The following is a 53,918-nucleotide window of genomic DNA, read 5'->3' on the forward strand; positions in this document are numbered from 1 at the left end:
AGGCACAGATATTTTTCCTACACTGAATGTATGATAATCCTTAGTCATTAAAGCCAGAACTGCGGAATGTGGGTTAAAGAATATCCACAATCTTTGAGCGACGCACCTTACACGAGCGGGTGAGCGTAAACAAACCCACACTCATCATTGTTGCAAGACTTTAGAGAATTGGTATTAACTACAATCCCAATTGTATAAAACCTTACTAAAATCTAATTGCCTGAGTGCTAATTCATCAATAAAAAAGTTACTTATACCCATATCTCCCCACATAATCTTTACTGTATCATTTCTATCGGTATCCATTTGGAATAGAAGAATATCTTCCTTGTGTTTCCGATCGCACTTACTACTATATTCTCTTATGTCGGTTTGTGTAAAATCAGGATAACCACCTATTTTATGACCAAAAGGAGACGATATTTCTAGGTACTCATCCCTAATTTCATCATCGAGAAATAACTCATCAATTTCTTCTCCTAACTGTTCGGTAAATTTGTAGTCACTGGTAGTAATCGGCGCATATTTTTTAGTAAATTGCAAGCTGCAACAGCCATCTATAGGAAAAGCTTCCGGTTCCGGCAAAAAATCGTAATTGGCAATCATGTTTTCAACGTTCAAATCTGGCTGAGGAAAATAGATTATTTTGAATTGTTGTTCGACTGCGGGATTATCTACATTGGCGGAATTGCCCAACTCTAAACCATATAGGTCATCGTCGGCTATATAAAACTGCAAAATCCCCCGATCGGGAAAACCATCTAAAGGCGGTACTTCAGAAAAGTTGATTTGTGCTAGCAAGAATAAATATTTACCTTCAGCAGTTTTTGGATACTCAAAGCCTTTAGGTAAATAGGGCAATCCCCCAAATTTACTCTGCCACCAATTAACCTGGTCATTATTCTGAATTTTAATTTCAATGTAAGGTTTAATGGTAGCTTCGATTCGGTCGCGATACTTTTCTAATTCGGGAGAGAGTGGAAGTTCTAGTTGATAATTCATCTGCTTTTAACAATCAATTTGTTTTGAATGCAATCAGTAGGGTGCGCCGAAGCGCACGTTACCTGTCAAGCCTATTCCTAACTTAGCTGCACCACTGGTTTATCCTCTAACAAAGTTTCATTTGTCAGCAAATCTTCCACGGTAATGCGTAAAAAGCGCTGTTCGTCAACGCGAAACAAAATTTTGACGCGATCGCTCCCCGGATACCCAGGCGGCGTCAATTGAGCGATGCTGCGGGCTCCGTCTTTATCATTTAGCGGCTGTACCGATGTTTGACCCGCGAGTTGGCGAGTAATTAGCCTGTCGCCGTCAAAATATATCTCCGTGCCGCCAGTTTCCGCTCCCAATTCGCCGATAATTAATTCTATACTCGGCTGATTTTCTAAAGAAGCCCCCAAGACTAATTCTATCGGTTCGCTCATCGGATAAGACTGGCCGGATTTAATTAAACTGTGCCAACTGTGGCAATTCTCGCGGCGGTTCCAGTAGCGAATGCCGTAACTGTGATAGAGAAAATCTTTGATTTGTATGCCTTGACTCAGTTGCAGAGCACCTTGGGCGATCGCCTCAAAGGGTTTGTCGCACCGAATTTTTGCCGGCTCGAAATATTGCTGCACCCAACGCTGGACTGCGGGAATTTGTACAGTACCGCCAACTAGCAAAACTGCATCGATGTCGCCAATTTCTAAGCCTTGGCGACGCGCTTGCTGCAATACTTGATTCATGCACTCGTCGAGGTTGTCAAAAAACTGATGTTCGGCGAGGATAGACTCAAAGCGATCTCGGTCTAATTCTAATTCGTAACTTTCAAAATTTTCATCATCAAAATAAACTTCAACCGCCTGATTTACCAAAGACAACTGAATCTTTAACCGTTCTGCCAATCTCGTTGTAATCGGAGATTTTGCCAGGTTTTTCGTTTTGACAAAATAGTCAACCAGCCAATTATCAATATCCGAACCGCCTAAATTTTGTCCGGCTTTAGCCAAAACCCGGGCAACTTTTGTTTTTTGGGCTGAAGATTCAGCCAATAACTTTTCGCCCCATTTGAGAATAAAACCGAGGGGCTTTTTGTCGGAGGAAGCGTCCAAACGTACTAAAGAAAGATCGAGAGTTCCGCCGCCAAAATCAATGACTAACAGAATTTCGCGATCGGCCAAACCGTAACCCAAAGCAGCCGCCGTAGGTTCGTCCAACATCCGCACCTGTTCTACTTGCAGAGATTGAGACACTTTGCCCAACCAATGGCGGTAAGCTTCAAAACTATCTACCGGCACAGTAAAAATCAAAGAATCGACCGGCAAGGGGAGTTCGCGAATTGAGTTCACAATTTGGCTCAAATACCACTCGCCTACTCGTTCAAAAGTAATAAGTTGCCCGTCAAGTTCCGGCACAAAACCCTGAACAGAAGTACCAATTCCCCGTTTAAAATTGCGGAAAAACCGAGAATCTCCACTCAAATCAAGGCCTTTGTCGCGGACTTGCTGACCGACTGTGATTTTACTTTTAGCAGCGTCCTCAACGTAGAGCAAACTGGGAATTAGGGGCGGATTTTGAGCCGAGATTGCCGACAATCCCGGTAATTTCAAAGTTTCGGGCTGCTGGAGGGCTTGATTCCAGCGAGCGACGACTGTGTTGCTAGTTCCAAAATCAATTGCGATCGTCATTCAGCCAAAATACACAGCTACTAGGGATTAGATTATAATATGGTATTTGGAGCGGCAAATGCAAACAAATAATCAAATTGTTCTTGAATAAAGATTTTCTTGCAACCAAAACTGCTTTAGCGGCGGAGTCTTCAATTTTGTGCAATTGCATATTTTTCGATGCCACAAAGGCGCGCCACTTTTATAAGCGGCACAAATCTCATACCATTTTATATTTTAGATTAAATAATTGGGAATAACTGACTGGATAATGGGTTTGGCTATTGCCTACAGTTGCATTGTTTTTTGAAAGTGGTATCGCCTGTCCGCAGCGGCTAAGCTTTTACCTTTGATATCAATCCAATTTTACAATAAAGCGTGAAAAATGCTGGACATTCACTCTCGCAAAACAGCACTATTGGCTCTAACACTGCTTGTCCCTGTTGCTAGTATCGGTATCATAGCAGGCTTGTATATTGCCCCGGGAGGCTGGGGACAAACACTGTCAGTCTTGTGTCAAGTTTGGTTGCTGGTTTTTCCGATCGCGTGGTCTGTTTTTGTCGATCGCAAAAAGCTCAGTTTATCCCTACCCAAGCGCCGAGAGTTGGTGGCTGGAGCTATTTGGGGAATATTCATGTTTGCGGTAATTGTGGGTGTCTATAGCTTTTTGGGCCAGCACTGGATCGATCCTGTAGTTGCTAAAGAAAAAGCGCAGCAATTGGGCATTAACAGTGCTAATATTTACTTGATTGTTGAAGCGTATTTCGTCCTAGTCAACTCGCTGATTGAAGAATTTACTTGGCGGTGGTTTGTCTGCAACAAGTGCCAGATTCTCATACCGGGAACAGGAGCAATATTTCTGAGTTCGCTATTTTTCACGCTGCACCATATTTGGGTAATAGCAGCTTACAGCGACTGGCACGCTGTGCTCTTAGGCTCATTAGCTGTCTTCGCCGCCGGGATAATCTGGTCGCAGTGTTATCTGACTTACCGTTCGCTTTGGTCTAGTTATATCAGCCACGCGATCGCAGATTTTGCACTAGCAATTATTGCTTGGCAAATACTCTTTAACTAGCTGCTTTTTTAGCGACTATCGCCGGCAATTTTATCGTAAAAACTGACCCTTTTCCCAACTCGCTCTCCAGACTAATATCTCCCCCCATTATCTGACAAAATTTCTTGGCGATTGCCAGTCCCAAACCCGTACCGCCGTACCTGCGAGTAGTAGACTCGTCCGCTTGCGTAAAAGCTTGAAATACTCTCTCAATTTGCTCTGCATTCATCCCAATTCCAGTATCGCTAACTTTGAAACTAATCCATTCTTCACCAGCCGAAATATCCGATTCTAATTCTTTCTCGCTGGTTTCTCCTTCCCACTTCGTTTCTAAACCTAAAACATCCGATTCTACTTTCTCCTGTCCCAGGAAAATATTTTTTTCCCCCGTCTTCTTTCTTCCTTCTTCAGACTTCGATCGGACTTCTTCCTTCTTCCCTTTTCCCTCTTCCTTTTTGCTTCTAAATCGGCTTACTTCTAAAGTAATTTCACCAGCTTCGGTAAATTTGCTGGCATTGCTCAGCAGGTTTAACAAACACTGATAAATCTTAGTAAGATCGGTATAAAAAGTGCCGATATCTGGCGGACAATTGACGGTCAAAACATTACTATTTTTCTCAACTAAAGGTTTAATAGTAGTAGCTACATCGTCGATAATCGCCGATATTTCGCAGGTTTCTAAGTATAACTCTATTCTGCCAGCTTCTATTTTAGAAATATCTAAAATATCATTAATGAGAGATAATAAATGTTTGCTTGCATTATTAATTCTTTGCAAATCTGGGACTAATTCCTCACAATTCAGGTCGCAGGCTTCCTCTTCTAAGATTTCGCTGTAGCCCATAATCGCATTCAGAGGCGTGCGGAGTTCGTGGCTCATATTTGCCATAAATAAGCTTTTTGCCTTGCTAGCTTTTTCAGCTTCGGTGCGAGCATTGTCTGCTTCCTGATTTTTTGCTTCCAAGCTAGCAAATAACTTTTGCAACTGCACAGCCATGCGATTGAAAGCTTTGGCTAAAGTTCCCAATTCATCTTGGCGATCGATATTTACTCTCTGATTCCAGTCGCCGCTAGACAACTGTGCTGCTGCAACTGTCAAGTCGCCGATCGGCCGAACCAAACGGCTGGTTAATATCCACGTCAAACCGCCGACTCCCAAGACTGCAATGGCGGCAATAGTAATTGCAAACTGCCAAAATAACTCTTCTTTTTCTAAAACCTCGGCTTCTTCCTGCAAGATAATTACGCCCCAACCACTGTCTAATTGGTTTAGACATGAAAGCCATTTCACTCCCCGCTCGTCGGCGAAGTAAAATGCACCGCTTTTGCCTCCTAACAGGGTTTTGACTGGCGGATAGTTGCTGAGGTTTATTAGTTGCTTTTCTGCAAATAATTTCTCGTCTGGATGAGCGATTAATTGACCTTTTTTGTCCACCAAAAAAGCGAAGCCAGTTTTGCCGATGCGGACTGTTCCGATCGCTCTAGCGAGGTCGCTTAATAATATACCTATAATAGCTACTCCTTGAATTTTTCCCAGTTGGTCAGCAGGTTTATCGCTTGAATTTAATTGATGTGTTTGAGAAAATTTTTGTTGAAAATTAGTTGCTAGTTCGAGAAGCTGCTTGGTTGTAAAATCGACGCTGCCATCAACCGGCAAGCCAGAATATTTTTTTTGAAATTGAGCAACGGCGTCGGCGGTGGTGTTTCCGTAAATTCCCGTAATTTCGTTTTTGTAATAGCCGAGTTGTTTGAGTTGCTGCTGCAATTGGCTGACTGAATTTCCTCGATCGCCCAAACTTAAACTAGCAAATTCCCGAATCGGTGTTGAGAAAATAACTGCGGGTTTTCCAGTTAAGCGAGATATCAAAGTTTCGCGGGTAATTTCAGTGCCAGCAACTGCACTTTTAAACCAATAGCGATCGCTGCGGTTGATGCGATCGGGCGGCGTGCCGCTGCCGCGGGCGACAACGTACCCTTCTAAATTGTAAGCTTCGGCAAGGTATATGTGGCTGTAGCTGCGGTTGATGCCAATTAGCAGCGGCAACTGTTTGCTAGCATTCATGCTGACTGTATTGGGATTTTGACTGATGCTGTGCAACACTCGAATGTTCATTTGTTCCCACCGGGAAATGCTTTCAGTTAAGACATCTGCTTTTAATTCTAGGTTTTGTTTCGCTTGCGATCGAATAATGTTAGCTGCGTGAAAACTGGCAAACCATATCGCTGCAAGCATCGGCGGCACAACCCCCAAGAGCACGCCGATTGTCATCTGGAATCGCAAACTTAGGAAGAATGATTCTTTCATAAGATGAAATTTTTTGTAAGCCTGGTAGTTTGATACATACCGCTAAGCTGCGACGGCAGCTTAGGAGTCAAGGTTGGCACGATCTAGACCGCTGGGCCCTGAGTATTCCTTTTATCTTTACACGGTCATTTGATAATTTGCTAATTTTTTTTTACGGTAATTACTTAGACAGGACTTGTGCAGGCACGCTACATATACTCGGCCCCGAAGTGGCAGTCGCTTTTGGGAATCCTTTCATGCGATCGCCTTCTATTAACAAATTTACAACTCAGGCAGCTAATTAAATTTATAGCGGTGAAACTCTATGTTCTATAGCACGATTTGGAAACCTATTTTTTCAAACAGTGGACGCATTAACCGGGTTTTTTCACTCAAATATCACAAGTGAGGGCGAGGGGTATTGGTTAAAAAACCCGATTTGTTCCTTCATTCGCGCGTCCAATACGGTCATTCGCTCGATCGCTCCCGTGCCAGTATCTGAGACAACCATCATCTCTGAATCCTGACACAATACGATATTTTGTCAAGCAATACCAACAGCATAGTTAACAAAAAATCAAAGCTGTCGTTCAGTTTTTAGAGCTGTTGGATCGGGAAATCAACATTTTTAAAGTAAGAATTTCCCTCTTTGAAGTTACAGTATAAAATTTAGCCGACGGCGAGCGTCCATCTACTGAATATTGTTACTAATGCTACATTTCCCCACAGTAAAGGTTGGTTGCTTTTCGGTTTCCCGTACATCTGTGTCCTAGGATAGGCAAGTGCTTTTATGTTAAAGAGGAAGTGTTGTCTAGCTTGGTATTAGCCTCGAAAAAAGCTGTTTTTTGATGAGGTATCTGTCTTTAGGAGGAACTTTCGCTCACCTGAAAATTATCCCTATAGGAACTGTTGCGCGATCGCACTAATCGTTATTATCATTTCAATGAAAGCGAAGTTGTGGCAGATCGATACTGGGGTGTTGCGAACAGTCGCTAGGTTGAATCTTATGTACACACCAGGAAAGCGGTAATTAATATTCACCCGCCCCTCTTTCCTTTCGGGCTCTAACATCAGCGCTGGTAGCAGCGCCGTCAAGAGTCGGAGTCTTCAGCGGGACTTAAAAATGAAAATCACCTTTGTTCTTCCTACTCTGTCTCTGACTGGTGGAATACGCGTAATATCTATTTTTGCAGAACTTTTGAGAAAGCGAGGACACTCCGTGTTCGTCATCTCTGTACCCCACGCCCAAGCGAGTATGCGCCAGCAAGTCAAGTCGCTGCTGCGGGGACGGGGTTGGATTTCCACACCTGAAAACGAGCCCTCATTTTTCGATAACTTAGGTGTAGAACACAAAATTACCGATCGCTACCACCCGATAGAGGACAAAGATGTACCTGACGCTGACGTAGTAGTTGCCACCTGGTGGGAAACCGCCGAGTGGGTAGCCAAACTCTCTCCCCGCAAAGGAGCAAAAGCTTATTTTATCCAGCACCACGAAGTTTTTGACTATCTACCTCAAGGTAGAGTAGAAGCAACCTGGATGCTGCCAATGCACAAAATTACGATCTCTCAGTGGTTAGTTGACCTAGCTCGGACGAAATACGGCGATCGCCAAGTTTCCTTAGCTCCTCCGAGCGTGGACACCAAGCAATTTTACGCCGCTCCTCGCAACAAACAATCGGTTCCTACAATTGGAATAATGTACTCTACAATCTACTGGAAAGGAACCGACATCGCCCTCCAAGCTTTTTCCCTAGCTGCCGAAAAAATCCCCAACCTGCGTCTGGTTGCCTTCGGTGTAGATGCCCCATCCTCGGAATTGCCCCTACCGGCCAATGCCGAGTATGTAATTCAACCCGACCAAGACAAACTCAAAGACTCTTACAGCAAATGCGATGCCTGGCTGCTGGCGAGCCGCTCAGAAGGCTTCGGCTTGCCAATTATCGAAGCGATGGCGTGCCGCACTCCCGTCATCAGTACCCCAGCAGGCGCTGCTCCTGAAATTTTGAGCGGCGGTACTGGCATACTTGTAAGACCAGAAGATCCCCAAGAAATCGCAAAAGCCATAGAGTATATCTGTCAGTTGCCCAATTCCGAGTGGCAAGCCCTGTCCGAAGCCGCCTATGCCAAGGTGAGGAATTATACTTGGGAAGATGCCACGGATCATTTTGAAGCGGGATTGAAAGTTGCTGTAGACAAATCTAAACAGCGCGATGTTCAGATAGTTTCCTTTTCTCCCTACTTTGCGGGTCCCGTAGTGGCCAACTAAAAAATTGATCTTAAATGCTAAATGCAGCCATTTGAAATTCTGCGCTACCCGCGTTCTAGGCGTCGGATTCTGGGCAGAAACTCAAAATCATTTGGTAGGGTGCTTCTGCTAAAACTAAAATCGCCCGTGTCCTGTTTTCCACCGAGCAGTCTAGACACGAATTCTGGCCCCACCGGCTAGCGAATACTGGTTGTAAAGCGATCGGCCAAAATCTGAACCCGAGTGCAACGGAGGTTTTGAGACTCGCGCTGTTACAGGTTAAACTTGTCTAGTCCTCAAACATCTCCCGATTTGTAATTGGGAAAAGTCCATGATGACAAAGTAAGGTCGGCTCGACTATCAAGTGACGATCGCCTCCTGCAGAACCCCGCACTTGCACACAAGCCAAAAAGAGGCTGGTAAGTGTGAAATTCATGTTATCTATGGAGAAGTTTGATAGACCAGTGTCAATCTTCGGCATCTACTCATGAAAATTACTTTTGTCCTTCCTACCCTTTGTCTTACAGGTGGCATGAGGGTGTTATCTATCTACACAGAACTTCTCCAAAAGCGAGGACACAAAATATTTATCGTCTCTACGCCCCGGGGGCAACCGACTTTGATCCAACAATTGCGATCGCTGCTGAGGGGTAGGGGTTGGGAACCCGCTCTGGTGAAAGAACCCTCTCACTTTGACAAGGTGGATGTCGAAAGCCTAGTTCTCGAAACCGAGCGTCCAATTACCGACAAGGACGTACCTGATGCGGATATTATCATGGCTACTTGGTGGGAAACGGCCGAATGGGTGGCAAAACTCTCTCCGAGCAAAGGAACGAAAGTATATTTTCTCCAACACTACGAGGCTTTTGACTACATACCAAAAGGTCGAGTAGAGGCAACTTGGCGGCTGCCAATGCACAAAATCGCTGTGGCCCAGTGGCTGGCAGACATAGCTCGGAATGAATACGGCGATTTGTCTGTATCTCTCGTCCCTCCCACCGTGGACACCAAACAGTTTTACGACCCCCAGTCGCGAGCGAAGCAGCCGCGAGGCAAGCAATTAGTTCCCACAGTCGGGATGTACTATACTACAACTCCTTGGAAAGGCTGCGCTCTTGCCCTGAAAGCTTTCTCTATAGCTGCTAAAAAAATTCCCAACCTTCATTTAGTTGCCTTTGGTTCCGGCCGCGATAGTCCTCCTCCCAATTTGCTGCCTGATGGCACGGAGTATAATAAGGCACCTACTCAAGACCAACTCAAAGAATTTTACAGCAAATGCGATGCTTGGCTGTTTTCCAGTAGCTCGGAAGGCTTCGGCTTGCCAATTTTAGAAGCTTTGGCTTGCGGCACTCCAGTCATCGGAACTCCTGCTGGTGCGGCTCCGGAACTACTTGCTGGCGGGGGTGGAATACTTGTCAAGCCAGAAGACCCAGAGGATATGGCACTCGCGATCGAGCAGATTTGTCAGTTGTCTGATGCCGAATGGCGGGCAATGTCTGAAACTGCTTTGGAAACGGTGATACATTATACCTGGGAGGATGCAACTAATCTTTTCGAGGCTGCACTGTACGCTGCTGTGGAACGTCAGCCACAATTAACTGACAAAGCCTAAAATAAATTGAGGTTGATTTAAAAGATTGGGTTGGGGCGATCGTTTGTTGAGAATTTTTATCGGGCAAATTGTGTTTTCTTTCTACAATTTTACTGCAAAAAAAGACCTATGGTTGCATTAATCCCAGTTGCTATGTTCGGCTTCATTCCAATCGTTTTTTACCTGTTTGTGAGGTTTCCGACTCAGCGGGCGGTAATTATCAGTTTTGTTGCAGCGTGGCTGTTTTTGCCACAAGCAGAGTACCCTATCCCCCTATTGCCGCCGTATACCAAAATCTCGGCAGCTTGCTACGGCATTTTGCTGGCGACTGTTGTCTACGATACTGCGCGCATCACCACTTTTAAGCCCGGTTGGCTGGACGTGCCAATCGTAGTTTGCTGTTTGTGTCCAATTGTTTCACAAGTTACTAATGGCGGCAGCCCGATTTCTCCGACTCTCAACCAAGTCGTTACTTGGGGTCTGCCTTATTTTTTAGGACGCTTGTATGTGGGTAGTTTAGACGGGCTGCGACAATTGGCGATCGGGATTTTTGCAGGTGGGTTGGCTTATATTCCTTTTACTTTAATTGAAGGAGTTAAGGGCCCAATCCTGCACCAAATGATTTACGGCGTCAATGCCTTTGAGGACTGGGGTCAAGCAAGGCGTTTGGGGGGGTGGAGACCGGTAGTATTTATGCAGCACGGTTTGATGGTGGGCGTGTGGATGATGACAGCCGCCTTAATCGGAGTTTGGCTTTGGCAAACTGGGACGCTCAAAAAGTTTCAGGGTCGCAACATCAAGACTTTAGCAATTATATTAACTATCGCTTTTTTCCTGTGCCGTTCTACGGGCGCCTACAGTTTATTTGCAATGGCGTTACTCGTATTATTTTCTGCCAAGTGGTTTCGCACCTCTTTGCCCCTGCTATTTATAATTGCATATATAGTATTTTATCTCTACGTAGCTGCATCGGGTCAATTTTCTAGCAAAGACGTGATTGACTTCATCACTCAAATATTTGGCGAAGAACGAGCCGCCTCTCTGAAGTTTAGATTTGACATGGAAGAAATATTGGGGGAAAAAGCGCGGCAAAGATTTCTTTTTGGCTGGGGGGATTCCGGCGGCAACCGCGTGTACAACGAGTATGGTAAAGATATCTCGGTCACCGACAGCTTATGGATTATTACATTTGGCGTCAACGGTGCAGTCGGTTTAGTTAGTTTATTTTCTTCATTGTTACTTCCTGTTATCGTCTTTTGCCTGTTTAAGTATCCCGCTAGAACCTGGTCTAATCCCAAAGTAGCTCCCGCTGCGGCCTTGGGAGTAGCCTTAATTATGTATGTGTTTGACTGTGTTTTGAACGCTATGACTAACCCGATTTTTGCGATGATTGCTGGAGGAATATCGGGTCTGGTCTTAAAAGCTCCCGAAAGTCTCAAGACCAAAAAAACCACTTCGCCACCAAGAAGACAGTCGCTGGTTCACCAAAAATCAGGATGATTTTCAGGGATGCGATCGCCGCTTCAGTTCAAGCTCGAAAATATATTGCATTCGCTGCATACAAAAAGTATAAAATTTACCACCTTTGCATCAAATCAAGTTCGGAAGTTGCGATCTATTTCTGACTCGATTAAAAGCAATGTCAAAAATTATTTTTGACATTACTTTACAATGCTTCAACGATTAGCACGGGATTGTATTTTTATTACAATCGTGTTGCGGGTTATCAACCAATACGCTTGGGTTAATGTTTTTTTGTCCGAAGAGAGCTTTGGGCTCAGCATAAGCCCGAAGGGCCCGCACGCGCCTTCGGAGTATCTATTGTTCACAGGGTTTTGTCTCCATGAGTGTCTGATCCCAAGCGTATTGGGTTATAAACACAAATTGGATTTTTACACTTTTTGCTAAAACAAGCTGATTCTTTACACAATCTTTAAAAAATCTGACTGGACAGGTAGGGTTCACGAGTATATACTTAAAAAAGTATATTCACCGAAATAAACGCCTAAGTAGCGAAAACACGAGGCTGTAGTGTGAGTTATAATAGTTTGAGTTGTAGTTTAATAGAAAGGCTGGAAGGGAACAACAAATGAAAACAGTTAATTTATTGAATGTCTCCATAGATAACTTGTCAATAACAGAGTTGTTTGAAAAACTCGACGGCGAAGGTGGTGTCGTATTTACGCCAAATGTAGACCACTTGATTAAGTTGCAGTATGACCGCGACTTCTATGAAGCTTACAATACCTCTACTTATAGAGTTTGTGACAGTCAAATATTGATGTATGCCTCCAAGTTTTTGGGTACTCCTCTCAAAGAAAAAATTTCTGGTTCGGACTTGTTCCCTGCATTTTATATGTATCACAAAGATAACGAGAACATTAAAATATTTTTGCTAGGGGCTGCTGAAGGTATTGCTAAGAAAGCCCAGGAAAAAATTAACCAAAAAATTGGTAGAGAAATAGTAGTTGAAGCGCTTTCTCCTTCTTTTGGCTTTGAAAAAAATGAGGAAGAATGTGAAACAATAATTGACGCGATCAATAAATCAGGGGCGACAGTTCTGGCTATAGGAGTGGGAGCGCCCAAGCAAGAGAAGTGGCTGGTTAAATACAGGAGCAAATTAACACACGTCAAAATTTTCTTAGCAGTAGGTGCAACCATTGATTTTGAAGCTGGTTGCAAAGCAAGAGCTCCCAAATGGATGAGCGAAGTCGGCATAGAATGGGCGTACCGACTGTTAAGCGAACCGAGAAGGTTGTGGAAAAGATATTTGATAGAAGGTTTGCCTTTTTTCCGATTAATCTTAGAACAAAAATTAGGGTTTTATAAAATGCCTTTCCTTGACAGCAAAACCAGAAAGCTAGAATGGGAAGGCGGTTCCTAAAAACTGTGGCGACAAATTTATAACGTAAATTAAGCTGAGTATGAAAGAAAGTGCGTTTGACTTCAAGGTAAGACGGATGCAAGCTGTGGATAGTCCGATCGCACTTTCTCTCAAAATTATTCATTTTTGCTTTCAAGTCCAGGTAAAATCTGAGTGAAACCTTTGTTGCAAATCCCTAATTAGGGATTTAAATCATGAATCTGCCTTCTTTCTTGTGGTTGTGGAAAATAGCGGCTTGGTCAATGGGTGTTTCCCTGTTAGCTTACCTGTTGCTTGCAGTTACTGGAACGTGGATGTTTGCCTCTAGGAGTACGAAACAACCGCGCCCTAAATGGCTGCGTCCTTTCCATTTGGCGACTGGTGCGGGGATGGCGACTTTGGTAATTTTACTGCTGGGAATTGGTGTAGTCGGTACGCTGGGATACTACGGCAATTTGGGTCACTCGGCTCATTTACCGGCCGGGTTAGCTGTTGTTGCTTTGGTGTTGGTTTCTGTTGGAAGCGGGCTGCAAATTGGCCCTAAAAATCCTTGGGCGCGTCCCCTCCACATCAGCACTAATTTGGCTTTGTTTGGGGGATTTGTGACTGTGTTGTTCACAGGATGGACGATCGTACAGAAGTATTTGCCGAAAGTTTGAAACCTGTCTATTTGACCTCACACTATACATAGCAAATCCGCAAATGAAAACATACAGCATATTCCAGGTTCATGAAGCACAGTAGCAGCTATATTGTGCGGTACGTGTTATGTAGGGTGCGTCGCTGCCGCAGGTTCAATGGAACTTGCAGATTGACTCTGAAAGCGACGCACCTTACTTACTACAAGATTGTGTGTACCGCACATACATGGAATATGCTGTATATTTAAGGTGCGGCGGCGCACCCTACGTTTAATTTTTTTGCGTGAGTCCGCTTTTATTTATGAATTCTAAAATATGTTGCGCGGTAATCTGCGGCTTTTCTAAGTGGGGAACGTGCCCGCAGTCGGGTATCCAAATTAGTTGAGAATTTGCGATCGCACTTTCAAATTTTGCCGCATCCGCAGTCCCCAAAATCCGGTCTTGTTTTCCCCACAAAATCAGCGTCTGCTGCTGAATTTGTGACAGTTTTTCCCCAAAACCTCCGTAACCGCCGCTTTTGGTAAACGAAATTAAAGCTTGATTCCAGTTGGGCATTTCCAAGTGCAAAGCAGCGCAAGTTTGAGCGTCTAGAGAAGCCAATTTTTTATCGAAATAAGCATTGATGCTAATTTGCTGGCGGATTTTGGGATTTCGCAAAAATGAAGTTGCCAAATATCCTAAAGGAGGAACTAAAAATTTCCCCTTATTAGAAGTGATGGCAAAACCAGCACTATCAATCAAAACTAATTTTTTGACTGCTTCAGGATGATTGAGAGTGAAGTCAATTGCTGCTGCACCTCCCATTGAAGCACCGACTAAGATTACAGGCTGCGAAATTAGCGTTTTCCAGAAATAGTAGAGGTGAGTGGCGATCGCCTTTTGACTGAATGCCAAACCTGCGGATCTTTCTGTAAAGCCAAAACCCAACAAATCAACCGCCCAAGTTTCATTTTCGGCAGCCAGCAGCGGCAACAGGCGGCGGAATTCAAACAGGGAACTGTCGAAGCCGTGAATTAGCAAAATAGGGGTGTTTCCGCTGCCTTGGCGCGCGTAGGTTGTGGCAATTGCCCCAGAAGATAGGGGAGTTGTAATTGCCTCCTGTTGAATGCTTTGGGCTAAAGCAATTGATGTGGATTCTGTGAGTTTTGCGATCGATTTTGGGAGAAAACTTGCTGGCATGATTCTTGATAAATTGTGAATCGGTAGGGGCAGTGTCCCTGTACTCGCCCTAAGATTTAAGTATATATTGCTTGCTCGATCGCTATTTTAGGAGTTGGGGCGATCGAGCCATTAAAATTCGATCGCAGTTTAGTATCGCTACGGAGCAGCAAGGGCTGAGTCTGTTGACTTCCGGTAAAATTATTTGAGAATAGTTGCTAATAACAGCTTTTTCATATAAACTGCTTAAGTGCATTAACGGTGACGCCCACTCAGTTCAACCACAAATTAGCACCTAACCCAAGAGAGATTTCAATTCTCGATCGCCAAAAAGCCATCAAATTTCCGAGCGCGGCGAACAACCGTATCCGAAATATCCAAAGGAAACAAGTAAACCGAAGCCCAGACTTTAGCGATGCCTGCTCTTACGCGCCGCTCGTATTGAGAATTTATCTCAAGTCTATCGTGCGAGTAACGTTAAACAACTTGCTGCTAAAACCGATCGACCGCGAGAAAAAATATGAAACAAAACCAAGAATACAGCGAACAGAAGCAAAAGTCAAACCCCAGACAGTTCCAGGGTTTCACCTTTTACGGCGAGACACCAGAAGTCTCTGGAAGCGAAGACAGCAGCAAAGAAACTCAGCCTGGGGTACCCGAAGGTAAATCATTCCCCCTAGCAATGGCTAGCATCGGCGAGAAACTGCGGATTGTCAAACTCAAAGGTTCAGAAGGCACTGTGCGTCGTCTAATCGGCATGGGATTAGTCCCCACTATTGAAGTTCAAATCATCAGCAATTCTGCCGGTTCTGTAATTGTGGCAATTGGCGACAACCGCATCGGTTTGGGGGCGGGTATGGCACAAAAAATTCTGTGCACGAATCTCATCTAGGGAAATCACAAAAAAAATTGCATCTCACAGCAATTTTATTTGATTTGTGAAAAAGATTTTCTTTTATGAACCGCAGAGGGCGCTCTTGGCGCTGAGGAAGAGAAAAAAGAGATGTTCACACATTCTGAAAGGGTTGTTACATTCAATAATTTCATTTAATTTGTCCAAATTTAGACGGCATTGAAACAACAGATGAACGAGAAAAAACAACTAGGGGATTTAGCTGTCGGCGCAATCGGCCGCGTCATTGCCTATGAGAAAACAGCCAGAGGTTATAAAGGCAAATTGCTCGCAATGGGGCTGACACCTGGAACTGAATTTACCGTCACCAGGCACGCACCCCTAGGAGATCCCGTAGAAATCCTGGTACGGGGTTTTAAACTCAGTTTACGCAAAGATGAAGCCAAAACCCTATTTGTAGAAGAGGTTAAATAATGACTAAGCAAATTATTGGATTGGTGGGCAATCCTAACTGCGGCAAAACTACTTTGTTTAATGCCCTGACAGGTGCTAACCAAAGAGTAGGGAATTGGCCTGGAGTAACTGTCGAACGCAAAGAGGGAAAATACACTCACGATGGTTTAGCAATTACGATTGTTGACTTACCGGGAGTTTATTCTCTTGATGCGGAAGATGGAGATACTGGACTCGATGAATTGGTAGCGCGAGATTATTTGCTATCTGGGGAAGCTGACGTAATTATTAATATTGTTGATGCTTCTAATTTAGAGCGCAATTTGTATCTCACTACCCAAATTTTGGAGATGCGCGTACCGACAATTTTGGCGCTGAACATGATGGATGTTGCCAAAGAACGGGATTTCCGAATTAATGTCAATAAACTTGCAGAACGCCTCGGCTGTACGGTAGTGCCGATGAGTGCTTCCTCAAATGACGGAGTGCCTCTGTTGCGTGATGCGATTAATCGGGCGCTGTCTCAGCCGATCGTACCATCTGCCTATGTCGCTTATCCGGCTGCGATCGAAGATGCGATCGGCCAACTCATCCCGCACATCGAAAAACACAGCCCTAATCGCAACGTCGATGCCCGCTGGACAGCCCTGAAGCTGTTAGAATATCAGGATGAAGTCGCCCCCGAACTCGCCAGTACAGAACTCGAAAAAATCGTCGTTCCGCACCGCCGCCGAGTCCACGAAACCCTCGATGACGACCTCGATATTATCATCGCCGACAGCCGTTACACCTTCATCCGCAACCTAACCCAAGGCGTCGCCGAATGTTCTAGGGAAGTCAAAATCAACGTTTCCGACAAAATTGACCAAATTGTTCTCAACCGTTTCTTAGGCATTCCCGTATTCTTAGCGGTAATGTACCTAATGTTCACCATTTCGATTAACGTTGGTGCAGTGTTTATCGACTTTTTTGACATCGCCTTGGGGACAATTTTTGTAGATGGTTTCGCTAAACTTTTAGAAAGTATCAGCGCACCAGGATGGTTGATTGGAATTCTCGCAAAAGGTGCTGGTGGTGGCATTCAAACCACATCTACATTTATCCCCCAAATTGGGATGATGTTTTTGTGTTTGTCAGTTTTAGAAGACTCCGGCTATATGGCACGGGCTGCCTTTGTGATGGACAGATTAATGCGATTTGTCGGACTTCCCGGTAAATCTTTTGTACCGATGATGGTAGGTTTCGGCTGCAACATCCCCGGAATTATGGCGACGCGGACATTGGAAAATAAGCGCGATCGCATGATGACAATTATGATGAACCCATTCATGTCTTGTAGCGCCAGATTAGCAGTTTACGCCCTATTTTGCGGCGCATTCTTCCAAGTCGGCGGTCAAAACATGGTATTAGGACTTTACCTAATCGGAATTCTAGCCGCTGTTCTCACCGGACTAATCCTCAAGAATACCATCCTCCAAGGAGAAGCCGCGCCTTTTGTTATGGAATTGCCACCCTACCACATTCCCAAGCTCAAAGGAGTGCTGCTGCGTACTTGGGACAGGCTGAAAGCTTTTATCACAAAGGCCGGAATTGCGATCGTGATCATGGTGGTTATACTAGGATTCATGAGCTCAGTGGGCACCGACGGTTCCTTCGGCAAAGACAACAGCAAAGACTCAATTCTTAGTGCAGTCGGCCGCGCGGCAACACCTGTATTTACACCAATGGGAATCACCCAAGAAAACTGGCCCGCCACCGTCGGTTTGCTAACAGGAGTATTTGCCAAAGAAGTAATGGTTGGAACCTTAGATTCCTTGTACACCCAACTAGAAGACGAACAAAAAGCAGCAAGTGGAGAACCGGAGAAAGAAGAAGAATTTAGCTTCTGGGGAAATATCGGCAAAGCATTTTTCAGCATCCCAGAGAATCTAACAAAACTTCCCGGTCAACTTTTCGATCCCCTCGGCTTAAGTTCAGCCAATATTACCGATCAAAAACAAGCAGAAGAAGATCAAGGTATCTCTGGTAGCACCTACGGACAAATGTCCCAGCGGTTCCGTTCCAATCAAGCAGCTTTTGCTTATTTGCTGTTTGTATTGCTGTACTTTCCCTGCGTCTCCGCAACGGCCGCACTTTACCGTGAAACTAACTTAGGATGGACTGTATTCGCGGGTCTATGGACTACTGGTGTCGCCTATTTCACAGCAGTTGGATACTATCAAATAGCCACATTTTCAGAGCATCCAGACTCATCTCTGATTTGCATTGTCATACTAATCATAGCTATGGGCTTGACTCTTGTGGCATTAAAACTAGCTGGTGGAAAACGATCAAAACGACGGGAAGCAATTAGTCAGTAGTCAGTAGTCAGTAGTCAGTAGTCAGTAGTCAGTAGTTAGTAGTCAGTAGTCAACTATCCACTATCAACTATCCTCAGCGTTCATCTGCGGTTAAAAATCAAACTAAGGAGAAAAACCATGATTTTAAGCGAACTGCAAAAATTTATTGCTGACAACAATAGAGCCTCCATCGCGGATCTAAAAATCCACTTTCGGATGGATGGCGATGCTTTGCGCGGAATGTTAAATCGCCTAATTCGTAAAGGCAGAATTAGCAAAATGGCAGAAGCCAAAAAGTGCGGCGGATGCGGCAGTTGCGCCGACGATGCAACGGAGATTTATGTGTGGGTAAATCCTGGTGAGTCGGTGTCACCACAAGAGCAGGTTTCTGCAACTTGTCATTAAATGATATTAAGTTTGTAGTAAGGAGTTTAGTTTTTTTTACGAGACTCAGTTATATGGTGCGTCGCTCCCTGATTTTCAAAGACAACCAGATTGTTTCCGGCTACGCACCCGCTCGGTATCTACAAGAGCGCAAATTATACAATCTGGTATATCATTTTATTTAATAGCTGAACAGTCGTTACAACACTTCTGTTATCTCGAAAATTGTCCACGCTGTCCACAATATCCACAAAAGTTAATAAAACAGCCTTCTAGTTAAACGTCCTGGGATTGCTAACTCAGCATTTAGCACTGCCAATTTGGCTGTCGCGGGGTTTTTACGGTATCGGTATTATTGTAGCCGGATTTGCGATCGATCGCCAGCGCCGATCTGATGGAGTTGCGCTTGCTGCGCGCTGACATGAATCTGTTGATGACAATTTCGGTAATTGGTGCGGTGATTTTAGGCGATTGGTTTGAAGCGGCGTTAGCAGTTGCAGTTATTGCAGATACGGGAACGTCATTAATTGTGACTGCAAGTGGAATGCGGCTGTTTCGCTCCAAGTTGAATTAGCAAGTAGAACAACCTAAAAAAACAGAACACTCAGAGCCTCCCAGGCTTAAAGAAGTCCGGGCTCTCACAGAAAAGCGTTATAATACATTATCGAGAATCTAGAACTTCAAATCTAAAATTGCTTGGCGGCTGTGTAGGGATAGCCAAAAATTCAGTATTTCTTCGCCGACTTGTTCTGGATAGAAGTGGTGAAAGAAATGCCTGCCGTCTTGACATTCCCAAAGCCGATCGCCTTTTTTAATAAATTTCGACCAGCGGCGCATGACAACAGGAGATACCATAAAATCTGTTTTGCTGCTGCAGATCAACAAAGGTACTTCTACACCTTCATCGTGGGAATTACTAATCCTAAATAAGGAGTGAGGACAAGGAGAACAGGCTAAGTCATCCTCAAAATATGATATAAATCTTTGATTGATTATTTGATTTGGCAATCCCAGCATATCGCCAACCATTTGAGTCAAAACTTGTTTTCGGCTCCAGGAAAAAGCTGAAAGATGCGTATAGTAATGTGATTGCCAATTAATAGCAGATGGCAAACCGACAGCTAAAAGTCCCAAAGAACTTACTTTGTGAGGATAGCGGCGCGCATACATTAAACCAACTAATCCGCTGGTACTGTGGCCTATTAGATGAATTGGGCGATCGCGCAATGTTAAAAAATCGTGCAAAAGTTCAACAGCCATATCTAAAGAGCAAGCTTCGTCTTCAGTTTGTTGGTATTCCCATATTTGCACTGGTACAGAATCATTTAAGTAGGAAAGCAGCGAGCGATCGAAGAATTGTAAACTCGGGCTTACACTTAACCAAAGCACGTCTTCTGAACTAAATTTCATCTATTTTAAGTTGGAGATCGAGTTATTAACAATAATTTATCTGCTAGATTTTCGGGGCGGGTTGAGTGCGTAATTTTGATTGCCGAACATAATCTAATTACAAAACTCACCCTGCTACCGTTAAGTCTACAAGCTAAATTCTTTCTTGAGTTGAGATACCCAAGATTTGATGCGCGATTCCGTCAGATCGGATTGGTTGTCTTCATCAATAGCAAGACCTAAAAACTTGCCATTAACTACAGCTTTAGATTCATTAAAATCATAGCCATCTACCGGCCAATAACCGACTGTTTCGCCGCCCTGTTCCGAAATTTTTTCAGCCAGAATACCCATTGCATCCATAAAATTATCCGGGTAGCCTTCTTGGTCGCCAGTTCCCACATAAGCTACTTTTTTGCCGCTAAAATCAATATCATCAAGTTCGGCAAAAAAACCTTCCCAGTCGCTTTGCAGTTCGCCGATATTCCAAGTCGGACAAGCGATAATCAGACATTCGTATTCGGAAAAATCATCATTTTCAACGCTGCCGATCTCGTGCAAGGTCACGATATTGCCGCCAAATTCATCCCGAATCATTTCAGCTACCGACTCAGTTTTCCCAGTTGTAGTTCCGTAGAAAAGACCAATTGTTTTTGACATTTTTACTCCGAAGGTGAAATTTGGTAGTGCTTGAGAATTATTTTTTTTGAGTCAGGATTTGGCATTTCCTGCCTGCAATTCAGACAAAAACAGTAGACACGGTTGTGGCAAACCTGAGAAATTAGGGAGTCAAGGCAGCAAGGACACTGTTTTTTCATCGGGTTAAAGTTGAAAATTCATTAACCAAGCTGACTCGCTCATATCGGGGTCTGGTTCGCAGTCAATTAGTAACAAATTCAGGGTCGTTTGTACTTTTAGACTGCGCGGGATGCCGGCGGGTACAAACACAAATACTCCCGGTTTTAAAGTGACTGTTCGATCGCACACCGTGAGAGTTCCCACTCCTTCTAAGACGGCGAGGGTTACATCTTTGGAGTTATCGAGGTCAGGTATTTCGCAATTTCTACCCAAACTCATCAGTTTTTGGCTGTAGGCGGGTTGTCCGTCGCTAATTCGCGAGGCTGACGCGGAAACTATTGCTGCTGTCACGGTGATTGACCTCCAGGTACTGTTAACTTCCCGCAGTTATTGCAATTAATATTCAATAAGCTACCATGCAATTTAGATAAATTGTCAAGAGTCTAACATTAAGATTTGTTACAAAAGGCTGTCAAGCTAGGTGTCCGCTCAACGCGACCAGCCCCAAACTAAGACTGGGCGGTATTTTTGGGCGATCGAACTGCGAGGTGCGATGACTTGACGTTAAAAATATTTGGTAATGATTCGCAGTTAGTTCTTAAAATTAGGTTTGTAGTGCGATCGCGAATATAGCAATTCTCAATTACCCCCAATAGAGTAAGGATACGGCGCCGTCTCCCTACGGAATACGTGTATTGCACTCAACAGGCTAAGGTGCAACGCTGCGTGCGAACCCTACAAAATGCAATAGAGGCGGGTTTTAGCCGGATTTGTCGATCGCCAAAACCCGCCCCTCATGACAACAATCAACAATTAACCGACTAATTCTTCGCCCCTACGCCAACATACATAATCGACGTATCCTCATTAATTTTGATTTTAAACAAGCCAGACTTTTTGTAATCAAAATAGTTAGCAATATTAGAGATTAGCACTTGAGAAACTTGTTGGAAACTTTCCCGGGAAGGAAATAGCTGCTTTCCACTTGTAAAATTCCCCCAAAAACCGTGCATCTCGGCTAAAATAGCGCCCATTTCTCCAAACATATCAAAACCTTTAATTTCAATCTTGCCGAAACCCGTATCGCGCATTACCACAGACAGTTCCTCCGGGGTAATAAACTTGTCCCAATCGTGAACGCCCCGCTTAATTTCCTGCAATGTATTTTCCATCAGTCCAATCATCACAATTTGCGAGGAAAAAGTTCTGTTAATAGTATCAAAAAAGAACAGTCCCCCGGGCTTGAGAATCCTGTGAACCTCAGACACAACTTTTTTGTAATCGGCCACGTGTTCCAAAACATCCACGCAGATTACAACATCGAAGGTATTGTCAGCGTAGGGCATATTTTCGGCAAAACCCTGCCTGTAGTCAATCTCAAAACCGCTAGTAACTGCGTGATTTTGAGCTGCTACAATACATTTGTCCGATCGATCTATTCCAGAAACCACAGCGCCTCTCTCGGCCATAAACTCGCAAGAAAAGCCACCGCCGCACCCGACATCTAAGGTTTTCAGCCCTTGCCAATTAGTCGCGTGTCTGTCGAAAAACTCAAATCTGGGTTTATTTAGATGGTATAAGGCATAAATTTTTGCATTTTCGTCCCACCAATTATCGGCATTTTCCTCATAAAATTCTAAATCATTTTTTACTTCAGTTTTCTGCACGATTTTCTCAGTCCTGATTAGTGGAAAATATAGAGGGCTATTGAACTTTTGCTTGAATTTATAGGACTGACACCAAGAAACCCAATTTTTGTAAAAAATCCGAGGTTTCGTGACGAGTTCGCAGGCAGGAACCGGGTTTCTGAATCCGCGCATAAGTTCTATTTTCTCTAAAGTTGCGAATCGCCACAGTTGTTTATTATAATACTTTTGGCACAAATTTCAACGAAATGGATCGCGTTTCTATTATCATCCCAGCCCTCAACGAAGCGACTTGTCTGGAACGCACCCTCCGCCAACTCAGCATCCTCAATCCTCCGGCTTGGGAAGTTTTGGTGGTAGACGGCGGCAGTCAAGACGAAACAGCGGCGATCGCACTTTCCGCCGCCACCCGCGTTATTTCTAGCAGTACAGCCGGACGTTCCGTGCAAATGAATTTAGGTGCCCAAGTCGCCACCGGCGAAATTCTGTGCTTTCTCCACGCGGATACTTTAGTTCCCGACGACATGGTAGCAGTCATCCAGAAAACATTGTCCGATGCCGAAATTGCCGGCGGCGGGTTTATCTCTCTGATGGCTGGTTCGCAGCAAACAAGATGGGGTTTTTCTCTCCACAATTACCTGAAAACTTATTACGCGCCGCTGTTATTTCGACCTCATTTATTTTTCAAAGGATTGCGCCTGCTGTTTGGCGACCAAGTTATTTTTTGCCGCCGTACCGATTTTTGGGAATGCGCCGGTTTCGATGCTGCGCTGCCAATTATGGAGGAAGCAGATTTATGTTTAAAATTGGTGCGGCTGGGTAAAATTAAGTTAGTAAATAGGATAGTCGAAAGTAGCGATCGGCGAGTGGCGAATTGGGGCGAATTTAAAGCAACGGCTATCTATTTTTCGATTGGTTTTTTGTGGGGTTTTGGCGTTTCTCCCCGGTATCTCAAGCAGTTTTATGAAGACATCCGCTGAGACACAAAATTCGATTAAATTCCCAGAATGGACTGGCTGTATTTTGCAGGCAAAACTTTCTGTAACAGGTAAATAATCACCCAACAACCTAACAAAGTCCCGCCAACTAAAAAGCCGAGCTTCAGCAGCGGATTTACCGGGTCAATAAACTTATAAAACACTAACAACACATATTTCACTACTGTCGAATCCAGGAGATAGATAGGGAATGAATAAGCAGCCAATATTTTGATTAACCCAGATATTCTACTGGGAAGTGCTATACTCTTAGAAAATGCCAGGATCGACAATACGAAAAAAATTGCGTATCCTTGAGAAGATATTTTAAAAAACGATCGCAGAAACCATCCCTCCGAATTAACTTCACTTATCAGGTAATATTCCCAAATGCTTGCTATATAAAAGAGGATAGTTGCCACTAAAATTGGCATTTTTATGCGTTCGAGAACGGGTTGAATGCTGTCATACGATCGGCCCAAAAATAGACCTGTTGAAAATGGCAAAATCCAACTAAAAATCCAGCGCTCCATCAAAGGTAGAGGTATTGATATGTATTTGAGAGCGGTTAAGTAAAAGAATATTGTAAAAATTGTTTGAATTGTTAAGCCCAAAGCCAAAACTTTTCTGGGTTCTAAAACTCTGAATTTCACTAAGAGCCACCACCAGCCGTAGCATTGAACAATCACAACGATGAAGTAATAGGGAGGCATCACTGAGCCAGTCAGGATATCTCGGATTAATGAAAGTAAATCAAATTTTTTGAGATCCCCCAAATTATTTAAGATGTACAAAGCTATTGACCAAAACAGATAAGGGGGTATAATTTTTGACAGTCTTTTTTTGACTACGAGTGCGGGATTATTTTGATTTTCCAGTTTGTTGGTGAGAAAAAAACCGCTCAGCAGTAAAAATGCAGGTACGCAGAACAGTTGCAATGTATCGATCGCGACAAAGAGAATTCTGCGATCTTTAAATGCCAAGAACCCAGCATGAGTAATCACCACACTGACGATCGCTAAAGCTCGGATCAAATCAAATTCAGCGAACCGATTAGAAACTTTTTGCATTGTAAAAATTAGATTGCAAAAATTCGACTCTAATACTAATTCTCAACACTCATGCAACAGCAGCCTCCGGGTGCGTCGCTCTCAAAAATCCTCAATTCCGAGCGACAATCTCCCAGCGACGCACCGGTGCATACAGTCTTTCAGGAAACAAAGCCAACACTCATCATTGTTGCTTTCTGGAGGCGAGAATTGGTATAAGTAGAATTTTTTTGTCTGATGAGTTTTTACACTAGCACAAAATATTATATCTGCTCCTATGTTCACAAAACTTATCTCGGCAAAAATCAGTCACCGAGTGCTGGAATTGAGGAAGAAAGACTATAAAGACTATTCAAAAAAAAGTCTACCTAATTTAGGTAGACTTTTATAAATGTTCCATAAATTAGTTAACTGTTAGCTAACCGTTGGTGTGATGGATGTGCGACGCAGAAACACTATCCAACCGATCGCGCCCGTTGCGGATCACGCGCAGCATATCGCTCAGCTTGTGCTCGATATTATCGAGCACTTGGTCGGCATAATCGTCGGCTCCGTTTTGAATTTCCTCGCATTCAGCCATCGCCCTGACTCTCATCTCTTCCAATTCCTCTTGAGCCTGGTAGCGAATTTGTTCGACTTCCGCCAGCGTCGCCTGCTGAATTGCCTCGCAGTCGAGCAAAACTTGCTGCCGCAACTGATCTGCTTCTATCTTCGCCTGCTGGAGCAGGCCCATATCATTTAAAAGTTCTGCCGCTCGCTGTTCTGCTGCTTCTATCACTTCCTGAGCGTAAAGTTCCGCCTCTTGAAGCAAGTCGTCCTTGTGCCGGATGATCGTCTCGGCTTCCTGAAAGGCGATCGGCAAATTTAGCCTCACCAAGTCTAACTGATCGAGCAACTGTTCTTCATCCACCAGAGTGCGTCTGGTCATGGGAATTCGCGGACTGTCGAGAACAATTTCCTCAAGCCGGTTTAATTCCCGCTGGATGTCTACTCCTGCGGTTCGGGTGGGGTCTCCGAATACGGCTGTGTTCTGAGGTGATTCGTTCTCAGTGCGGAGGCCGGTACTGTCGGGTTCGATGCGAGTTGGTTCCTGCTGGCGTAACATTTGTAAATATCTAGGGCGACGTGTTTCGGAACAAGATGATCTACGGAGCCACCAAACTTGGCTATTTCTTTAACTACACTACTACTTAAAAAGCTGTACTCGTTAGAAGTTGCCAAAAAAACTGTTTCAATTTCGCCCAGAAGGGTTTTATTGGTGTGGGCCATCTGGAGTTCCATTTCAAAATCTGTTAGTACCCGGAGCCCCCGCAGCAGCACTTTGGCTTGTCGAATCTTAGCATAGTTTACTGTCAAACCCTCAAAACTGTCTACTTCTACGTTTGGCAAGTGTTGGGTAGAGCGCAGGATCTGCTCGATCCGTTCCTCTACGGTGAAGAGAGGAGTTTTGCTGGGGTTTCTGACTACGGTAACAATTACCCGATCGAACAGTTTGCAGCCCCGCTCGATAATGTCTGCGTGACCGAAGGTAATGGGGTCAAAGCTGCCTGGATAGATTGCAATCACGAGTTTGGCTCAACGGAGAGTGGAAGAGTGGGAGAGTGGAGGAGTGGGGGAATGGGAGAGTGGGTAGAGTGGGTAGAGTGGGAGAGTGGGGAGAGGGGGAGAGTGGGGAGAGGGGGAGAATTACGAAAATCTTCCTTGATTCTCCCGACAACTGACAACTAACAACTGTCAACTGTCAACTGTCAACTGTCAACTGACAACTGACTTCTACTTTTTCATGGAATGAGCTTTGTAAAAAGTTTCGAGGCTTTGCTTGTCGCCCACAAACCGCCAGTGCCAAGGCTCGTAACTGACGCCTTGGCGATTGTTTTTGGGGAAGGACATTTCAAAGCTGAAGGTGACGGCGTTGGCTTCTAGCCACTTGAATGTTTGGGTATTTTCAAAACTGGGACTGAGGTTGGTATCCGGGGCGTTGCCGTCGCCGATGTCGATCGCGTAACCGGTGTGGTGTTCGCTATAACCAGGAGGGGCACTGACTTCGGCTCGCTTGCTGGCGTTTTGCCTGCGTTCGGCTTTCACGTCAAAAAATACGTGCTGTTGGTCTTCCACGGAGCGAAAGCCGGATATGGGAGCGAAGTAGATGCCTGAAGCTGCTGCGGCGTTGGCCATTTCCTGATATTTTGCTGCTGCTGAGGTGCGGAGTTTGATGCTACCGTCGGAGGTGACGCCTACCAAGTCTTTGGCTGGTGCTTCTTGGTACGGCAAGTGTCCCAGCAGGTTGTCTGGGGTTGCGGCTGCGGTGCCGGCTTTTGAGTTGGTAGCTGGACTCGCGGCCGACCCAGACGCGGAACTCACCGGTGCTGGGTTTTGTTGAGTTTGCTCTGCCTGACTGGCTGGAAACAAGTTAAAGTTGAGGTGCAGCCAGATGCTGACCCCAAAGGCTAATGCGGCCAACCCTAGCAGTTTCCAAATCAGCCCTTTTTTCTTGGACTGACTCTGCCCTGCTTCTGGGTATGGGTGGTCTCGCACTGCTTCTGGAATTTCGTCGGCGACAAGCTCCGAGGCTTGCGGGGGTTTTCTCGACAGACTAGCGTTATCCAAGCCAGCTCCACTCCTGCACTTCAATAAGGCTCAACGTTACAAATTGTAGACCGATTTGGGCGATCGAACAGCTACAATTGCCGCTGAGTATATATCATCTCTTCCTGACTTTGCCCCGTGCCATCCGCCAACTCTCGAATCTGTTGCTTGGACGATCGCCGCACAGTCGATCGTCCATCCGAGGTCGAACTGGTTGGCATTGGTGGCGCTGGTTTATTTTAAGTGTAATTTGTTACAAATTGACAAAATCCAACAATTCTGCGCTCGACACATCAAACGTCCGCGCCAATTTTAGCAGAGCACCGATGTCAGCCATTGCCATACCGGGCGATCGGGCATAAGTTTTCAGCGTGCTGTAGTGAACGCCCGATCGAGTGGCAACCTCTGTCAGAGTCCAACCGTTCTCGGCAGCCAACTCTCGAATCCGCAACCTCACCAATCCCCTGCTTGACAAAGGGCAAGTATTGTGCATTTAAGTAATTAGATATTAAAGGGCGATCGTCCCCCGGCCTCAGAAACGGAAGAGCAATAACTTTTTTAGACAACCTCTCATTATATTTATTTTGTGGTGAAAGAGTGTATTCACGCTTTTTGAGTAGAGTTTGTTTAGCAAACCCCATAACTAATTTTATTCGTGAGTAGATCCATCTGGCATAATTGCACCAGTGAGTTTAGCATTTGCCAAGTCCGCTCCTCCTATTTTTGCACCAGTTAAGTTAGCGCCCGATAAGTCGGCAAAACTTAACTTTGCCGCGCGGATGTCTGCTGAGATTAGGTCAGCACCACGCAGTTTTGCACTGTTTAATTCAGCTTGACGCAAATCAGCTTCGGTTAAGTCTGCTGTAGTTAGATCCGCACTAACTAATCTTGCATCATTCAAGTTTACCTGGTTCAAATTAGCCCGACTCAAATTACAGGCGTCTAGACTTGCTCCCTGAAGTTTTGCCCCACTCAAATTCGCATCTCTCAAATTGGAATTATTCAATTTGGCCGATATCAAATTAGCACCTTGTAAATTGGCTCCCATCAAGTTAACACTGCTCAAGTCCCTACCAGTTAGATCGACATTTGGCAGCGATACATAAGGAGCAATTAAGTAAGCGCCCGCTTTCACGGGATCAAAATTAGTAGGAAATAAAGTTGCTTGATTGCAAATAGCTCCTTGAAGCTGAACTCCTTTGAGATTTGCTCGATCTAGGTTGGCTTCTAAAAGGTTAGAATTACTTAGATTTGCATTTGTCAAATCAGCATTTTTCAGGTCTACTTTCCTCAAGTATAGCCCGCTTAAGTTAGCTTCAGCGAGATTTGCAGTTGTGAATTTTGTTTGTTGATTGAGTTTAGCACCGCTGAGGTTTGCACCGTTCAAATCGGCTTCACTAAAATTTGCAGATTCTAGGTGAGCTAATCTTAAGCTTGCTTTGCTTAATTTGGCTTTCTCTAGTTTAGTTGATTGTAAATTAGCCTGAGCCAGGTTGGCATTGATTAAATTTGCCTGATGCAGATTGGCACTGGATAAATTAGCCTGAGAAAAGTTGGCATTTACCAAGTTGGTTTGATGCAGATTGGCACTGGATAAATTAGCCTGAGAAAGGTTGGCGTTGACTAAGTTTGCCTGATGCAGATTGGTGCTGGATAAATTTGTATTCGAGAGATTAGTCATTGATAAATTAGCCTGACTAAAATTTGTGCCATCAAAACGTGCATCCCTCATATCTGCTCCCTTCAAAATTGCCCCGCTAAGATTTACAGCCTGCCAAGTTGTACCAATCAAATTAGCTTTATTCAGATTAGCATTACTCAAATTAACACCAGAATTTAGACGCTTTCCGCTCAAATCAGCACCAGCTAAATTAATCCCAGTAAAATCTCTTTCTCCCTGAGTGCAACGCTCCCAAAACTCCTCAACGGCAACAACAGGTTCCAGAGATTCCTCAGACTCATCCTCCACATCCTCACAGCTATCCTCTAAAGCAATATATTCAGCCTCCACCGCCAATCCTTCCAAATAATCAGCTAGATCGATGGAATCAGAACTCGCTACAAACCGCCTTTCTATCTCCTCCTCATTTAATACTTCGCTGCTGTCAAATCGCTCAATTAATTGCTTGACAATTTGGCAGTCATTCGTGCGAATTCCCACTTCTTTTTCTGCACTTTGGTCGCTGTTAGTCAGCAAATTATGACTGCCCAACATGGCAAACCTAGAATCACAGACTAAAAACTTTTCGTGAGTTCCCAATAAAACGAGACAAAATTGCTCGGGATATTCGCTGGCTAATTCTTGCAAATCTGCCAAAGCATTGTAGCGCCATCCCTTGCCGATTTTCAGCCTGTCTCCCAGATAACCCCAGCCAATATTTATCAAACATCCTCGGTTCAAACACTCTCTAAATTTTTGCAGCAATTCATCATTAATGCTGTTACAATTGAGCCAAGGGCAAACAATAATCAGCCGCTCTTGAGCTAGTGATAAAGCTTCCATCAACACAGCACGACTGTTAGGACGATCGCATACTAACTGATACTGAAAGTCTGACTTTTGCTTTTCTGTCTGGGTGTCAAGCTCGATCGGTCGATCGGCAATGACAGACATATCCCCATTTCCCAAATCACACGGCTGTTGCAGGGAGGCAATTTCAGCAGTCAAACTTTCTAGCATTTGCGGTTCAGGGCGATCGTTAAATCGCTGTTCCTGTGCCTCTAACTGCCGCTTAAGTCTGGCTATATATTTTTTCAGAATAACTTGCTCTTCTTCAAGCTGCAATACTCTCGTGGCTATTGATACTAAATCTAGTTCGGTTTCTGACATAGTGCTACCCTAAAATAAAAAAAACTTAAAAAGCTATGTTTGGGAAGTTAGCGCCTCATCAAATATTACCAACTTCCGCCAACTCAGCAGCACCAACAGAATCTTCCTCTTCCCCTTTATCCCCTTCATCAACCGCAACAGTTAACTTCAATCCCAGAGCCTTCAGCCAACTTGCCAAAGCATAAATTGTCGCACTTCCTTCTCGCGACAACAAAACATCTAATTTTTCCAAATGCAATTTAGCATCTTCAGCAGACATATTTGGTTCGCCCAGAGCCTCAAATACATCTCGAAGTGCTTTTCGCATGATTCCTAATTCCAAATCTCCTGCTTCTTCCTCAAGTATCTCTGTGAGATAGCCAGCAGAATATGCCGGATCTTTGAGATTTGAAATTTTATAGGGGTGATAAGGTAAGCTCTTAGGCATTGTCATTCTCTTAACTCCTGATAATCTGTCCAGTATGTTTTAGCCTTGCGGATATCTTGCTCTTGAGTGCTTTTATCCCCGCCTATCAATAAAAGTACAATTGTTTCTTCTACTTGTCCAAAATAGACCCGATAGCCGGGGCCGTAATTTATCCTCAACTCATAGACACCTTCTCCGACTGCTCGATAATCTCCGAAATTTCCAGTCCCAACTCGATCTAGTCGCCGGTCAATCTTAAATTTTGCCTTGAGATCCCGCAGGGAGTCTAACCACTCCGAGAAAGGAACTTTGCCGTCTGGCGTGCTGTAACGCTGAATATCTCTGGGTTCTACTTCCATAAGGTCGATCGTACTTGCACCCTCATCTTAATACGGGCGATCGCCCCCAATCAAACATTACCAACCTCCACCAACTCAACATCACTAACAGAACCTGACTCTTCCCCTGCATCAACCGCAACTGTTAACTTCAATCCCAGAGCATTCAGCCAATTAGCCAAAGCATAAATTGTCGCACTTCCATTCTGCGACAGCAAAACATCTAATTTTTTCAGGTGCAATGATGCCTCTTCATCTGACATATTTGCCTCTCTAAGAGCCTCAAATACATTGTTAAATGCGAGTTCCAGCAAACCAGGTTCAGGCTCTTCGTCTTCCCAATGCGCTGTTAGATAAGCCGCAGCGTGCATTTTATCCTTGAGGGCTTCAATCAGATAATCCTGATAACTATCGCTCGTTGGCATTTTGGCGTTCTCCATATTCTTTCCAATACTCATACGCTTTGCGGATATCTTGTTCTTGAGTGCTTTTATCTCCACCGCAAAGGAGAAGCACTATTGTTGACCCAACTTGCCCGAAGTACACGCGATACCCAGGCCCAAAGTCAATTTTCAATTCGCAGACTCCTTCCCCAACAGACTTGCTGTTTCCTAAATTCCCCAAGCGAACTCGGTCAAGCCTTTGCTCAATTTTAACTACCGCATTCAAATCCCGCAGGGAACTAAGCCACTCTGCAAAAGGATTTTTACCGTCTGGGGTAATATAACGCCTAATTTCCCTCGGTTGTACTTCCATAAGGTCGATCGTACTTGCACCCTCATCTTAATACGGGCGATCGCCCCCCATCAAACATTACCAACCTCCGCCAACTCAACATCACTAACAGAACTTTCCTCTTCCCCTTCATCCCCTTCATCAACCGCAACCGTTAACTTCAATCCCAACGCCTTCAGCCAATTACCCAAAGCATAAATTGTCGCGCTTCCATTCTGCGACAACAAAACATCTAATTTTTCCAGATGCAATGAGGCCTCCTTATCAGACATAATTGGTTCGCCCAGAGCCTCAAATACATCTCGAAGCGATTTTCGCATTATTCCCATCTCTAAATCGCCTTCTTCCTCTTCTTCAAAGATCAGTGAGAGGTAAGCAGCAGCATAATTTGGGTCTTTGAAATTGGAAATTTTAAAAGAATGATAACTATCACTCGTCGGCACTTTGGCGTCTTTCATAATCTCTCCAGTATTCCTGAGCTTTAACAATGTCTTGGTCTTGAGTGCTTTTATCTCCACCGCACAGGATAAGCACAATCGTAGCTCCCGCTTGTCCAAAGTAGATTCGGTAGCCCGGGCCATAGTCAATCCTTAATTCCCAAACTCCTGCGCCAACTGAGCGATAGTCTCCTAAGTTGCCACCGCTAACCCGCTGAAGCCTTTTATCAATCCTAATTTTAGCGTTAACATCCCGCAGGGTTGTAAACCATTCTGCAAAGGGAACTGTGCCATTTTGTCTGATATAACGCTGAATTTCACGCTTGTTGTACTTCCATAAGGTCGATCGTACTTGCACCCCGATCTTAATACGGGCGATCGCCCCCTATCAAAGCTTCTTCACTTGGGCCAACTCAAAATCACCGATCGAAAGGAACTCTGCCGTCAGGCGTGGTGTAACGCTCAATTTCACGCTTGTTGCACTTCCATAATCTTGATTTTAGCGACGATCGCCCTCCCATCTTAAAGCCGCGCCCGATCGCCCCTTGACTCCATGCGCTACAATTATTAAGAAATCTTTAGTTAGATCCGTTTAACGTTCCAGACGCATTATGAGTCTTCCCATTCGCAACGTCGCCATCATTGCTCACGTCGATCACGGCAAAACCACCCTTGTGGACGCTCTCCTCAGACAGTCCGGGATCTTCCGCGAAGGGGAAGAAATCCCAGATTGCGTCATGGACTCCAACGACATCGAGCGCGAACGCGGCATTACCATCCTTTCCAAAAACACCGCCGTCAGGTACGGAGAAACCCTGATCAACATCGTCGATACCCCCGGACACGCGGACTTCGGCGGGGAAGTCGAACGAGTTCTCGGCATGGTTGACGGCTGTCTGCTGATCGTAGACGCCAACGAAGGCCCGATGCCGCAAACCCGCTTCGTGCTCAAAAAAGCCCTAGAAAAAGGACTGCGCCCGATCGTCTTTGTGAATAAGATCGATCGCGAGCGGGCAGACCCCCACAAAGCCGTCGATAAAGTTTTGGATCTGTTCCTCGAACTAGGTGCTGACGACGATCAGTGCGAATTTCCCTATCTCTTCGGTTCCGGCTTAAGCGGTTACGCCAAAAAACACCTCGAAGACGAAGGGGTAGATATGAAGCCCCTCTTTGAAGAAATCCTCGACCACGTACCGCCCCCCGTAGGCGACCCCAACAAGCCACTGCAACTGCAAGTAACCACCTTAGATTACTCAGAATACGTCGGTCGCATCGTCATCGGCCGCATCCACAACGGCACGATTAGAATCGGTCAACAAGCAGTCTTAATCACAGAAAGCGGCGCGCTTGTCAAATCAAAAATTACCAAATTGATGGGCTTTGAAGGCCTGAAGCGGATTGATATCCCAGAATCTTCTGCTGGTAATATTGTCGCCGTTGCCGGTTTTGCTGATGCGTATATTGGCGAGACAATTACCTGCCCCAACGACCCGCAAGCGCTGCCTTTAATCAAGGTTGACGAACCGACTTTGCAGATGACTTTCTCTGTGAACGATTCGCCGTTCTGCGGTCAAGAAGGTAGTTTGGTAACATCGCGACAAATTCGCGATCGGCTAATGCGAGAACTCCAAACCAACGTCGCCTTGCGCGTCGAAGAAACCGACTCTCCCGACAAATTCCTCGTATCCGGCCGCGGCGAACTCCACCTCGGCATCCTAATCGAAAATATGCGTCGCGAAGGATACGAATTCCAAGTATCCCAGCCGCAAGTAATCTACCGCGAAGTCGGCGGTCGTCCCTGCGAACCCTTTGAATGTTTGGTGTTAGACGTACCCGAAGAAGCAGTCGGCGGCTGCATCGAACGCCTCGGTCAGCGGAAAGCAGAAATGCAAGATATGCACGTCAGCAGCACCGGTCGCACCCAAATCGAATTTTCAGTCCCCGCTCGCGGTTTGATTGGATTCCGAGGCGAGTTTATGCGCTTGACTCGCGGCGCTGGAATTATGAACCACAGCTTCCTCGACTATCGCCCCCTCGGTGGAGAAATTATCGCCCGTCGCAACGGAGTATTGATTTCCTTTGAAGAAGGAGTTGCAACTACTTATTCACTGAAAAATGCTGAAGACCGCGGCGTATTTTTCATTACCCCCGGAACCAAGGTTTACAGAGGGATGATTATCGGAGAAAACAACCGAGATGAAGACATGGAGCTGAATATTTGCAAGTCGAAGCAGTTGACAAACCACCGCGCATCTGGCGGTGAAGAATTGGCGCAATTGCAAGCGCCAGTCGATATGAGTTTGGAGCGCGCTTTGGAGTACATCGGTCAGGATGAATTGGTGGAGGTAACACCGAAATCAATTCGCTTGCGGAAGGTTTCTAAGAAGTTGGTGAAACGCTAAAACAAATTAAGGGCTGGTAATTTGGCCAGCCCTTATTGTCAACTTCAAACTACTCTCTTTAAAGGCAATATTAATCATTTTAAATAACCGAATAATTATGATGAAAATCTGAACTTGAGAAGCAATTAAGGAATGAAAATTTAATAACTTAAGCGATTGGCTCGTTACCAGGCTCTGCCTGGTAATGCAGATCCGGAGGCTCTGCCTCTCTTTACCCCTGAGCTTCTGGAGAGAGAGAAGTATGGCAGATGTTTAATTTATTAAATTTTCGTTCCTAAGCAGATGGAATAAGGAAAACCCCGTTGAACTTAACTAAGAATTGGTTAAAGGAGCCTTCCGCTTAACCAATTTCAAGACCTAAAAATAACTAATTGGCTTTGCTTTGCAAGTACAAAGTCTTGTGGGAGAACCGCTGTATTTCTAATCGACCCTTAAATTGATCATTATCCTAACGTTTATCAATAAAAATTATGCTGAAGAGAATTTATGTAAATAATTTTAGATGCCTGGTCAATTTTGATTTGACAGTAGCTGGCTTAAATCTCTTTATGGGCTCAAATGGATCGGGCAAAACTACCGTTTTCGAGGTTTTAAGAAAACTACAGAAATTTATTTTAGGCGATCAAGCTTTCCAGCAAGATTATAAAGTATCAGATTTGTTTGCAAGCAAGGATTTAACAAGATGGCAAAAATCAAACATTCAAAAATTTGAATTAGATATTGAAGGAAATGGTGGCATTTATAAATATACCCTAGAGATCGAACATCAAGGAGACTATGCACCTCCTAGAATGCGACTAGAAAGCTTAACTTTTGACGGAAAACCTCTGTTTAAGTTCTGGGTTGATGCAGGCGATAGAGGTATGCCTGTAGGTCAAGCTAAGCTGTATAATGACGATCCCGATCGCGAAGGTCCTTTCTTGCCGTTCTTTGATTGGTCGCGTTCTGGCATTGGTTTTATTTACGAGAGGCCTGACAATCTAAAGCTTACATGGTTCAAAAAACGGATTTCTAACTTTTTTATTGTACAGATCAATCCTTTTATAATGGAATCAGAAAGCCTTAAGGAGGAAAGTTCACCTAACTGGGATATGTCAAATTATGCAGCTTGGTACAGCTATTTATCTCAAGAATCTCAAGGTAAAATCCTTAAATTAACGCTGGAATTACAAAAGATTATCCAAGGATTTGATTCATTTCAAAATTCTAAATCCGGTGATGTTAGGATTTTATCAGCATCTTTTACACGTCCCAGCAAGGCTGCTTATAGGCTTAATGAATTATCACATGGTCAAAAAGCTTTAATTGCTCTATACACCTTAATATATTGTTCTGCTGATGATAATTTTACTTTGTGTATTGATGAACCAGAAAATTTTCTGGCTTTACCGGAAATACAACCTTGGTTGCGTAGGGTGATGGACTATTGTCTTGAAAATGAAGCACAAGCAATGTTAATTTCTCATCACCCCTCATTAATTAATTACTTAGCAAGCAATTCAGGTCATTGGTTTGAACGAAGAGATAATGAAGCTGTCCGCGTGCGGCCAATTACTGATACTGAAGAAGAAGGTTTATCAGTTGCTAAGCTTATAGAACTTGGATGGATTTATGACGACGAGTAGAGATGATTTATCAGAAGTAACTATTCTCTGTGAAGATATTGACCAAGAGCGATTTATCAGACAATATCTAATCTGCCGGGGCTTGGAAGATCACAAAATTAAAGACTATGGCAATCCTAAAGGGAGATTAATTGAGAATAACAATGCTTTGATAGTCAAGGATTATCCAGCTCTTATTAAAAGTTCTAGAAGCCGTAAGTACAGAAATATTGCTGTAGTGGTGATGATTGATGCTGATGAAGATAGCTTGGACGATCGAAAGCGTTCTTTAAATATAGCATTAGACGAAACAGCAGGTAATTTAAACAAAGATCCGCGACTGCCTGACGAGAAAGTTGCTATTTTTGTACCAGCCCGAAATATTGAAACGTGGTTTTATTATATTAATAGCTATAGGTCAGGTCAGGAATGCAATGAAAGTACAGATTATAAAGATAAAACAATGACTGCGAAAGAGAGGATTCAACTAGCTAAAAAATCGGCAAAAATATTGGCTTTAGAAATATGTCCTCAAGGAGTCGATCGCATTCCTTTGACTTCTCTCCGTTATGCGTGTAAGGAGTTGCAACGGCTAAAGTTGTAAAGAATTAGTCAGTTGATTTGACCCTAGTATACGATCGCGCACTGAACAAAGTCACACAATATGTTTTAATAAAAAATTGAGCAAAATCTAAACAAAGCCAGCCATGAGTCCTAAATCCATAGCCGTAATCAACTTCAAAGGCGGAGTCGGAAAGACCACCGTCACTTGGAGTCTGGGCAATATTATATCCCAAGGAACAGACTTAGAAGTCTTGATGTTAGACTTAGATCCGCAAATGTCGCTCACAGAGGCGATCGGACTTAACGAAAATACAGGTCATTTAGATGACAAGTTTGGTAAGTGGTACGAACAATCTCTCAAGCACAGACTCACAATTTACGACGCTCTAGAAGTCTTTAAAAAAGCCGGACAGAACTTTAAATTTCCCGTTGGCTTCGACACCATTTATCAGATTGACGAACAGTTGCATTTTGTCCCTTCAGTTGAAGAATTGTATTGGTTGGATATCGATGGATTTGAGGGCAAAAGTGTTAAAGACTTCATCCGCAGATTCATCGGCAAAATCGCCAACTCTGCGAATCTCCCCAAATATGACTTGATGCTTTTTGACTGTTCGCCTTCCTTCAGCCTCCTCACCTACAGCGTACTCTCTTGCTGCGACTTAATATTAATTCCCGTCAATCCCGATTATTTTGGTTCTAGGGGATTGAGTCTAGTTTTAAACTCGCTCCAGAAACGGATTGAGCCTTATCCGTTTCCCAAGATAGCAGTGTTTATGAATAAAGCTAAAACCTATGGAGGATTGCTGACAAATGAAGTTCAGTTTTACATGAGAGAAGTCAAGAGACTTTGCGCTGAGATATCAAAAGACAATAATATAGAAGTTAGATTTTTAGAATCTACGATTAGGGAAAGCGTCGGGCTAAAACGGGCAATTAATGAGGGAGAACTGCCGCGAGAATTAGTTAGAGAATTTGAAAAACTATGGCGCGAGTGTGAGGAGTATCTGAAATGATTAAAAAAGAAATTTCGGCTGCTTCCGAACAAGAAAGCGGGGGGTTAGTTGAGGAAATTGGCGAACTTAAGGAAATCTTGCGGGACGTTTCTCGAAAATTAACCAGGCTTGAAACTCAAGTCAAGCGGGGAGGGCTTTCGGCTGCGTCAAAAACTTCGGATATTTCCACTGGTGCTGATGTTAATAAACCTGCTAATTTATCGGCTAGAAATGTTCTAGAAGTTTATGAAGAACTGCGTTTACAAGCTAAGAATGGTAATGAAGAAGAGGTGAGGCAAAAATTGTTGGCAATGAGTGCAACTGACTTGAACTTGATGTGTTGCGAGTTAGGGATGCCGCCCAGCAGCAAGAATCCGTCCCGAAAAAAAATGTTCGAGCTAATTATTGGCAGAATTAAACAGAGTTTGAGGCTGTCGAGACATATCGACAGACAAACACTTTGAATCGGGCATTGCGAATTGGGCATTGGTAATAGCTTGGAGTTAGAATTTGCCATCTCCCCGCAGCACTTTAAGAAGTCGGCGATATGAGGGCTGAATACTGTGAAAATTTGAAAGTAAGGAGATGATATTGACAAAATGCTTTTGAATAAATTATTGCGACTTAGTTCGATCGCCCTCATCGCCCTAACACTCTTAATTAGCTGCTTTTTGAACCTTCACAGCCCTCCCACAACCGCAGCCCAAAAACCGAAGATACTAGCGTTTACCGCCCTTCAGAGGCGCGGCAGCGAGGTAAAAAACAGTTTATTTGCCGTCAATACTAGCAGTTCCGCCCGCCGCGAACTTGCACCAAACATAGATGTTAGTCCTACCCTAGTTTGGTCGCCCAACGGGCAGCGACTGGCTTTCGTGAGTGGAGACACCGACATTTATACAGTCAACGCTGACGGTTCCCGACTAACTAAACAGTTTGCTGGGGATGCTTGCAAAGCAGCTAATTTTGAAATAGCTTGGTTTTCCAACAGCCAGAAACTTGTTTTTGTGCGTTCCTGTGACGGTTTTACCTCTGATACTCCTGGCAGTCAATCACTTTATACAAGCGACAATTCTGGCATTCAAGGAACTAAATTAGTTCGGAATTTAGAAGTAGGAGGAGAACCGCCTAAAACGGAAATTTCATCGGAATTTTACCTGGCGCCGGACGGCCAGCAGGTAGCATTTGTCAAGGATAAAAATATTTACAAAATGAATGCCGACGGTTCGGAAATGACCAAAATAACTAAAATTACTGGCGAGTATCTTTCCGGCGGAAGTCAACTTGTTTGGTCGCCCGATCGCACAAAAATTGCTTTCTTGTTCGGCACGTATCCCCAACAGGAAATATATACAATTAATGCGGACGGAAGCAACCTCAAAAATTTGACTGACAATCCGCAAAATCAGGTTTACAACGTCAAACTATTTTGGTCGCCCGACAGCAGCCGCATTGCTTACTACTACAATAAACCGGGCGATTTTGGCGGCAAAATGCAGGATATTTACGCGATCGACATTAAGCGGGGGACAGCCCAGAACCTCACGCAAAAACCCAGAAACTACGACGAACTTTCATGGTCGCCGGATGGCAAACTTATTGCCTTCGTCGCAGGAGACTTCAACTATCAAAAACTATATACAATCAATGCTGACGGGAACCAGCTAAATCAACTAGCTACCCGGCTAAAACCGTCGGGAATTTCAGAATTAGCTTGGTCTACTGACAGCCAGCAAATTGCTTTTATATTTAATGAAATCCAAGGAGACAAAAGCAACTTGTATGTAATTAATCGGGACGGTTCGGGATTGACTAAACTGACAAAAGACAAGGACTTAAATGCTAGCAGTCCGGTCTGGCAGCCGCAGTAAAGTTCGCGTTAATTAATAGAGTCGTGGATACAAAAAGCAAAGGAGGAGGACACGGCAATGCCGTTTTCCTACCCCAAAAAAATCGTAGCACGGGCAAGGAATCGCCCCCGATCGCGAGAGATGTAACTATCGCCTGATTAATTAATTGTAGTCCAAGGGCACGGCGCCGTGTCCTGACTGTGGGTAATATTAATTCCCATGCCACCGGATTTAATATTCTGCATCCAAGACTGTCAAATTGGGGAAGATGCAATAATTTTTTTCTCCTTTAATTGCTGGTGAACTTGCAATTCATTTGACTCAAGTTCCTCGTGTTTTTCATCCTGCACCTGTTTGTCAATTTTGGGCAACTTTAAAATCGCCCCAGCCAAAACCCAATAATACACGGACACTGGATCTACATCCAGCGGATAGTATTGAGGATTGATCGTAATAAATCCCACAAACACCCAAAAACTAGCTCCGTAACTCCGCAAACTTTTGTCTTTCACAGAACGGTAAGCTCTAAAAGCTAGAAAAGCTAAGTGTAAAACCATGAGTTGAAAAGCAATCATTCCGGGATAACCTAGTTCGTACATCAACTTAGGTTGGAAAGTTTCAATTAGTTGCGGGTTGCCAAATATCCGCGTTGAATTAGTCGCTCGTCCCACACCTCTACCGAAAGGTCTGTCAATGATAAAATTGTTGCTCTGCTCGAACTGATTAAAAAGAAACTGCTGGGGCGGTGCAGCATTCCAGCGGCTAACAAAACTCTCCCACCGCTGCTCGATAATTCCCGGGTTAATTGCTGCACCGACAAACAGCAGAATCGCCAGTCCTGCACCGATGGGAATAAATCGTTTTAAATTAACTAATTGACCGGTGAGAACTAGCAAGATTGCCGTGGCAACTGGAACCATAACTAAAGCAGCTCTTTGACCGGAAATAACTGCATTGGCAAATACTAATGCCATGCCAAATAAACCGATAACTCGCCACCAGAATGAAGGGTCGCAAAAGGCAGAGGCAAAGGTTAGAAAAGCATTAGAAATTAAAAACCACGCCCACTGCCAAGGCGCTACAAAAGTTCCCGGTAAGCGGATAAACTTAACTTCTGGACTGAATACTAGAGAACCGCCAACAAAACATCTAGCTTGCAGTGTTGCTTTATATAATTCTTCTCCGGTCATTCCTCGGGTACCCGCGCATCTTCCACTTTGCAGCAACAGGTACTGAATCAAACCGAGAAGGCAGCAAACGATCGCCAAAATTAGGTGCATTCGACTAAAAAATACCAAATCCTTCTTAGTGCGGAGCAGATAATAGGTGCAAGCAATCAGCGGTATGTAACCTATCAATACTTTTAAGCCGAGAATTCCTTGGAGAATGGGTTTTTCGCCCTTCATAGGGTTGAGCTGCATTTCCCCGTTGACAAAAATTAAAGTCAGCATTGCCATCATCAACAGGATGCTGAAGGTAGAAAGCATTTGTTTGGGAATAAACAAAGGTAACTGTTTCTTTTTGCAGCTTTGAATTAGGGCGATGAGAGCTGGTATGTAGAAAGCATCTTTGGCTACTTGAAATGCAGCATTCCCGCCGCCAATTGCGTAAGTAATTGTACCGCTGAAAGGCAGGTAAATTAGAAAAGCCCACAAAGCTTGACGGGGGTATTTGTAGGAAAGCAGCAAGATGGCTACGGCTGCGCCTCCTGCAATAGCAATCTTAGCGCGGGCTACGAACAACAGCGGGATGCTGATAGCAGCGCTGACTAAGCAGCTTATGGCGATCGCCTGCACCAATTCATTGCGCTTTTCTGAAGTTTTGCGTTTTTGTGCGGCTAGTTCTTTTTTGCTGAGCGCTGTTGTTTTTTCGCTGTGCTTGCGTTTGGATTTCTTTGATTTGCGCTTGGTTTTCAACATAAATTATAAAAGGCACTTATGTAGAAGGCTAAAGGCTAGATATGTATAAGGCTAGATATGTAAAAGGTAGAATTCAGAATGAATAGAAGCAAAAATATTTCGACAGATGCGGTGACTTATTCTTCAAGTCAAGAGCGAGAAAAAAACTCGATCGAGGTTGTGGGTGGGACGCGGGAACAAATTACACTCACGACCTTGTAGAATATAACGGCTGCACCTATAATATACAAATCTCGAAAAAATAATTTTAATCGAGCGGTGAAACTGAATGTCAGGAACTCAGGGCTAAAGCCACTGAGCTTGTAAGAAATTACAAGCTGTTCTGACCAGACCCCTCTCAGGAGGAGACGTTATTCAGGTCACGACACCGGAGAATGCGACGCCAGTTTTCCGCTCTGTCATCTGCAATTAAACAGTTTTAAAGTCACTGAAACAGTGTTGCAGGTCTAACAAGCCTTTATAACCAGGTCGAGGCGAACATTACCCCGCAAGGGAGACTGAGGCAACCATACCTCATCGGAGGGGCAACCATACCCCTCCAACCCGAAAGGGGAAAGATTCAAGGCGATTGAAATCGCCGAGTCGTTTTCCTCTCAGGACTGAAGTCGCTGAGTTTCCCACTTACCCAGTTTTTTTATGAAATTAACAAAATTTGTATCGATCGGCTTAGCCCTTTTTTTAGGAGCAAGCGCGAGCATATTATCTAGCAGCAGTACAGCATTAGCGGCCGAAAAAGTTGTCCTCACATTTGGCCCGATCAGACAAACCATCAATATCACCGACTTAGAAGACTTTGCTAAAGACGGCACGACGACCCCAACCCTCCAACAAATTATCCGGTTTTCCAAAATGGACGCGCAAATATTGCGGGGGTTCATTGGTCTAGAAATCGGTTTAAAGCCTGCTAATCTGGCCAGGGTAGTTTACAGCACCCCGGGAGAGAAAATTACTGACGAAATCGGTCAAGCAATTCGGACTCAGCGCCGCACAGAAAGCGGCAAAGCTCTGCGGGCGGCGATGATGCTGGCGGCCGGGGATGACGGTAAGGTATCGCTGCTGGAAATCCTGAAAAAGTATCCTCTAGCGGAGGTTTACGTAGATGTTGCCAGCATTAGCGCGGCTGTTGGGAAAGTTCAGAGTTTAGCCGGAAATATGCAAAGCCTGCTTCAAGATGTGATGCGATCGACAAGTCGCACAACTGAAACAACTCGCACCGAAAGTCCGATCGAACCTCGGCGCAGCGTTCCGCCAACAACTCCGCCTCCAGCGCGCCGCCCCCCCGCACCCTTGCCAGCAACCGCACCGCAGCCTGTAATGCCGGTCAGAGGGCTTTGGTAAGAAAATCATAAATGTGTCCTAAATGCGGGTTGAAGCGGCTGTTGTGGCATTCAGCAGACAATTTTGAGACAAAACCCGCCCCCGCCCTACCGCTATCCCAACCGCCAAGACGGTTAGGACTATTGTGAAAACTCCGAAAGCAATCAATTTTTCTTTAGCAATTTTTTGAGCAACTTCGGAACCTCCGAAGGCCGAGCCGCCACAGGTATGCCCGCCTCTTCAAAAGCAGCCATTTTGTTTTGGGCCGTAACTCCAAAGGCTTTCTGGGCTGCGGCCCGAGAACTGATCAGGATGCCGGCGTGGCCCAAAGACGGCCCCTTGGGAGCGTAGCGGCCGGCCAGATAAGCAACCACCGGTTTGTCGATCGCCGAGGCGATGTAAGAAGCAGCAGCTTGTTCGCTCCACCCGTCAACTTCCCCCACCAAAACCATCGCTTCGGTACTGTCGTCTTCGTCCAAAATTTGCAGCCACTGCATAAAAGAAGAACCGACAATCGCGTCGCAGCCAATACAAACCGCCATCGACTGTCCCAACCCAGCCTCAGTCAGTTCTAGGGCAACTTCGTAAGTCAAAGTGCTGCTGCGGCTGATCACCCCCACCCGGCCGGGAGTGTAGAATTCCTTGGGGTGAGTTCCCAGCAGCAATTTGTCGGGGACAATAATCCCCGGACTGTTGGGCCCGATTACCAAAGTTTCGGTAGCTTCTGCTTTTCTGACTAAGTGCACCATATCCAGAGGAGGCACTCCCCCAGTGACGATCGCGATTTGCCGAATTCCTCCGGCGATCGCTTCTAGAGCCGCATCCAGCACCGAGTAAGCGTCTACCAAAATTACCGCAGTGTCAACGTGACCCACTGCCGCCACTGCTTGTTCTACCAAATCAAAAATCGGAATTCCCTCCAAATCCAGCCCCCCCCGACCGGGACTGACACCGGCGACCACATTCGTGCCGTATGCTTTCATCATCAGGGCGGCGCGGGTTGACGCGGGAGATTCTGTAATGCCCTGTACTAGGACTTTGCTTTCAGGAGTTAAATTCATTTTTTCCCACTTGACACTCGATCTTTAAAAAGCAGAAGGCCTTCATCTGTGCATAATAAGTCTTGTCTTTTGCCGATCGACTGCCGCTACTTGGCTGACGATACAGAGGCGGCCGCAGCCTCATCCAAAGTGCTTGCTAGCTGCACCGGCAACTGTCCCAAACGCTTTTTAACAGCATCATCATCGATCTCTACCAAGCGCAGCACAACTTGGATGTGGCGGTTGGCGCGAGCTTTCCGTTCCAAATACCCGGCTACTGCGGCTGCGATTTCCTCGCTTTTGGAGGCGCTGCCCAAAATATTGACAAGTATTACCTTAACGCTTTTATCCTGAGCGGCTAACTCCAGACCCAACTCCGCGCGATCGCGCAGGGCATTTTCTGCATCGTAGCGGTCTAGGGAACCCATATTCACAAAATTAGCTGGTTTTCCTCCTTGGTGGGTTACAGCATCCAGAGTTGCCATTGTCAGGCCGACTCCGTTGCACAAAATCCCGATATTCCCGTCTAGTTCGATTAATTGCAGGGATTCGGAATTCGAGATTGGGGATTGAGATTTAGGGTCAAACTCCGGCGGCGATTGCTGCACCTTCGAGTTGAAATTGGGGCGATCGCCTGGAACGTGGGGAATTCTCCTTTCCCCTACCAAGCCGCTGCTTTGCCTGTTACCGGAGAGTGCGGCCAAGTCTGGATGCCGCCCCAAGGCCTCGTTGTTAGCGCTAACTTTACCGTCTAAAGCCATTACCTCTCCCATCGGACTGATGCCGAGAGGATTGATTTCTACTAAATCTAAATCTTTTTCGACAAACAGCCGGTACATTTTCTCGACAATGGTGCTCACGGATTGAATCAAGTCTCCCTGCAATCCCATTTTCAGCGTGAGACGCCTCGCGTAGAATGGGGAAAATTCCTGGTCTACGGCAACTTGCTGCATTTGCTCGATCGACCCTTCGACATCCATACCTCCTTGTCTCGAACCCAGAAGCACCGGGCGGCGCGCTACGGGGTCTAGGAGTACCGCTAAGTACAATTCTCGATCGGCGTTGTACTTTGCTTCTGCCAGCAGGACTTGGGGATATTCACCCTCGATCGGCAAATTAAAAATTGTTTGAGCGGCTGCTACTGCATCGATCGTATTTTCCACAAACTTGATACCGCCCGCCCGGCCCCGTCCACCAGCCCGCACTTGGGACTTGAGTACAACGGGGTAGGGAATTTTCAGTCCTTTGAGGTCGGCAAGATTGTCAATCCGCTGGGACGGCAAAACCGGAATTGCCATCTGGCGAAATAAAGATTTAGCTTGGTACTCTAACAAATCCATTATCTATTACGGGTGACGGGTAGTTGGCAACAAGCAATTCGTCCTAATTGGCAATTCATAATTAATAAATAGTAATTGGTTTTTTGTCAAGTTAAAAGTTAAAAATTCTCGCTTTTATCTTTTAATTTTCGACTTTTGTATTGCCGATTACTTATTCGCTATTACCGCTCGCCGATTACCTATTACCTAAGCTGTTTCAAAGTATTTTTTTCTCGGAATTGCCAAATTTTACTGGTAGCTCTGGCGGGACATAGTTGGCGAGCGTTGGTGGTTGTTTTGTCTTCGGAAATCTTCCGACTTTGGGCAATACTGTGCCGAGATATTTCTGCTAATTGTTTACTTGATGCTACTAGCAGCGCCTTGATGGACGGTTTTGATCCATTTGAGCCGCTTGGGCCGCACCGCAATCCGAGCCGTCACAGTCCCTACCAGCAGCCAGTGGAACATATACACAGTACCCCGCAGCGTTTGCAGCAAGGTGACAAAAACTCTTTTAACGTCAAATTTGGTCTCTTTGCGAGTGCGGCGCAAACCGACAAACATTCCCACCACCGACAAAGTAAGGGTCATAAAAGTTAGGGGACTGGCGATCGGCATCCGGCGCAGCGCAATTGACATCAAACAGTCCGGCAGCGCTACTGTAGGCAAGAGATATTGAGATACCCAAAATCCAAATAAATCCCAAGTTTTCCCAGTTCCCATGCGGTTGCGTAAAATTAGCCGCCAGTAGTCAAGATAACGCTGATAGCCGCCTTCTGCCCAGCGATTGCGCTGATGCCAAAGGGCGCGAGCGTTAGTGACTCCTTCTTCTGAGACGGCTGGGAAAGCGAGAAATTCAATGTCCCATCGGTCTAGGTGCAGCCGCACCGTCAAATCCAGGTCGTCGGTAATCGTTTCCTCATTCCAGCCGCCGCAGCTTTCCAAGGCGGTGCGACGCATGAATTGGCCGTTACCGCGCAATTCTCCAATGCCGCCGATCGCAATCCGCTGCTGCTGGAAAAAACTGTCGAGAGCCATTTCTGCTTCTTGGCCGCGAGTCCACAAATTTACCGAAGCATTGGCGATGGCTTTTCTGACTTGCACAGCCCCTACCTGTTCTCGATCGAACACCGGCAGCACCAAGCGCAACAAGTCTGGCGTTACCGTCGCGTCGGCGTCAAATATTCCCACAAATTCCCCGCGAGTCAGCGGCAACACTTGATTCAGGGCTCCCGACTTGCCGCCGCTGGCACTTGCTCCTCTGCGAAATACTTTGAGCTGGGGGTACTGTTTGGTTAGCTGTTCCAATACGAGCGGCGTGCCGTCGCTGCTGTGATCGTCGATCGCCCAAACTTCGTAGCGGTCGATCGGATAATCTAAATTGCAGATTGATTCTACGAATCGGGCAATCACCGCTTCCTCGTTTTTCGCCGCCACCAGCAGCGACACGTAGGGCCACTCCTCTCGATTTTCATCCGCAAGAGGTGGCAGTGCGGGCTTGGGCGAAGCAAACAAAACTCGAAATGCTTGCATCCACAGCAGTCCCGTCAACCCCCACACTACCCACGCACCCCAAGAAATCAAGTGCAGGGCGATCGTGCCGCCCCAAATCGCAGTCAGCAGTGCGGCAGCTTTTCCCCGGCGTCCCCGGTACAGATTTTGAGCAAAAGAGGGAGATCCCGGCACAGACACCCCAACCGGGAGCTTTGCTTTTGTTTCCGCGTCAAACACCCTGTCGGCAATGTCTGGTATAGCAAATACTTTGCCCACCTTCGAGTTCGAGGTCAAACTCTTGAGCTCTTCTTGAGCTAAATCAGAGATGTCCAAGTTAAGCTCGCTGCGAGCGTCGTTTTCTGGCCAAGAACTCTGCTGCATAGGTTACTTGATTCAACCACCAATAGTTTTTGATTTTAGAGATAAGTATTTACTGTACCAGTTTCTGGCCTTTTGTCGAAAGCAGATGGGAGGACAAGCAGCGGGCTCGCTGCTTGTACAACCCGGGTAAACGGGTACTGGATAAAGTATTTGGGATGACCTTTGCTTGCGATCGACCAGGAATATCTGCTAGTTTTTTCAGGGGATCTCAACTATCTATTAGTAATAATTGTCTGAGGTGGAAATATGTCTATTCCTCAACTCAAGCCAGCCGACGACAAAGAAGTGAAAGTCTACGCGCCTTTCTGTCAAGAGCCCAGGCGCAAGTTTTTGCCGCACGCTATTGGCCTCTACAAGCTCAAAAGCTTGGAGGGGGCCAGAAAAATTGACGGCGGCGACGATGTGCCGTTTGTCGCTAGTTGGAATATCTCGTCGCTGCCGATCGATTTAACCCGCTGTCGGGTGTTGTTTGACGGCAATGCTGAACTCAGCTACGAAGTGACTATGCAAAGCTCTGAGTTTGTCAGTTGCTTAATTGAGGTACTCCTAACTTTTCAGCGGACTCGTACCGTCGATTTTTCTAAAACGTTTTACCGGAAGCTGATGCGTATGGATGAGTAACTTTCACCGCACCCGCCCTGCCGAAAGTTCGCAATTGACAATCAAGCAATTTAATCCGGGGCCCCCGGATTGATTCGTGGCTCGATAAAAAAGCTCCGAATCCCGATCGCCAGCCCCTGGATTTATCAGTGGGGTCGCTTTCTTCAATCTAAAATCTAAAATCTAAAATCTAAAATCGATTGACGGGCGCCATAACTGGCGTACCAATAGTGTAAGGCGATCGGGACGGCGACATTACATGATTGGTGCGCCAGTCCTATTTGAGAAGCCCAATAGTAACTGAGTTCTTGACATTATTTTCAAGAATCCCTTTGGGCGCGAACACTTATCCCCACCGCTTGCAGCAAATCTACAGCAGTTTTCCGTTGAGCGCGATACAGATTTCGCCTAGGGATTCAGACAAAGCCTGAGTCCCTACCTGTATTTCATTCCATCGAAAACTGCTGTATTGGTTGTGGAACCAGCGCACAAGCCTATTTCCGACATTATTTGTGCAAGCGAGTGCGATCGCGCAATCCGATTTCGTTCAACTTTTGCGGCTCGGTAGCTGAGAGGAAAGGGCTGTATATCCGCCCAACGAAACTCAATCTACAGCCCTTGAACTGCGATCGGGCTGGCATCGCAATCAGCCTTTGGGCAGCCGAAATGCCAGCCCACGCCACAAGACAATTTATATGTTTAGAAGCTAGCAGCCCGCTCCTAAACAGCTTATCCCTTGCAGTGCAAGATATCAGTTTGAACGAGGGCGATCGCACTAATAATTAATAACTAATAATACATATAGCGGTTCGAGCGAAAGATTCGCGGACGTTGTTGGGCCCCGGCCCAATAAGTTTGGGTGGTTATGTAAGCTGTCAGTCATACCTCATCTTTTTGAGAAAGGCTATATCCATTTTCAATTCTCTGCAAAACTGATGAGGATACAGACCGCGCTGTCTCCCTACCGAATACCTGTATAGCAATCCTAAATGATTTGCTTGCATTATACGCGAGCTTTCTGGCTCGCACTGCAAGGATTCTGGTCTCGATCGATTTTGCGACTGATGCGAGGATTGCTGTATTCGATCGAGATATAGCCTTTCTCAAAAAGATGAGGTATGACTGACAGCTTACATAACCACCCAGACGCTTGAGGGCCGGGGCCCAACAACGTCCGCGAATCTTTCTGAGAACCGCTATAACACAACACAAAACTGCCGTCAATTTCCCTGGCAAGGCTTTGGCAGGCATAAAATCGCTCACTTCTACCGTGTTATTTTTATTTTTTATGGCTCGGTAGCCATGTCTAAATTCTGCAATGAAAGTTGCAAATTTTTGTCACAACAAAAACAATTTCTAAGGAAATCATGGTCTATGAATAGTTGTCGAAAAGTGCTGGTAAAAAATATATTAAAAACCTGATTTTTGAAAATAAAATGTAAAAAAACTGCGAAAAAAAGGGTTGCCAACAGGTGAATAAAAGTTTCAAGCAAAAAATCTATCTGCCCAAAAGCGGCAAAATCGAGTATAATTGTATTGCGAAATTGAGTCGCAAGGCAGAAATACTGTTGAATAAACTAAAATTATTGAAATAGACAGGTGCAAATTGAGGAGTGAAGGCGTACCCAAATTGACTAAATATTTGCTGATCGGTTCCACAAAAGCTTACAGCGGCAAGTCCGCGATCGCCCTGGGGATGGCACTCGGACTCCGGGCAAAAGGACTCGCCGTCGCCTACGGCAAACCTCTGGGAACCTGTTTTAGCTCCGATCGAGCTGGTGGCTCCGAGGAGGACGTGCGGTTCGCGGTAGAGACGCTCAAACTTTCAGAAAGCCAGGTACCGTCAACCCTCTTGTCTTTGGACGAAGAGACGGTTCACAAGCGTTTGCGGGGAGAAGACAAGACAGATTACCGCCTGTCTCTGGCGCAATATTTGCAAGTCCCCACCGGAGACTTGGTGCTGTTAGAAGGCCCAGCTAATTTGGAGGAAGGCAGTCTGTTTGACTTGTCTTTGGCTCAAGTCGCTGAGGCAGTTGATGCCTCTGTGCTGTTGGTAGCGCGCCCGATCGATCTTTATATAGACGATTTGCTGTCTGCTAAACAGCGTTTGGGTTCGCGCTTGGCTGGCGTGGTACTCAACGATGTTCCCTCGGACAAACTCGAATCGATAACGGCGACTGTGCGGCCTTTTCTGGAGGCACAGGGCATTCCAGTATTGGGAATGCTGCCCAGAAGCGCTTTGCTGCGGAGTGTCAGCGTCAAAGAATTGGTGCACCAATTAAAAGCTGACGTGCTCTGCCGTCGAGACCGTTTGGACTTGATGGTGGAAACCTTGACAATTGGCGCGATGAATGTTAGCTCGGCTCTGAAGTATTTCCGCAAAGCGAGAAATATGGCGGTGGTGACGGGGGGCGATCGCACGGACATTCAGCTAGCGGCTCTGGAGAGCTCGACTCAGTGCTTAATTCTGACAGGTCACTTGCCTCCTTCTCCCCTGGTGATCGGCAGGGCAGAAGAAATGGAAATTCCAGTTTTGTCTGTGGATTTGGACACCTTAACCACGGTGGAAATTATCGACAGCACATTTGGCAACGTGCGCCTGCACGAACCGATCAAGGTGGAATGCGTTACTCAGCTAATGGCAGAACACTTTGACCTTGACCGCATGATGGCATCCTTGGGGTTGGGCGATCGAGTCCATTAAGAAGGCAGCCGAAGCTCGAGGTATTCGGCAGCCGGAGCTGAGGAAAGAAGGTATTCGGCAGCTCCCAGTTATTACTTTGAAAAATAAAAAGTAAAAATTCTTAAATTCTAAATTTTTTTTGAATTATACCTTCAGCTCCGGCTGCTGAATGCTTTGAGACATTTTGCTTTCTGGCTTGCTCAAATCTCCCCATCCTCTAGTCATATCTCGTAAATCAGCAATTCTTAACTTCTTTTTGGTGGCAATTGCTAGTGAGTCTGCTAAAATCCACAACGTAGTTTTATTTAATTTAATAAATTCTTTGAGTCAATCAATAGAGTTACCCAGAGTTGATGATTTTTTACAAGAACTTGCGGCGATCCAGCAAACCAGCTCCAAGCGGATTGCTCTTTTGGGTTCTCGCCACGTTCCTATTACCCACCAGCAGCTAATTGAGATGCTGAGCTACGCCATAGTTCTGGGAGGCAATCAGCTCATCACTTCTGGCGCTACAGGCACCAATTCAGCCGCAATTCGGGGGGCAATGCGAGCAGATCCTAATCTGCTAACGGTGATTTTGCCGCAAAGCATGAGCCGCCAGCCTCGGGAGTCTCGCGACCAGCTCGAACAAGTGATACATTTGGTAGAAAATCCCAAAAATGACAGTTTGTCTCTCCCGGAAGCAAGCGCCATGTGCAATCAGGAGATTATTTCTCGCTGTCAACAACTGATCTGTTTTGCTTTTCACGAAAGCCACACTTTGCTCAAAACTTGCCAGGATGCGGAGGAACAGCGCAAGGTGGTTACTCTGTTCTATTTTGATTGAAATGCGAGGCGGATAATGCTGTTGGGATTGCCTGTGTCGGTTATTCTGCTTGATTGTATTGCGGTGGCGGCGGCGCTGGTTTATGCACCGTTTTTGGTGGTTGCCCTCGCTCGCTTGCAGCTAGGCTACGACCAAGCAGCGCCCCGCGCTATGTTTGAGAGGTTGCCTGCTTACGCTCAGCGGGCAACTTGGGCTCACCAAAATTCGTTTGAGACGTTTATGCTGTTTTCAGCGGCGGCTTTGATGGCTTTTGTGACGGGGGTAGATTCGGAGGCGGCGGGTTTGGCTGCGATCGCTTTTACGATCGCCCGGTTGTTGTTTTCGGTTTTCTATATTCTGAATGTGCCGCTGGGGCGATCGCTCATGTTTGCGATTAGTTCTTCTTGCACTGTTTCTTTATTCTATTTCAGTTTAATGGCTGTTAATGGCTAATTTTCAGTAGTCATTGGTTATTGGTTATTGGTTATTGGTTATTGGTTATTGGTTATTGGTTAGTTGTTAATGCCCAATGCCCTGTTTTGCCAATGCCCTGTTTGGCCAATGCCCAATGCCCAATGCCCAATGCCCCATTACCAATTACTAATTTATGGCTGCTAGTTATTCATTTGATATTGTCAGCGAGTTCGATCGGCAAGAATTAGTTAACGCTGTTGACCAAACTGTGCGGGAAATTCAAAGCCGGTACGACTTGAAAGATACCAAAACTACCGTGGAATTGGGCGCAGAATCCATTACTGTCAATACGGACAGCGAATTCACTCTCGATGCGATTCACACTGTTTTGCAAACTAAAGCCGCCAAGCGGAATTTATCTTTGAAAATTTTTGATTACGGCAAAGCTGAACCTGCTAGCGGCAGTCGGGTGCGCCAAGAAATCAAACTCAAAAAAGGGATTGACCAGGAAATTGCCAAAAAAATAACTAAATTAATTCGAGATGAGTTTAAAAAGATTCAAGGTTCGATTCAAGGAGATGCAGTGCGGGTTTCTGCTAAAGATAAAGATGATTTGCAGTTGGTGATTCAACGCTTGAAGCAAGAAGATTATCCAGTGGCTTTGCAGTTTACAAATTACAGGTAAATTTTTGAAAGCTAAGTATGAGATTCCCAGTTGTGCGATCGCCTCTTTGAGTGCGATAGAACTTGCCTTGCGCTTGCTGGAATTCGGAAATTTTGCTGTGTTGCAAGCTAATGCTAATGCTGACTAGATATTTGCACCAAATCAACTTGTATAGCGGTTCTCAGAAAGATTCGCGGACGTTGTTGGGCTTGGGCCCTCAAGCGTCTGGGTGGTTATGTAAGCTGTCGTCAGTCATACCTCATCTTTTTGAGAAAGGCTATATATCGCTTTGGCAATAGACTTCAGTACAATCAATTTTCTCAGCGTTCTGAACAAATCGATTCAGCTAAGCCTGAAGCTACTATCAGAATTTTGATGACAGGAGATTCGCTGCTCAATGGGAATAATACCACTGATCGGATACAAACTATTACATAATTGTTGGCAGCGCGTTTGTTGGGCATCAAAAAGCAGGTTCAGGTGCTGAATGCTTCTGCGGGCTTTTGGGGAATTGGCAATCAATTGGGATATACAGCAAATTGCAAGTTTATAGATGACAGTAGCAGCATTTAGTAAACCAGTTTTTTAGATGTTGAGGATTTATTAAATCAAGTGCGACGGCAATTAATGTATCAATCATTTTTGGGGTTGTTGGAGAAAACTTACGCAGGTCGGCGGGATTAAACTGAACTATGTAACTGTATGTAAACAGGGTCTCCTAGTGCTGCTTTCTTGGCATTTTGATACTTGACGATCGTTTACATAGTTGCGTTTTACAGCACCGACCTAGTTAAGGCCCCATTAATGGATGATAAGCTTATCTAAAGCTGTGTTTGAAGCAAACACAAAAAAAGTGATGAAAGTAATTCAGGAAATTCCTGAAACTGAACTATTTTTAATCAAAAGCCTGACTCAATTAGCACGTCAATTTCAATTTGAGCAAATTCTTGATTTAATTGAACCTTTAATGGTTCATAATTGAGATTTGAAAATTTTTGTAAAGCAAGTTGATACCTGAAAAATGATCGCAAAAAAACAGTTTTTTAACCTCTTAAATGGTCTCGGCTTAGAAATAAAAAATCCCCACTGGTGGCTTCAAGTTCTGATTATTTCCATTGTTTATCCTTTAATTTGTTGGTTTCTCCCGAATCATGAATTTTCCAGTCTTACGATTATCCCACCATATATTTCACCCGTTTGGCCCGGAACAGGATGGATGTTCGCCACTTTATTGGAGTGGGGTTATTCTCGTTGGTTAGGTATCTTTATAGGTCAATTTATTGCGACCTTAATCCTGGCCTGGTCGATGTCCCAAAGTTTATGGAATACTGCTTTCCTCAATAGTATTAGTGTAACGATTTGGAATTTATTGGCAGTATTTGTGATTCGACGGTTAACTCGCACAAAATTTCCTTTTAATGAAGTCAATCATGTAGTAATTTTTATCGCCGTTAGTTTTTTGGGAGTTAGTTTACCCAACGCTTTGATCGGGACTTGTTCATTCACTTATCAAAATTTTGTCCCTTTGTCTGACTTTATAAAAACTTTCACGGGTTGGTGGATTGGTGATAGTATAGGTATCTTACTTTTTACCCCTTTCTTGTTAATTTGTTGTTTTAAAAAACAGAAATTTTATGCCCCGCAGTCTTGGCTTAGTGGAGAATTTCTGATTATTGTTATTATTTTGGGAATAGTCATTAAATTTTCCTTATTTGAGAGTCAACCTGTACCTGTAGAATATTTACTTTTACCCCCTCTCTTATGGTCTGTTTTTCGTTTTAGTCAGAAAGTTACTACTATTTTAGTCACCGCCATTTGTAGTATGGCTTTTATCACTACGGCTTATAAAATTGGTATTTTTTATAAGGCGGCATTGGATCGTAATTCCCTTTTGTTACTACTTTTATTTGTGGGGGTACTTTCCCTTACGACGATGGTGACATCTGCGATTGTTTCGGAAAATCGTCAAGCGGCTTTGAAATTACAACAAGCTAATGCGGAATTAGAAGAAAGAGTGATTCAGCGTACTATGGCTTTGCAGGAAAGTGAGAATATTTCCCGAGAGTTGGCAGTGAAAGCAGAAACCGCCAATCAAGCCAAAAGTACATTTATTGCTAATATGAGCCATGAATTGCGATCGCCCCTCAATGCTATTCTCGGCTT

At 44.9% G+C, this 53,918-nt stretch carries 59 protein-coding genes; 31 read left to right on the top strand and 28 right to left on the bottom strand.

Annotated elements, in window-relative coordinates; translation table 11 throughout:
* Positions 1–174 precede the first annotated feature (174 nt).
* Positions 175–1,002, bottom strand: a complete 828-nt coding sequence (locus QUA56_RS25790; protein WP_333363534.1) for a YwqG family protein — start codon at positions 1,000–1,002, stop codon at positions 175–177.
* A gap of 77 nt (positions 1,003–1,079) precedes the next feature.
* Complete coding sequence (locus tag QUA56_RS25795; protein ID WP_333363537.1) at positions 1,080–2,669, bottom strand: Hsp70 family protein; 1,590 nt, start codon at positions 2,667–2,669, stop codon at positions 1,080–1,082.
* Between the two features lie 364 nt (positions 2,670–3,033).
* Here QUA56_RS25795 and QUA56_RS25800 point away from each other — a divergent pair, with 364 nt between their 5' ends.
* Positions 3,034–3,723 carry a CPBP family intramembrane glutamic endopeptidase gene (locus tag QUA56_RS25800; RefSeq protein WP_333363540.1) on the top strand — a complete coding sequence of 230 codons (690 nt, stop codon included), beginning with the start codon at positions 3,034–3,036 and terminating at the stop codon, positions 3,721–3,723.
* On the opposite strand, the gene QUA56_RS25805 is transcribed toward QUA56_RS25800, so the two are convergent.
* Positions 3,716–6,007 (bottom strand): ATP-binding protein, encoded by a 2,292-nt coding sequence (locus QUA56_RS25805; protein ID WP_333363542.1) that lies wholly within the window; start codon positions 6,005–6,007, stop codon positions 3,716–3,718. The genes QUA56_RS25800 and QUA56_RS25805 overlap by 8 nt on opposite strands.
* A 1,102-nt stretch (positions 6,008–7,109) precedes the next feature.
* Between QUA56_RS25805 and QUA56_RS25810 the strand changes: the two genes are divergently transcribed.
* The 5 genes from QUA56_RS25810 to QUA56_RS25830 all read left to right on the top strand — a co-directional run bounded on the left by QUA56_RS25810 (position 7,110) and on the right by QUA56_RS25830 (position 13,347).
* Positions 7,110–8,255: a glycosyltransferase family 4 protein gene (locus QUA56_RS25810; RefSeq protein WP_333363545.1), complete on the top strand. Its 1,146-nt coding sequence runs from the start codon at positions 7,110–7,112 to the stop codon at positions 8,253–8,255.
* 466 nt (positions 8,256–8,721) lie between these two features.
* Entirely contained in the window at positions 8,722–9,846 is a 1,125-nt protein-coding gene (locus QUA56_RS25815; protein WP_333363548.1) for a glycosyltransferase family 4 protein, read from the top strand.
* Between the two features lie 108 nt (positions 9,847–9,954).
* The gene (locus QUA56_RS25820; RefSeq protein WP_333363551.1) at positions 9,955–11,325 is read left to right on the top strand and encodes an O-antigen ligase domain-containing protein; all 1,371 of its coding nucleotides are present in this window, start codon (positions 9,955–9,957) and stop codon (positions 11,323–11,325) included.
* 589 nt (positions 11,326–11,914) lie between these two features.
* Complete coding sequence (locus QUA56_RS25825; protein ID WP_333363554.1) at positions 11,915–12,709, top strand: WecB/TagA/CpsF family glycosyltransferase; 795 nt, start codon at positions 11,915–11,917, stop codon at positions 12,707–12,709.
* Positions 12,710–12,903: 194 nt separating this feature from the next.
* Entirely contained in the window at positions 12,904–13,347 is a 444-nt protein-coding gene (locus QUA56_RS25830) for a DUF4079 domain-containing protein (protein WP_333363557.1), read from the top strand.
* Positions 13,348–13,599: 252 nt separating this feature from the next.
* Here the strand turns inward: QUA56_RS25830 and QUA56_RS25835 are convergent, their stop codons facing one another.
* Positions 13,600–14,508, bottom strand: coding sequence for an alpha/beta hydrolase (locus QUA56_RS25835; protein ID WP_333363559.1), 909 nt, complete (start codon positions 14,506–14,508; stop codon positions 13,600–13,602).
* 499 nt (positions 14,509–15,007) lie between these two features.
* Here QUA56_RS25835 and QUA56_RS25840 point away from each other — a divergent pair, with 499 nt between their 5' ends.
* The 4 genes from QUA56_RS25840 (at position 15,008) to QUA56_RS25855 (ending at position 18,537) form a co-directional block, all read left to right on the top strand.
* Positions 15,008–15,379, top strand: a complete 372-nt coding sequence (locus QUA56_RS25840) for a FeoA family protein (RefSeq protein ID WP_333363562.1) — start codon at positions 15,008–15,010, stop codon at positions 15,377–15,379.
* Positions 15,380–15,571: 192 nt separating this feature from the next.
* Positions 15,572–15,814, top strand: coding sequence for a FeoA family protein (locus tag QUA56_RS25845; protein WP_333363565.1), 243 nt, complete (start codon positions 15,572–15,574; stop codon positions 15,812–15,814).
* The gene (gene feoB, locus QUA56_RS25850; RefSeq protein ID WP_333363568.1) at positions 15,814–18,153 is read left to right on the top strand and encodes a Fe(2+) transporter permease subunit FeoB; all 2,340 of its coding nucleotides are present in this window, start codon (positions 15,814–15,816) and stop codon (positions 18,151–18,153) included. The genes QUA56_RS25845 and feoB overlap by 1 nt, the downstream gene beginning before the upstream one ends.
* A gap of 117 nt (positions 18,154–18,270) precedes the next feature.
* Positions 18,271–18,537 (top strand): FeoC-like transcriptional regulator, encoded by a 267-nt coding sequence (locus tag QUA56_RS25855; RefSeq protein ID WP_333363571.1) that lies wholly within the window; start codon positions 18,271–18,273, stop codon positions 18,535–18,537.
* A gap of 285 nt (positions 18,538–18,822) precedes the next feature.
* Here the strand turns inward: QUA56_RS25855 and QUA56_RS25860 are convergent, their stop codons facing one another.
* The 5 genes from QUA56_RS25860 to ubiG all read right to left on the bottom strand — a co-directional run bounded on the left by QUA56_RS25860 (position 18,823) and on the right by ubiG (position 22,370).
* Positions 18,823–19,080 (bottom strand): hypothetical protein, encoded by a 258-nt coding sequence (locus QUA56_RS25860; RefSeq protein WP_333363574.1) that lies wholly within the window; start codon positions 19,078–19,080, stop codon positions 18,823–18,825.
* A gap of 108 nt (positions 19,081–19,188) precedes the next feature.
* Positions 19,189–19,926, bottom strand: coding sequence for an alpha/beta hydrolase (locus QUA56_RS25865; protein WP_333363577.1), 738 nt, complete (start codon positions 19,924–19,926; stop codon positions 19,189–19,191).
* A gap of 126 nt (positions 19,927–20,052) precedes the next feature.
* Entirely contained in the window at positions 20,053–20,565 is a 513-nt protein-coding gene (fldA, locus tag QUA56_RS25870) for a flavodoxin FldA (RefSeq protein WP_333363580.1), read from the bottom strand.
* 162 nt (positions 20,566–20,727) lie between these two features.
* Complete coding sequence (locus QUA56_RS25875) at positions 20,728–21,054, bottom strand: cupin domain-containing protein (protein ID WP_333363583.1); 327 nt, start codon at positions 21,052–21,054, stop codon at positions 20,728–20,730.
* Between the two features lie 470 nt (positions 21,055–21,524).
* Positions 21,525–22,370, bottom strand: coding sequence for a bifunctional 2-polyprenyl-6-hydroxyphenol methylase/3-demethylubiquinol 3-O-methyltransferase UbiG (gene ubiG, locus QUA56_RS25880; RefSeq protein WP_333363586.1), 846 nt, complete (start codon positions 22,368–22,370; stop codon positions 21,525–21,527).
* Positions 22,371–22,597: 227 nt separating this feature from the next.
* Here ubiG and QUA56_RS25885 point away from each other — a divergent pair, with 227 nt between their 5' ends.
* Positions 22,598–23,329 (top strand): TIGR04283 family arsenosugar biosynthesis glycosyltransferase, encoded by a 732-nt coding sequence (locus QUA56_RS25885; protein ID WP_333363588.1) that lies wholly within the window; start codon positions 22,598–22,600, stop codon positions 23,327–23,329.
* A gap of 14 nt (positions 23,330–23,343) precedes the next feature.
* Here the strand turns inward: QUA56_RS25885 and QUA56_RS25890 are convergent, their stop codons facing one another.
* The gene (locus QUA56_RS25890) at positions 23,344–24,396 is read right to left on the bottom strand and encodes an acyltransferase (protein ID WP_333363591.1); all 1,053 of its coding nucleotides are present in this window, start codon (positions 24,394–24,396) and stop codon (positions 23,344–23,346) included.
* Positions 24,397–24,447: 51 nt separating this feature from the next.
* On the opposite strand from QUA56_RS25890, the gene QUA56_RS25895 reads away from it, so the two are divergent.
* The gene (locus tag QUA56_RS25895; protein WP_333363592.1) at positions 24,448–24,594 is read left to right on the top strand and encodes a hypothetical protein; all 147 of its coding nucleotides are present in this window, start codon (positions 24,448–24,450) and stop codon (positions 24,592–24,594) included.
* A gap of 199 nt (positions 24,595–24,793) precedes the next feature.
* Here the strand turns inward: QUA56_RS25895 and QUA56_RS25900 are convergent, their stop codons facing one another.
* The 12 genes from QUA56_RS25900 to QUA56_RS25955 all read right to left on the bottom strand — a co-directional run bounded on the left by QUA56_RS25900 (position 24,794) and on the right by QUA56_RS25955 (position 32,065).
* A complete protein-coding gene (locus QUA56_RS25900) occupies positions 24,794–25,480 on the bottom strand; it encodes a DivIVA domain-containing protein (protein WP_333363595.1) in 687 nt (228 codons plus the stop codon).
* Positions 25,363–25,941 (bottom strand): pantetheine-phosphate adenylyltransferase, encoded by a 579-nt coding sequence (gene coaD, locus QUA56_RS25905; RefSeq protein WP_333363597.1) that lies wholly within the window; start codon positions 25,939–25,941, stop codon positions 25,363–25,365. Before coaD ends, QUA56_RS25900 begins: the two co-directional genes overlap by 118 nt.
* A gap of 207 nt (positions 25,942–26,148) precedes the next feature.
* Complete coding sequence (locus tag QUA56_RS25910) at positions 26,149–26,982, bottom strand: M15 family metallopeptidase (protein ID WP_333363600.1); 834 nt, start codon at positions 26,980–26,982, stop codon at positions 26,149–26,151.
* A gap of 71 nt (positions 26,983–27,053) precedes the next feature.
* On the bottom strand, positions 27,054–27,182 hold the full coding sequence (locus tag QUA56_RS25915; RefSeq protein ID WP_333363601.1) for a hypothetical protein: 129 nt from the start codon (positions 27,180–27,182) through the stop codon (positions 27,054–27,056).
* 32 nt (positions 27,183–27,214) lie between these two features.
* A complete protein-coding gene (locus QUA56_RS25920) occupies positions 27,215–27,454 on the bottom strand; it encodes a helix-turn-helix transcriptional regulator (protein WP_333363603.1) in 240 nt (79 codons plus the stop codon).
* A gap of 156 nt (positions 27,455–27,610) precedes the next feature.
* Positions 27,611–29,791, bottom strand: coding sequence for a pentapeptide repeat-containing protein (locus QUA56_RS25925; protein ID WP_333363606.1), 2,181 nt, complete (start codon positions 29,789–29,791; stop codon positions 27,611–27,613).
* 58 nt (positions 29,792–29,849) lie between these two features.
* Positions 29,850–30,224 carry a transcriptional regulator gene (locus QUA56_RS25930; RefSeq protein WP_333363609.1) on the bottom strand — a complete coding sequence of 125 codons (375 nt, stop codon included), beginning with the start codon at positions 30,222–30,224 and terminating at the stop codon, positions 29,850–29,852.
* The gene (locus QUA56_RS25935; protein ID WP_333363611.1) at positions 30,221–30,556 is read right to left on the bottom strand and encodes a type II toxin-antitoxin system RelE/ParE family toxin; all 336 of its coding nucleotides are present in this window, start codon (positions 30,554–30,556) and stop codon (positions 30,221–30,223) included. Before QUA56_RS25935 ends, QUA56_RS25930 begins: the two co-directional genes overlap by 4 nt.
* Positions 30,557–30,606: 50 nt before the next feature.
* Positions 30,607–30,960, bottom strand: coding sequence for a transcriptional regulator (locus QUA56_RS25940; RefSeq protein ID WP_333363613.1), 354 nt, complete (start codon positions 30,958–30,960; stop codon positions 30,607–30,609).
* Entirely contained in the window at positions 30,944–31,291 is a 348-nt protein-coding gene (locus QUA56_RS25945; protein WP_333363616.1) for a type II toxin-antitoxin system RelE/ParE family toxin, read from the bottom strand. Before QUA56_RS25945 ends, QUA56_RS25940 begins: the two co-directional genes overlap by 17 nt.
* A 50-nt stretch (positions 31,292–31,341) precedes the next feature.
* Positions 31,342–31,728, bottom strand: a complete 387-nt coding sequence (locus tag QUA56_RS25950; protein ID WP_333363618.1) for a transcriptional regulator — start codon at positions 31,726–31,728, stop codon at positions 31,342–31,344.
* Complete coding sequence (locus tag QUA56_RS25955) at positions 31,700–32,065, bottom strand: type II toxin-antitoxin system RelE/ParE family toxin (RefSeq protein WP_333363620.1); 366 nt, start codon at positions 32,063–32,065, stop codon at positions 31,700–31,702. Before QUA56_RS25955 ends, QUA56_RS25950 begins: the two co-directional genes overlap by 29 nt.
* Here QUA56_RS25955 and QUA56_RS25960 point away from each other — a divergent pair.
* The 7 genes from QUA56_RS25960 (at position 32,060) to QUA56_RS25990 (ending at position 39,140) form a co-directional block, all read left to right on the top strand.
* Positions 32,060–32,233: a hypothetical protein gene (locus tag QUA56_RS25960; protein WP_333363623.1), complete on the top strand. Its 174-nt coding sequence runs from the start codon at positions 32,060–32,062 to the stop codon at positions 32,231–32,233. The two genes, QUA56_RS25955 and QUA56_RS25960, sit on opposite strands and share 6 nt — an antisense overlap.
* A gap of 85 nt (positions 32,234–32,318) precedes the next feature.
* Positions 32,319–34,109, top strand: a complete 1,791-nt coding sequence (typA, locus tag QUA56_RS25965; RefSeq protein ID WP_333363624.1) for a translational GTPase TypA — start codon at positions 32,319–32,321, stop codon at positions 34,107–34,109.
* Between the two features lie 470 nt (positions 34,110–34,579).
* On the top strand, positions 34,580–35,734 hold the full coding sequence (locus QUA56_RS25970) for an AAA family ATPase (protein WP_333363627.1): 1,155 nt from the start codon (positions 34,580–34,582) through the stop codon (positions 35,732–35,734).
* Complete coding sequence (locus tag QUA56_RS25975; protein ID WP_333363629.1) at positions 35,721–36,317, top strand: hypothetical protein; 597 nt, start codon at positions 35,721–35,723, stop codon at positions 36,315–36,317. The genes QUA56_RS25970 and QUA56_RS25975 overlap by 14 nt, the downstream gene beginning before the upstream one ends.
* Positions 36,318–36,420: 103 nt before the next feature.
* The gene (locus QUA56_RS25980) at positions 36,421–37,293 is read left to right on the top strand and encodes a ParA family protein (protein ID WP_333300222.1); all 873 of its coding nucleotides are present in this window, start codon (positions 36,421–36,423) and stop codon (positions 37,291–37,293) included.
* On the top strand, positions 37,290–37,736 hold the full coding sequence (locus tag QUA56_RS25985; protein WP_333363631.1) for a hypothetical protein: 447 nt from the start codon (positions 37,290–37,292) through the stop codon (positions 37,734–37,736). The genes QUA56_RS25980 and QUA56_RS25985 overlap by 4 nt, the downstream gene beginning before the upstream one ends.
* A 141-nt stretch (positions 37,737–37,877) precedes the next feature.
* On the top strand, positions 37,878–39,140 hold the full coding sequence (locus QUA56_RS25990) for a hypothetical protein (RefSeq protein ID WP_333363634.1): 1,263 nt from the start codon (positions 37,878–37,880) through the stop codon (positions 39,138–39,140).
* A 233-nt stretch (positions 39,141–39,373) separates the two neighbouring features.
* On the opposite strand, the gene hpsL is transcribed toward QUA56_RS25990, so the two are convergent.
* A complete protein-coding gene (gene hpsL / locus QUA56_RS25995; protein ID WP_333363637.1) occupies positions 39,374–41,038 on the bottom strand; it encodes a hormogonium polysaccharide biosynthesis protein HpsL in 1,665 nt (554 codons plus the stop codon).
* 78 nt (positions 41,039–41,116) lie between these two features.
* On the opposite strand from hpsL, the gene QUA56_RS26000 reads away from it, so the two are divergent.
* Together QUA56_RS26000 and QUA56_RS26005 are read left to right on the top strand one after the other, a co-directional pair.
* Positions 41,117–41,239, top strand: a complete 123-nt coding sequence (locus QUA56_RS26000; RefSeq protein ID WP_333363639.1) for a hypothetical protein — start codon at positions 41,117–41,119, stop codon at positions 41,237–41,239.
* Between the two features lie 435 nt (positions 41,240–41,674).
* The gene (locus tag QUA56_RS26005) at positions 41,675–42,376 is read left to right on the top strand and encodes an alpha/beta hydrolase (protein ID WP_333363642.1); all 702 of its coding nucleotides are present in this window, start codon (positions 41,675–41,677) and stop codon (positions 42,374–42,376) included.
* A 143-nt stretch (positions 42,377–42,519) separates the two neighbouring features.
* Here QUA56_RS26005 and QUA56_RS26010 read toward each other — a convergent pair whose 3' ends face one another.
* The 3 genes from QUA56_RS26010 to QUA56_RS26020 all read right to left on the bottom strand — a co-directional run bounded on the left by QUA56_RS26010 (position 42,520) and on the right by QUA56_RS26020 (position 46,589).
* Positions 42,520–43,416 carry a CoA-binding protein gene (locus tag QUA56_RS26010; RefSeq protein ID WP_333363644.1) on the bottom strand — a complete coding sequence of 299 codons (897 nt, stop codon included), beginning with the start codon at positions 43,414–43,416 and terminating at the stop codon, positions 42,520–42,522.
* Positions 43,417–43,502: 86 nt separating this feature from the next.
* Entirely contained in the window at positions 43,503–44,735 is a 1,233-nt protein-coding gene (locus QUA56_RS26015) for an ATP-grasp domain-containing protein (protein ID WP_333363648.1), read from the bottom strand.
* A gap of 336 nt (positions 44,736–45,071) precedes the next feature.
* The gene (locus QUA56_RS26020; protein ID WP_333363651.1) at positions 45,072–46,589 is read right to left on the bottom strand and encodes a glycosyltransferase family 2 protein; all 1,518 of its coding nucleotides are present in this window, start codon (positions 46,587–46,589) and stop codon (positions 45,072–45,074) included.
* Positions 46,590–46,835: 246 nt separating this feature from the next.
* Between QUA56_RS26020 and ebsA the strand changes: the two genes are divergently transcribed.
* Entirely contained in the window at positions 46,836–47,210 is a 375-nt protein-coding gene (gene ebsA / locus QUA56_RS26025) for a type IV pilus biogenesis protein EbsA (RefSeq protein WP_172192244.1), read from the top strand.
* A gap of 597 nt (positions 47,211–47,807) precedes the next feature.
* A complete protein-coding gene (locus QUA56_RS26030) occupies positions 47,808–47,975 on the top strand; it encodes a hypothetical protein (RefSeq protein ID WP_333363653.1) in 168 nt (55 codons plus the stop codon).
* Positions 47,976–48,192: 217 nt separating this feature from the next.
* On the opposite strand, the gene QUA56_RS26035 is transcribed toward QUA56_RS26030, so the two are convergent.
* Positions 48,193–48,399 (bottom strand): hypothetical protein, encoded by a 207-nt coding sequence (locus tag QUA56_RS26035; RefSeq protein ID WP_333363656.1) that lies wholly within the window; start codon positions 48,397–48,399, stop codon positions 48,193–48,195.
* A 396-nt stretch (positions 48,400–48,795) separates the two neighbouring features.
* On the opposite strand from QUA56_RS26035, the gene QUA56_RS26040 reads away from it, so the two are divergent.
* Entirely contained in the window at positions 48,796–49,893 is a 1,098-nt protein-coding gene (locus tag QUA56_RS26040) for a phosphotransacetylase family protein (RefSeq protein WP_333363658.1), read from the top strand.
* 123 nt (positions 49,894–50,016) lie between these two features.
* Here the strand turns inward: QUA56_RS26040 and QUA56_RS26045 are convergent, their stop codons facing one another.
* Positions 50,017–50,166, bottom strand: a complete 150-nt coding sequence (locus tag QUA56_RS26045; RefSeq protein ID WP_333363661.1) for a hypothetical protein — start codon at positions 50,164–50,166, stop codon at positions 50,017–50,019.
* 28 nt (positions 50,167–50,194) lie between these two features.
* Here QUA56_RS26045 and QUA56_RS26050 point away from each other — a divergent pair, with 28 nt between their 5' ends.
* The 7 genes from QUA56_RS26050 to QUA56_RS26080 form a co-directional block, all read left to right on the top strand.
* A complete protein-coding gene (locus tag QUA56_RS26050) occupies positions 50,195–50,698 on the top strand; it encodes a hypothetical protein (RefSeq protein ID WP_039887610.1) in 504 nt (167 codons plus the stop codon).
* Positions 50,699–50,713: 15 nt separating this feature from the next.
* Positions 50,714–51,130, top strand: coding sequence for an MAPEG family protein (locus tag QUA56_RS26055; protein ID WP_333363664.1), 417 nt, complete (start codon positions 50,714–50,716; stop codon positions 51,128–51,130).
* Between the two features lie 154 nt (positions 51,131–51,284).
* Positions 51,285–51,776 carry a YajQ family cyclic di-GMP-binding protein gene (locus QUA56_RS26060; protein WP_333363667.1) on the top strand — a complete coding sequence of 164 codons (492 nt, stop codon included), beginning with the start codon at positions 51,285–51,287 and terminating at the stop codon, positions 51,774–51,776.
* A gap of 4 nt (positions 51,777–51,780) precedes the next feature.
* Positions 51,781–51,903 carry a hypothetical protein gene (locus tag QUA56_RS26065; protein ID WP_333363669.1) on the top strand — a complete coding sequence of 41 codons (123 nt, stop codon included), beginning with the start codon at positions 51,781–51,783 and terminating at the stop codon, positions 51,901–51,903.
* A 293-nt stretch (positions 51,904–52,196) separates the two neighbouring features.
* Positions 52,197–52,328 carry a hypothetical protein gene (locus QUA56_RS26070; RefSeq protein WP_333363672.1) on the top strand — a complete coding sequence of 44 codons (132 nt, stop codon included), beginning with the start codon at positions 52,197–52,199 and terminating at the stop codon, positions 52,326–52,328.
* Positions 52,329–52,563: 235 nt separating this feature from the next.
* Positions 52,564–52,737 carry a hypothetical protein gene (locus QUA56_RS26075; protein ID WP_333363675.1) on the top strand — a complete coding sequence of 58 codons (174 nt, stop codon included), beginning with the start codon at positions 52,564–52,566 and terminating at the stop codon, positions 52,735–52,737.
* A 39-nt stretch (positions 52,738–52,776) separates the two neighbouring features.
* Positions 52,777–53,918 (top strand): MASE1 domain-containing protein (locus QUA56_RS26080; protein WP_333363678.1); only part of this gene is annotated, 1,142 nt, incomplete at its 3' end.

It is taken from the genome of Microcoleus sp. N3A4 (genome assembly GCF_036701805.1).
Lineage (GTDB): Bacteria > Cyanobacteriota > Cyanobacteriia > Cyanobacteriales > Microcoleaceae > Microcoleus.

What these genes read in the sequence shown, in the direction of transcription:
- QUA56_RS25930 (WP_333363609.1), bottom strand. Translation starts at nt 30,224, where the DNA reads ATGACAATGCCTAAGAGCTTACCTTATCACCCCTATAAAATTTCAAAT.
- QUA56_RS25805 (WP_333363542.1), bottom strand. Translation starts at nt 6,007, where the DNA reads ATGAAAGAATCATTCTTCCTAAGTTTGCGATTCCAGATGACAATCGGC.
- QUA56_RS25940 (WP_333363613.1), bottom strand. Translation starts at nt 30,960, where the DNA reads ATGCCAACGAGCGATAGTTATCAGGATTATCTGATTGAAGCCCTCAAG.
- QUA56_RS25975 (WP_333363629.1), top strand. Translation starts at nt 35,721, where the DNA reads ATGACGACGAGTAGAGATGATTTATCAGAAGTAACTATTCTCTGTGAA.
- QUA56_RS25800 (WP_333363540.1), top strand. Translation starts at nt 3,034, where the DNA reads ATGCTGGACATTCACTCTCGCAAAACAGCACTATTGGCTCTAACACTG.
- QUA56_RS26020 (WP_333363651.1), bottom strand. Translation starts at nt 46,589, where the DNA reads ATGCAGCAGAGTTCTTGGCCAGAAAACGACGCTCGCAGCGAGCTTAAC.
- QUA56_RS25985 (WP_333363631.1), top strand. Translation starts at nt 37,290, where the DNA reads ATGATTAAAAAAGAAATTTCGGCTGCTTCCGAACAAGAAAGCGGGGGG.
- QUA56_RS25855 (WP_333363571.1), top strand. Translation starts at nt 18,271, where the DNA reads ATGATTTTAAGCGAACTGCAAAAATTTATTGCTGACAACAATAGAGCC.
- QUA56_RS25790 (WP_333363534.1), bottom strand. Translation starts at nt 1,002, where the DNA reads ATGAATTATCAACTAGAACTTCCACTCTCTCCCGAATTAGAAAAGTAT.
- QUA56_RS25820 (WP_333363551.1), top strand. Translation starts at nt 9,955, where the DNA reads ATGGTTGCATTAATCCCAGTTGCTATGTTCGGCTTCATTCCAATCGTT.
- feoB (WP_333363568.1), top strand. Translation starts at nt 15,814, where the DNA reads ATGACTAAGCAAATTATTGGATTGGTGGGCAATCCTAACTGCGGCAAA.
- QUA56_RS26060 (WP_333363667.1), top strand. Translation starts at nt 51,285, where the DNA reads ATGGCTGCTAGTTATTCATTTGATATTGTCAGCGAGTTCGATCGGCAA.
- QUA56_RS25810 (WP_333363545.1), top strand. Translation starts at nt 7,110, where the DNA reads ATGAAAATCACCTTTGTTCTTCCTACTCTGTCTCTGACTGGTGGAATA.
- QUA56_RS25840 (WP_333363562.1), top strand. Translation starts at nt 15,008, where the DNA reads ATGAAACAAAACCAAGAATACAGCGAACAGAAGCAAAAGTCAAACCCC.
- QUA56_RS25970 (WP_333363627.1), top strand. Translation starts at nt 34,580, where the DNA reads ATGCTGAAGAGAATTTATGTAAATAATTTTAGATGCCTGGTCAATTTT.
- QUA56_RS25865 (WP_333363577.1), bottom strand. Translation starts at nt 19,926, where the DNA reads ATGAAATTTAGTTCAGAAGACGTGCTTTGGTTAAGTGTAAGCCCGAGT.
- QUA56_RS25935 (WP_333363611.1), bottom strand. Translation starts at nt 30,556, where the DNA reads ATGGAAGTAGAACCCAGAGATATTCAGCGTTACAGCACGCCAGACGGC.
- QUA56_RS25925 (WP_333363606.1), bottom strand. Translation starts at nt 29,791, where the DNA reads ATGTCAGAAACCGAACTAGATTTAGTATCAATAGCCACGAGAGTATTG.
- QUA56_RS26075 (WP_333363675.1), top strand. Translation starts at nt 52,564, where the DNA reads ATGATAAGCTTATCTAAAGCTGTGTTTGAAGCAAACACAAAAAAAGTG.
- QUA56_RS25845 (WP_333363565.1), top strand. Translation starts at nt 15,572, where the DNA reads ATGAACGAGAAAAAACAACTAGGGGATTTAGCTGTCGGCGCAATCGGC.
- QUA56_RS25950 (WP_333363618.1), bottom strand. Translation starts at nt 31,728, where the DNA reads ATGAAAGACGCCAAAGTGCCGACGAGTGATAGTTATCATTCTTTTAAA.
- QUA56_RS25825 (WP_333363554.1), top strand. Translation starts at nt 11,915, where the DNA reads ATGAAAACAGTTAATTTATTGAATGTCTCCATAGATAACTTGTCAATA.
- QUA56_RS25890 (WP_333363591.1), bottom strand. Translation starts at nt 24,396, where the DNA reads ATGCAAAAAGTTTCTAATCGGTTCGCTGAATTTGATTTGATCCGAGCT.
- QUA56_RS25885 (WP_333363588.1), top strand. Translation starts at nt 22,598, where the DNA reads ATGGATCGCGTTTCTATTATCATCCCAGCCCTCAACGAAGCGACTTGT.
- QUA56_RS25835 (WP_333363559.1), bottom strand. Translation starts at nt 14,508, where the DNA reads ATGCCAGCAAGTTTTCTCCCAAAATCGATCGCAAAACTCACAGAATCC.
- QUA56_RS25895 (WP_333363592.1), top strand. Translation starts at nt 24,448, where the DNA reads ATGCAACAGCAGCCTCCGGGTGCGTCGCTCTCAAAAATCCTCAATTCC.
- QUA56_RS26015 (WP_333363648.1), bottom strand. Translation starts at nt 44,735, where the DNA reads ATGGATTTGTTAGAGTACCAAGCTAAATCTTTATTTCGCCAGATGGCA.
- fldA (WP_333363580.1), bottom strand. Translation starts at nt 20,565, where the DNA reads ATGTCAAAAACAATTGGTCTTTTCTACGGAACTACAACTGGGAAAACT.
- ebsA (WP_172192244.1), top strand. Translation starts at nt 46,836, where the DNA reads ATGTCTATTCCTCAACTCAAGCCAGCCGACGACAAAGAAGTGAAAGTC.
- QUA56_RS25980 (WP_333300222.1), top strand. Translation starts at nt 36,421, where the DNA reads ATGAGTCCTAAATCCATAGCCGTAATCAACTTCAAAGGCGGAGTCGGA.
- QUA56_RS26010 (WP_333363644.1), bottom strand. Translation starts at nt 43,416, where the DNA reads ATGAATTTAACTCCTGAAAGCAAAGTCCTAGTACAGGGCATTACAGAA.
- QUA56_RS25945 (WP_333363616.1), bottom strand. Translation starts at nt 31,291, where the DNA reads ATGGAAGTACAACCGAGGGAAATTAGGCGTTATATTACCCCAGACGGT.
- QUA56_RS26005 (WP_333363642.1), top strand. Translation starts at nt 41,675, where the DNA reads ATGAAATTAACAAAATTTGTATCGATCGGCTTAGCCCTTTTTTTAGGA.
- QUA56_RS25795 (WP_333363537.1), bottom strand. Translation starts at nt 2,669, where the DNA reads ATGACGATCGCAATTGATTTTGGAACTAGCAACACAGTCGTCGCTCGC.
- QUA56_RS25830 (WP_333363557.1), top strand. Translation starts at nt 12,904, where the DNA reads ATGAATCTGCCTTCTTTCTTGTGGTTGTGGAAAATAGCGGCTTGGTCA.
- QUA56_RS26055 (WP_333363664.1), top strand. Translation starts at nt 50,714, where the DNA reads ATGCTGTTGGGATTGCCTGTGTCGGTTATTCTGCTTGATTGTATTGCG.
- hpsL (WP_333363637.1), bottom strand. Translation starts at nt 41,038, where the DNA reads ATGTTGAAAACCAAGCGCAAATCAAAGAAATCCAAACGCAAGCACAGC.
- QUA56_RS25920 (WP_333363603.1), bottom strand. Translation starts at nt 27,454, where the DNA reads ATGCACAATACTTGCCCTTTGTCAAGCAGGGGATTGGTGAGGTTGCGG.
- typA (WP_333363624.1), top strand. Translation starts at nt 32,319, where the DNA reads ATGAGTCTTCCCATTCGCAACGTCGCCATCATTGCTCACGTCGATCAC.
- QUA56_RS25815 (WP_333363548.1), top strand. Translation starts at nt 8,722, where the DNA reads ATGAAAATTACTTTTGTCCTTCCTACCCTTTGTCTTACAGGTGGCATG.
- QUA56_RS26000 (WP_333363639.1), top strand. Translation starts at nt 41,117, where the DNA reads ATGAATAGAAGCAAAAATATTTCGACAGATGCGGTGACTTATTCTTCA.
- QUA56_RS25900 (WP_333363595.1), bottom strand. Translation starts at nt 25,480, where the DNA reads ATGTTACGCCAGCAGGAACCAACTCGCATCGAACCCGACAGTACCGGC.
- QUA56_RS25915 (WP_333363601.1), bottom strand. Translation starts at nt 27,182, where the DNA reads ATGCCAACCAGTTCGACCTCGGATGGACGATCGACTGTGCGGCGATCG.